The 57,671-nt window shown below is 32.3% G+C and carries 48 protein-coding genes and 1 pseudogene (2 of these 49 cut by a window edge); 19 read left to right on the forward strand and 30 right to left on the reverse strand.

Annotated elements, in window-relative coordinates:
* A protein-coding gene (locus IM744_RS01560) for a tetratricopeptide repeat-containing sensor histidine kinase (RefSeq protein WP_194506321.1) crosses the window boundary here: on the reverse strand, positions 1-5 show its 5' end (the start). Its footprint begins 1,993 nt before the window's first position; the window shows 5 of its 1,998 coding nt (coding positions 1-5); the start codon lies at positions 3-5; its stop codon lies beyond the left edge, outside the window.
* 187 nt (positions 6-192) lie between these two features.
* Here IM744_RS01560 and IM744_RS01565 point away from each other — a divergent pair, with 187 nt between their 5' ends.
* The 4 genes and pseudogenes from IM744_RS01565 to IM744_RS01580 all read left to right on the forward strand — a co-directional run.
* Positions 193-777: a hypothetical protein gene (locus IM744_RS01565; RefSeq protein ID WP_194506322.1), complete on the forward strand. Its 585-nt coding sequence runs from the start codon at positions 193-195 to the stop codon at positions 775-777.
* Between the two features lie 4 nt (positions 778-781).
* A complete protein-coding gene (locus IM744_RS01570) occupies positions 782-3,766 on the forward strand; it encodes a type IV secretory system conjugative DNA transfer family protein (RefSeq protein ID WP_194506323.1) in 2,985 nt (994 codons plus the stop codon).
* Between the two features lie 63 nt (positions 3,767-3,829).
* Positions 3,830-5,314 (forward strand): recombinase family protein, encoded by a 1,485-nt coding sequence (locus tag IM744_RS01575; RefSeq protein WP_194506324.1) that lies wholly within the window; start codon positions 3,830-3,832, stop codon positions 5,312-5,314.
* Positions 5,293-5,475: pseudogene (locus IM744_RS01580) on the forward strand (single-stranded DNA-binding protein); the annotation flags it as partial. The gene IM744_RS01575 and the pseudogene IM744_RS01580, both read left to right, overlap by 22 nt.
* 72 nt (positions 5,476-5,547) lie before the next feature.
* Here IM744_RS01580 and IM744_RS01585 read toward each other — a convergent pair.
* The 6 genes from IM744_RS01585 to IM744_RS01610 form a co-directional block, all read right to left on the reverse strand.
* On the reverse strand, positions 5,548-5,934 hold the full coding sequence (locus IM744_RS01585; RefSeq protein ID WP_194506325.1) for a cupredoxin domain-containing protein: 387 nt from the start codon (positions 5,932-5,934) through the stop codon (positions 5,548-5,550).
* 41 nt (positions 5,935-5,975) lie between these two features.
* Positions 5,976-6,524: a carboxymuconolactone decarboxylase family protein gene (locus IM744_RS01590; RefSeq protein ID WP_194506326.1), complete on the reverse strand. Its 549-nt coding sequence runs from the start codon at positions 6,522-6,524 to the stop codon at positions 5,976-5,978.
* Between the two features lie 467 nt (positions 6,525-6,991).
* Positions 6,992-7,831: a helix-turn-helix domain-containing protein gene (locus tag IM744_RS01595; RefSeq protein ID WP_194506327.1), complete on the reverse strand. Its 840-nt coding sequence runs from the start codon at positions 7,829-7,831 to the stop codon at positions 6,992-6,994.
* Positions 7,832-7,873: 42 nt separating this feature from the next.
* Positions 7,874-10,264 carry a hypothetical protein gene (locus tag IM744_RS01600; RefSeq protein WP_194506328.1) on the reverse strand — a complete coding sequence of 797 codons (2,391 nt, stop codon included), beginning with the start codon at positions 10,262-10,264 and terminating at the stop codon, positions 7,874-7,876.
* Between the two features lie 18 nt (positions 10,265-10,282).
* Positions 10,283-12,721: a hypothetical protein gene (locus IM744_RS01605; RefSeq protein WP_194506329.1), complete on the reverse strand. Its 2,439-nt coding sequence runs from the start codon at positions 12,719-12,721 to the stop codon at positions 10,283-10,285.
* 91 nt (positions 12,722-12,812) lie between these two features.
* Complete coding sequence (locus IM744_RS01610; protein ID WP_194506330.1) at positions 12,813-13,715, reverse strand: histone deacetylase family protein; 903 nt, start codon at positions 13,713-13,715, stop codon at positions 12,813-12,815.
* A 76-nt stretch (positions 13,716-13,791) separates the two neighbouring features.
* Between IM744_RS01610 and IM744_RS01615 the strand changes: the two genes are divergently transcribed.
* Positions 13,792-13,938 carry a hypothetical protein gene (locus IM744_RS01615; RefSeq protein WP_194506331.1) on the forward strand — a complete coding sequence of 49 codons (147 nt, stop codon included), beginning with the start codon at positions 13,792-13,794 and terminating at the stop codon, positions 13,936-13,938.
* On the forward strand, positions 13,922-16,450 hold the full coding sequence (locus IM744_RS01620; protein ID WP_194506332.1) for an alkaline phosphatase family protein: 2,529 nt from the start codon (positions 13,922-13,924) through the stop codon (positions 16,448-16,450). The genes IM744_RS01615 and IM744_RS01620 overlap by 17 nt, the downstream gene beginning before the upstream one ends.
* A gap of 59 nt (positions 16,451-16,509) precedes the next feature.
* Here IM744_RS01620 and IM744_RS01625 read toward each other — a convergent pair whose 3' ends face one another.
* The 6 genes from IM744_RS01625 to metG form a co-directional block, all read right to left on the reverse strand.
* Entirely contained in the window at positions 16,510-17,319 is an 810-nt protein-coding gene (locus tag IM744_RS01625; protein WP_194506333.1) for a T9SS type A sorting domain-containing protein, read from the reverse strand.
* 331 nt (positions 17,320-17,650) lie between these two features.
* On the reverse strand, positions 17,651-19,771 hold the full coding sequence (locus IM744_RS01630; protein ID WP_194506334.1) for a Tex family protein: 2,121 nt from the start codon (positions 19,769-19,771) through the stop codon (positions 17,651-17,653).
* An 83-nt stretch (positions 19,772-19,854) separates the two neighbouring features.
* Positions 19,855-20,562, reverse strand: coding sequence for an OmpA family protein (locus tag IM744_RS01635; RefSeq protein ID WP_194506335.1), 708 nt, complete (start codon positions 20,560-20,562; stop codon positions 19,855-19,857).
* Between the two features lie 2 nt (positions 20,563-20,564).
* On the reverse strand, positions 20,565-21,038 hold the full coding sequence (locus IM744_RS01640; RefSeq protein ID WP_194506336.1) for a lipocalin family protein: 474 nt from the start codon (positions 21,036-21,038) through the stop codon (positions 20,565-20,567).
* Between the two features lie 167 nt (positions 21,039-21,205).
* Positions 21,206-21,664: an META domain-containing protein gene (locus tag IM744_RS01645; protein ID WP_194506337.1), complete on the reverse strand. Its 459-nt coding sequence runs from the start codon at positions 21,662-21,664 to the stop codon at positions 21,206-21,208.
* Between the two features lie 51 nt (positions 21,665-21,715).
* Positions 21,716-23,782 (reverse strand): methionine--tRNA ligase, encoded by a 2,067-nt coding sequence (gene metG, locus IM744_RS01650; RefSeq protein WP_194506338.1) that lies wholly within the window; start codon positions 23,780-23,782, stop codon positions 21,716-21,718.
* A 111-nt stretch (positions 23,783-23,893) separates the two neighbouring features.
* Here metG and IM744_RS01655 point away from each other — a divergent pair, with 111 nt between their 5' ends.
* On the forward strand, positions 23,894-24,526 hold the full coding sequence (locus tag IM744_RS01655; RefSeq protein ID WP_194506339.1) for a hypothetical protein: 633 nt from the start codon (positions 23,894-23,896) through the stop codon (positions 24,524-24,526).
* Positions 24,527-24,569: 43 nt separating this feature from the next.
* Positions 24,570-25,580, forward strand: a complete 1,011-nt coding sequence (locus IM744_RS01660) for a S66 peptidase family protein (protein ID WP_194506340.1) — start codon at positions 24,570-24,572, stop codon at positions 25,578-25,580.
* A gap of 35 nt (positions 25,581-25,615) precedes the next feature.
* On the opposite strand, the gene IM744_RS01665 is transcribed toward IM744_RS01660, so the two are convergent.
* A complete protein-coding gene (locus IM744_RS01665) occupies positions 25,616-26,068 on the reverse strand; it encodes a DUF1569 domain-containing protein (protein WP_194506341.1) in 453 nt (150 codons plus the stop codon).
* A gap of 45 nt (positions 26,069-26,113) precedes the next feature.
* On the opposite strand from IM744_RS01665, the gene IM744_RS01670 reads away from it, so the two are divergent.
* The 3 genes from IM744_RS01670 (at position 26,114) to IM744_RS01680 (ending at position 27,890) form a co-directional block, all read left to right on the forward strand.
* Positions 26,114-26,302 carry a hypothetical protein gene (locus tag IM744_RS01670; protein WP_194506342.1) on the forward strand — a complete coding sequence of 63 codons (189 nt, stop codon included), beginning with the start codon at positions 26,114-26,116 and terminating at the stop codon, positions 26,300-26,302.
* 324 nt (positions 26,303-26,626) lie between these two features.
* Positions 26,627-27,178: a hypothetical protein gene (locus tag IM744_RS01675; protein WP_194506343.1), complete on the forward strand. Its 552-nt coding sequence runs from the start codon at positions 26,627-26,629 to the stop codon at positions 27,176-27,178.
* A gap of 352 nt (positions 27,179-27,530) precedes the next feature.
* A complete protein-coding gene (locus tag IM744_RS01680) occupies positions 27,531-27,890 on the forward strand; it encodes a YraN family protein (protein ID WP_194506344.1) in 360 nt (119 codons plus the stop codon).
* Between the two features lie 460 nt (positions 27,891-28,350).
* Here the strand turns inward: IM744_RS01680 and nadD are convergent, their stop codons facing one another.
* From nadD to IM744_RS01695, 3 genes are read right to left on the reverse strand one after another with little or no spacing between them, the layout of a single operon-like run.
* Positions 28,351-28,929 (reverse strand): nicotinate (nicotinamide) nucleotide adenylyltransferase, encoded by a 579-nt coding sequence (gene nadD / locus IM744_RS01685; protein WP_194506345.1) that lies wholly within the window; start codon positions 28,927-28,929, stop codon positions 28,351-28,353.
* Positions 28,930-28,932: 3 nt separating this feature from the next.
* A complete protein-coding gene (gmk, locus tag IM744_RS01690; protein ID WP_194506346.1) occupies positions 28,933-29,523 on the reverse strand; it encodes a guanylate kinase in 591 nt (196 codons plus the stop codon).
* 26 nt (positions 29,524-29,549) lie between these two features.
* Positions 29,550-30,407, reverse strand: coding sequence for a YicC/YloC family endoribonuclease (locus IM744_RS01695; RefSeq protein WP_194506347.1), 858 nt, complete (start codon positions 30,405-30,407; stop codon positions 29,550-29,552).
* 106 nt (positions 30,408-30,513) lie between these two features.
* On the opposite strand from IM744_RS01695, the gene IM744_RS01700 reads away from it, so the two are divergent.
* A complete protein-coding gene (locus IM744_RS01700; protein WP_194506348.1) occupies positions 30,514-30,990 on the forward strand; it encodes an acyl-CoA thioesterase in 477 nt (158 codons plus the stop codon).
* Here IM744_RS01700 and IM744_RS01705 read toward each other — a convergent pair.
* Both IM744_RS01705 and IM744_RS01710 read right to left on the reverse strand, forming a co-directional pair.
* Positions 30,987-31,880 carry a DMT family transporter gene (locus IM744_RS01705; protein ID WP_194506349.1) on the reverse strand — a complete coding sequence of 298 codons (894 nt, stop codon included), beginning with the start codon at positions 31,878-31,880 and terminating at the stop codon, positions 30,987-30,989. The genes IM744_RS01700 and IM744_RS01705 overlap by 4 nt on opposite strands.
* The gene (locus IM744_RS01710) at positions 31,873-32,232 is read right to left on the reverse strand and encodes an arsenate reductase family protein (protein WP_194506350.1); all 360 of its coding nucleotides are present in this window, start codon (positions 32,230-32,232) and stop codon (positions 31,873-31,875) included. The genes IM744_RS01705 and IM744_RS01710 overlap by 8 nt, the downstream gene beginning before the upstream one ends.
* Positions 32,233-32,334: 102 nt before the next feature.
* Between IM744_RS01710 and IM744_RS01715 the strand changes: the two genes are divergently transcribed.
* The gene (locus IM744_RS01715; RefSeq protein ID WP_194506351.1) at positions 32,335-33,582 is read left to right on the forward strand and encodes a cation:proton antiporter; all 1,248 of its coding nucleotides are present in this window, start codon (positions 32,335-32,337) and stop codon (positions 33,580-33,582) included.
* On the opposite strand, the gene IM744_RS01720 is transcribed toward IM744_RS01715, so the two are convergent.
* Positions 33,579-34,301: a DUF3298 and DUF4163 domain-containing protein gene (locus IM744_RS01720; protein ID WP_194506352.1), complete on the reverse strand. Its 723-nt coding sequence runs from the start codon at positions 34,299-34,301 to the stop codon at positions 33,579-33,581. The genes IM744_RS01715 and IM744_RS01720 overlap by 4 nt on opposite strands.
* 152 nt (positions 34,302-34,453) lie before the next feature.
* Here IM744_RS01720 and IM744_RS01725 point away from each other — a divergent pair, with 152 nt between their 5' ends.
* Positions 34,454-35,593: a cystathionine gamma-synthase gene (locus IM744_RS01725; protein ID WP_194506353.1), complete on the forward strand. Its 1,140-nt coding sequence runs from the start codon at positions 34,454-34,456 to the stop codon at positions 35,591-35,593.
* A 66-nt stretch (positions 35,594-35,659) separates the two neighbouring features.
* Here IM744_RS01725 and IM744_RS01730 read toward each other — a convergent pair whose 3' ends face one another.
* Positions 35,660-36,478, reverse strand: a complete 819-nt coding sequence (locus IM744_RS01730; protein ID WP_194506354.1) for a THC0290_0291 family protein — start codon at positions 36,476-36,478, stop codon at positions 35,660-35,662.
* 223 nt (positions 36,479-36,701) lie between these two features.
* Between IM744_RS01730 and gdhA the strand changes: the two genes are divergently transcribed.
* From gdhA to IM744_RS01750, 4 genes are all read left to right on the forward strand, one after another.
* Positions 36,702-38,045 carry an NADP-specific glutamate dehydrogenase gene (gene gdhA, locus IM744_RS01735; protein ID WP_194506355.1) on the forward strand — a complete coding sequence of 448 codons (1,344 nt, stop codon included), beginning with the start codon at positions 36,702-36,704 and terminating at the stop codon, positions 38,043-38,045.
* Positions 38,046-38,170: 125 nt separating this feature from the next.
* Positions 38,171-40,543 carry a type IX secretion system anionic LPS delivery protein PorZ gene (gene porZ / locus IM744_RS01740; RefSeq protein WP_194506356.1) on the forward strand — a complete coding sequence of 791 codons (2,373 nt, stop codon included), beginning with the start codon at positions 38,171-38,173 and terminating at the stop codon, positions 40,541-40,543.
* 12 nt (positions 40,544-40,555) lie between these two features.
* The gene (gene recO, locus IM744_RS01745) at positions 40,556-41,275 is read left to right on the forward strand and encodes a DNA repair protein RecO (protein WP_194506357.1); all 720 of its coding nucleotides are present in this window, start codon (positions 40,556-40,558) and stop codon (positions 41,273-41,275) included.
* A gap of 4 nt (positions 41,276-41,279) precedes the next feature.
* Positions 41,280-43,688: a TonB-dependent receptor gene (locus tag IM744_RS01750; RefSeq protein WP_194506358.1), complete on the forward strand. Its 2,409-nt coding sequence runs from the start codon at positions 41,280-41,282 to the stop codon at positions 43,686-43,688.
* A gap of 57 nt (positions 43,689-43,745) precedes the next feature.
* Here IM744_RS01750 and IM744_RS01755 read toward each other — a convergent pair whose 3' ends face one another.
* Positions 43,746-49,472 carry a GEVED domain-containing protein gene (locus tag IM744_RS01755; protein WP_194506359.1) on the reverse strand — a complete coding sequence of 1,909 codons (5,727 nt, stop codon included), beginning with the start codon at positions 49,470-49,472 and terminating at the stop codon, positions 43,746-43,748.
* 126 nt (positions 49,473-49,598) lie between these two features.
* Here IM744_RS01755 and IM744_RS01760 point away from each other — a divergent pair, with 126 nt between their 5' ends.
* Entirely contained in the window at positions 49,599-50,072 is a 474-nt protein-coding gene (locus IM744_RS01760; RefSeq protein WP_194506360.1) for a regulatory protein RecX, read from the forward strand.
* A 52-nt stretch (positions 50,073-50,124) separates the two neighbouring features.
* On the opposite strand, the gene IM744_RS01765 is transcribed toward IM744_RS01760, so the two are convergent.
* The 8 genes from IM744_RS01765 to IM744_RS01800 form a co-directional block, all read right to left on the reverse strand.
* Complete coding sequence (locus tag IM744_RS01765) at positions 50,125-50,616, reverse strand: DUF6646 family protein (RefSeq protein ID WP_194506361.1); 492 nt, start codon at positions 50,614-50,616, stop codon at positions 50,125-50,127.
* Between the two features lie 138 nt (positions 50,617-50,754).
* On the reverse strand, positions 50,755-51,615 hold the full coding sequence (locus tag IM744_RS01770) for a cupin-like domain-containing protein (RefSeq protein ID WP_194506362.1): 861 nt from the start codon (positions 51,613-51,615) through the stop codon (positions 50,755-50,757).
* 134 nt (positions 51,616-51,749) lie between these two features.
* A complete protein-coding gene (locus tag IM744_RS01775) occupies positions 51,750-52,064 on the reverse strand; it encodes a DUF3784 domain-containing protein (protein WP_194506363.1) in 315 nt (104 codons plus the stop codon).
* A complete protein-coding gene (gene bioB, locus IM744_RS01780) occupies positions 52,065-53,159 on the reverse strand; it encodes a biotin synthase BioB (protein WP_194506364.1) in 1,095 nt (364 codons plus the stop codon).
* 34 nt (positions 53,160-53,193) lie between these two features.
* The gene (locus IM744_RS01785) at positions 53,194-54,162 is read right to left on the reverse strand and encodes an alpha/beta fold hydrolase (protein ID WP_194506365.1); all 969 of its coding nucleotides are present in this window, start codon (positions 54,160-54,162) and stop codon (positions 53,194-53,196) included.
* A gap of 309 nt (positions 54,163-54,471) precedes the next feature.
* On the reverse strand, positions 54,472-55,899 hold the full coding sequence (locus IM744_RS01790) for a flotillin family protein (RefSeq protein WP_194506366.1): 1,428 nt from the start codon (positions 55,897-55,899) through the stop codon (positions 54,472-54,474).
* Positions 55,871-56,500 (reverse strand): hypothetical protein, encoded by a 630-nt coding sequence (locus tag IM744_RS01795; RefSeq protein WP_194506367.1) that lies wholly within the window; start codon positions 56,498-56,500, stop codon positions 55,871-55,873. The genes IM744_RS01790 and IM744_RS01795 overlap by 29 nt, the downstream gene beginning before the upstream one ends.
* Positions 56,501-56,571: 71 nt before the next feature.
* Positions 56,572-57,671: the 3' portion of a beta-ketoacyl synthase N-terminal-like domain-containing protein gene (locus IM744_RS01800; RefSeq protein ID WP_194506368.1), read on the reverse strand. It continues 64 nt past the right edge of the window; only the last 1,100 of its 1,164 coding nucleotides appear in the window; the start codon falls outside the window, past its right edge — the gene reads right to left on this strand; it ends in the stop codon at positions 56,572-56,574.

Genomic DNA, 57,671 nt, shown 5'->3' on the forward strand with positions numbered 1-57,671 from the left:
TTCATTTGTTGGCTATTTAAACTTAAATATAAGCCTTAAAGCCCTGTTAGCCAAGTCCTTTTGTTTTAATTGTATTTTCATTTTTTAGAGGTAGAATTTCATTAATAAATATTAGGTTTTCATTTAAAATATTATTTACTGAAAGTAAACTATAACTTTATTACATAATCATTAATTCAACCCCCTTCAGTTATGAATGAGTTTTTTTATTATTTATATCAATATCTGTTTTATATTGTTAATGGATTATTACTTTTTCTTATTCTTAGATTCATTTTCGCAAGAATACTAAAGACCTATCATTCTAATTGGAACACCTTAATTGATGATTTCAATTTTTCTACTGAAGAGTTTTATCAACTATTTAAAAAAGAACTACTCAGTCAAGGAGTAAGTGGGATTAATACAAATGATGTTTCGCTTCATGAAGGAAGTATATTTTCTCAAAAAAGAAGATATGTACGTGTGAAATGGAAAGAGTATCAATATGATATTTGTGCAGCACCTTTTGGTAAAGGTTTTTTTATTTCATGGTGGCTACTCTATAAAAGTTCTATTTTTCAAATCCTAATTTCAAAAATCCCATTTGTTGGTGAGTGGCTAGCTAGAAAACTGTTTCCAATAACTTACTATAAGATTGATACTGCTAGTATGTTTATGACCTATGCGCAATCTTCCGTTCTAAAAGTAATTGATGAAATTACTGAAGGGAAGGGTACACGCGCGATACCTGAGACTGAACGTAAACCAATTTTGAAAGATATTTTTAAACGTTAAGAGTATGTATTCTCCAAGCGAATTAGCAACGATTCAGTTTTACCAATGGGAATATCTCAATCGAGGATACTATCTTTTTGAAGAACCTGTAGATATAGAACCACCTTATGCATCACTTAGTTCTTTTTACTCGGCAGAAGAAGAGGTCATAGATGATGGGAGAGTGCCATCTTTCTTATCACAAGCATTAAATATTTTAAATAAGCCAAAGCCTTCAAAAGAAGAAGATGTTTCGTTTAGAGATGTGATACCGAATTACATTTCAGAATTACCTGAACTTGTTGGTTTTAGACTTTCGTTTTCAAACGATCAGGATATAACACAACTTAGAAGCACTGAATTTTTAAATATGTTGTCTTTGAGTTATCAGCCTATTTCATTTGAAATAGTTGGCACTGAAGATTCAATTAAAATTCAGCTTGTATGTGATTATGAAGATTCCGAAAGAATTCAATCTCAATTAAGAGCATATTTTCCAAACATCACACTTCAAGAATTTAATCCAAAATATTTTGGTTTTAATCAAGATAAAGAAATTGCAATTGCTGATTTTGGTTTGAATGAAGAATTTGTAAGACCCATAAATATTGCTCGCTCGTATGATATTGATTCGCTAACTTCAATAATAGCTGTTTTTGACATACTTAAAGAAGATGAAATTGCAGTATTTCAAATTTTATTCAAAGGAGTAAATTCTCCCTTAGCAAAAGATATCCCATACGCAGTAAGTGATGGAAGAGGAGGCTCTTTTTTTACTGATGCACCAGAGATGGTAGTCTGTGCAAAAGAAAAAGTTTCTGCACCACTGTTTAGTGTTGTTATGCGGATTGCAGTTCAAGGAAAATATAATGATAGAAGTTCAGCTCTAGCAAGAGAGTTCACAAAAAGTATTACAAGAGCTTCATCTTCTGATTTTAATAAATTGGTTCCATTATCTAACGAAGGATATAATTATGATTTTCATTCTTACAATCTTCATAATAGACTAAGCAATCGTCTTGGATGTATTCTCAATAGTAATGAATTATCCACGTTTGTTCACTATCCAAATAAAACGGTAGTATCTAGCAAATTAAGAAAGAGAGGAGAGAAGTCTAAATTATTAGCTTCTGAGGCAATCAATCAAAAGTATTCTATTGGATTAAATGTTCATGAAGGAAATGAGTATCAAGTTAGCCTCAGCGACACATCTCGATTAAGTCATACACATATTATAGGCTCAACAGGAGTAGGGAAGTCGACGCTAATGGTAAATATGATATTACAGGATATACAAAAAGGAAATGGATGTGCTGTGTTTGATCCTCACGGTGATGTTGTTGAGGATATTCTTCTACGAATTCCTGATAAAAGAAAAGATGATGTGATAATAATTGATCCATCAGATATTAATTATCCAATCGGATTTAATATTCTTAGTGCGTCAAGTGAAATTGAGAAGATTGTTCTAAGTTCAGATTTAGTATCCTCTTTTAAAAGATATTCTACTGCTTGGGGAGATAATATTAATGCTGTTTTTAGTCAGGCGATAGCAGTATTTCTTGAGCACGATAATGGCGATACACTATTAGATTTGAAACGTTTTTTAATAGAAGATACCTTTCGAAATAAAGTTCTTGAGGACATAAGAGAGCCCTCAATACTATATTATTGGGAAAATGAATATCCAATGGTAAAAAAAGGTATTGCTCCTCTTCTCACAAGAATTGATACTTTTTTGAGGCCGAAAATTATACGCAACATGTTATGTCAGAATGAAGGAGTTGATTTCAATGACTGTATTAATTCAAAGAAGATAGTCCTCATCAAATTATCTCAAGGATTTATCGGTGAGCAGAATTGTTTCTTATTAGGATCAATTTTCCTAGCAAAATTCAATCAAGTAATTCAAGGCAGACAAGCTCTAAATAAATCAAATCGACATCCTTTCTATATCTACTTAGACGAATTTCAGAATATGATTACGCCTAGTATTTTATCAATCTTAAGTGGTGCTAGAAAATATGGTCTTGGATTAATTTTAGTACATCAAGAATTGAGTCAAATCTCTGATGTTAAAATCTTGAATTCAGTAATGGCAAATCCATATATAAGAGTATGTTTTCGCCTAGGAGATAATGATGCAAAGAAATTGGAATCTGGATTTTCATATTTTGATGCATTGGATTTAACCAAATTAAGTAGAGGTGAGGCAATCATGAAATTAGGAAGTAGTAGTAATGATTTCAATCTACAAACATCATTACTTGCAGAATATGATGAGGTAAAAGGGAACTCAATTAGAAAACAAATGATAGAGAATTCTAGAAATCAATTTGCCAAAACTAAAGATGAAGTAGAGAGTATTGTTAGAAAGAGTTTTACTTCATTTCAGAGAACTAAGAAAGTAATTAAGAAGAAAGAAATTCTAAAACCTCAAGTAGAGAACAGAGAGGATAATAATTCAAAAGACATAGCTCAAGACATAAAGGAAAGTGTTAAGAAAAAGGAACAGGAATCACATGAAATAAGAACTCATCGATATCTTCAAAACCTTATTATGAAAATGGGGCAAGACAGAAATTTTATAGGAACTATCGAAAGCCCTACTGCAGATGGAGGAAGAATTGATGTTGTTTTGCATAATGACGATATGAGAATTGCTTTTGAAATTTCAGAAACTAATACATCTGCTTATGAAGTTCAAAATATTAAGAAATGTATCAATGATAAATGTAATTCTGTGGTGGTAATTTCTAAGAATAAAAAACATTTAAATGATATTCAGAAATTAGCCCATGAAGAACTGACTAATAATCAGATTTCTTTAGTTCAATTCATTCAACCTGCTCAGATTGCTGAGGTTTTAGATAGTCAAATGATTCTCCATAAACCAAAGGAAGAAATGGTTAAAGGTTTTAGGGTGATCACCGAGTATAATGCAGATGAAGTCGTTAGTCCTAACTCAATTAAATCACATATTTCAAAGCTTTTTAGAAAGCGAAAATAATTATATAAGTATGCTTTGAATTGACTAAAACATGTCTTATTTTAGAGTTAAAACACTGACAATATGAATGTTGGAATATTTGTTCGCGTAAGCGTTATTGATAAGAAAAATAAGGAGAGTCCTGAAATACATGAAGAGCGTGCAAGGCAATTTGCTTTCTCTAAAGGGTGGAATGTGGTGCGTGTTTATGTGCTTCCTGGAATATCTGGAAAGACGACTCTAAATCAGGTAGAAACTCAAAAAATGCTCAATGATATTAAGATGGGTGTTATTGAAGGGATTATTTTCAGCAAACTTGCTCGATTAGCCCGTAATACTGAAGAACTATTATTCTATTCAAAATATTTTCAAGAGCATAATGCAAGTTTAATCTCTCTAAGCGAGTCAATAGATACATCTACTTCAAGTGGACGTCTTTTTTATACGATGATATCAGCAATGGGACAATGGGAACGAGAGAACAATTTAGAACGGATGCTCGCTTCTATTGAAACTCGCAGAAGCATGGGGAAATTTACTGGTGGAACGGTTAGTCATGGTTTTACCATTGTAGATGCTAAAGTTGTTATCAATAAAGAAGAAGCTCCTGTTAGAAGACTCATGTTTGATTTATTTTTAGAACATCAAAGAATGTCTACGGTGGCTCGAAAACTTAATGATAAAGGATATAGAACAAGAAAAGATAAAGCATGGTCTGATACAACCATACGACGTCTTCTTAAAAATACAGATGCAAAAGGAATGCGTAAGTTTAATTATAAAACTCCAGTGACTAAGGATAATCCTACAGGACTAAAACCTCAATCTGAATGGGAATATCTGAAATGTCCTCAATTAGTGTCGGAAGAAAAATGGGAGTCAGTAAATGCTATTATAAGAGAACAAGAGAAGGGAAGTATATTCAAGCAACCTCTCAACAAGAGAATTCATTTATTCACAAACATTATTAAATGTGAACATGGACATAAGATGTCTATAAAATCTAGAAGTAATAGATACACGTGCAAAGAATGTAAATATGGAATAGGAAAAGAAGATCTTGAGGATATCTTCTTAACTCGATTAAAACAATTTCTAAAATCTAATGATGAATTAAGTGAATATAATAAATCAAATGCTATTGAAATAAAACTGAAAGAGGATGAGATAGAATTTGCTGAAAATAAGTTTAAGAAAGTTAAAAAGAGACTTGATAAACTAGTTGAACTTAATCTATCAGGTGAAATTCCTACAGTTGGATTTAAGAAACATTATGAACCTGTTTTTCTGAAGACAGAACAATTAAGACAGAACATAAAAGACTTACAATTAGAACTAGAAGCTTTACAAAACGCAAAGAGTTCTTTTAATGAAATAGCATCAAAATCATTAGAATTTTATAATAATTGGGGAAATCTAGATAGGGCAGAGAAGCGTTCTATTATTGAATCTACAACCACAGAAATACTATTTAATAACAAAACAATCAATTTCAAGATGAAGAAGGTAGCTCCGCTGTCTTCTTTAGAATTAAACAACAATGGTCAACACTGTGGCATAATATCGTAGTGCGTGGCGGACTCGTAAAAGTCGTAGAAGAATACATCACCAAAGGAAAAGAAATTGCCATAGAAGGAAAATTGACAAACCGATCTTGGGATGATAAAGATGGCGTAAAACGTTACACAACAGAAATCATTTGTAACGAATTATTGATGTTGGGTAAATAGAGTATTTAGATATTTAGAATAAAAAAGGGCTTCCACTACGGAAGCCTTTTTTGTTATTTATAATTTGGGGAATTATTCTACCGTCAATGTATATTGTGGTGTTGGATTCATTGGGCAAAAATATACATACTCACCTTTCTCTAAAACCGTAACATTAGATTTTTGGGTTTTGTTATTACTTACAACCTCTGTAACGTAAGCTGTTTTAATATGATTCTCAGGTTTAGAAGCATCTGTTCCTTTTTTAATTAAAACAAACCCTACATCATGACCAACATTGTTATTTGCAATCTCAAAAATGTACGAGCCTTCTTTTAAAGTCACTTCTTGTTGAGTAAAAACACCTTTAGTTTGTTCTAACGATATTGTTTTTACAGCTGTTTTAGCCATTTTGTCTTGAGCATTTGTAGTTAATGTAAATGCGATAACCATTACGAATATTGAAATTACTTTTTTCATCTTGTATTTATTTTATGTATTATTAATTGTTTTTATTTATGTTATGCAAATGTTTCTTCTAATGAAGGTGCCAATGGGAAATCTACAGGTACTTTAGTTGTACTGTGTACATAGTTTGAAATCGTTTTATCACCAACTAATGATATCGTGTCAATTAAATTTCCTTTTGTATATCCAGCTTCAAAATAGTTGTCAAGAACATCTTGATCTGTATTTCCTCTGTTCTCAGTAATGTTTTTTGCTAGTTTAGCTAAAGCATCTAATTTATTATCAAATGATGCTCTACCAGCTCTTAATTCTAAAATTTGAGCATCATTAAAACCATTCATTTTGCCAATTGCTGTATGTGCAGATAAACAGTAGATACAGTTATTGACTTGACTTACCGCTAAGTTTACAACTTCTTTTTCTTTAGCAGATAATGATGTTTTTGCGTTTGCAAAATTTAAATAGTTTTCTAATGCAGTATCGCTATTAGCATAAGTTGCATATAAATTTGGGACAAACCCTAAAGCTTTATTTAGGTTGTCAAAAATTGCTTGATTGTTTTCACTTACGTTTTCTCTTGTTGGTATATTAAATGTTTTCATGTGTTTGTTTTTAATTGTTTTTTGATGGTCACATGCTGTTCGCTAATAAAAATTCTTAAGAATAATAAAACTTACAGTATGCTCGATTCATGTGTATATTTTTTAAAATTGTTTAGTAATTATTTACACTGCAAAGATGCGATGTGTATTAGTGTGTTAAAATGGTTGTTTTTCCTTTTGAGTTGTCAATTTTTCCCTTTATGGTTTTTTTCTTCGGAAATGTTAACTCACATGAGGTTTCTCTGCATCACAATAGAAATCGTGAATATGCTTTTGCTCGCAGTGTGTTTTAGGAGTTATCGTGTTGACGATTTTTTTTTGGCTAGTTCTGAATATTTCAATTAGATTGAAAATAGATATGTGTTTTAATTTCATCTTTATAAGTGTTTTTGTTTAACACTGCAAAGATGCAATAGCAGGCAAGTTGAAAAAATGGAGGTTATTCCCTGTGAAATGTCAATTTTTCCCTAATTGAGTATTTTACTTATATTTTTAAACTCCGATGGCGTTACAGAGGTCTGTCTTTTAAAGAGTCTGCTTAAATGCGACGCATCATCAAAACCAATATCGTAGGCAATTTCTTTTGAAGATTTATCTGTATATAATAATTGACGTTTCGTTTCGAGTACAATACGATCGTGTATAATTTGTAACGGACTCTTACTATACTTAGCAAAACTATTAGATAGCGTTTTTGGAGATTTATTAAGTTTATCTGCATAAAACGATACACTGTGTTCTTCTTTATAATGGCTTTCAACAAGCAAATTAAAATGTCTTAATGTGTCGTTAGTTCCCTTTAAGGTTGGTTTGTTTCCAGTTTCGGTTTTAAGTAACCTTGTTGTTTTAATAATAAACCTAGCCATGAGCATTCTTAACATTTCTGCCTGGATCGTATCTGTAGTTTCTAGCTCTTCTAAAAACACACTATGGAGAATACTAAATCTGCGTTGCTCATCTTCAATTAAAGTAATAACTGGGATATGCTCATTTCCGAAGAACAACAAACCAACACAGCCAACTTCTTTGTCATGATCTTTAATACAGTAAAATTCGCGATTAAATTGATACACAATAGCATCACTACCTTCTATAAATTGAAAGTACTGAATCGCAGTTAATGACAAAATTTGATGTGCATTGATAGTCAACGGTACACCATCTACCAAAACTTTTATAGGTGATTTTGTAGCCCAAATAAAAGTGTATAAACCAATGGCTTTAGAGTCACTAAAAGGTGTTAGTAAATATTCATTACCAACGTTTAGGGTCGCATTTGTAGAAAACTCTGTAAATGTTTTTGTCATAAGGTCTTTGTCCTAATAGAATCAAAAACATTACAGATGCTTTTAATTGAGCGTAATTATTTTTTCTTCGGAAATGAAACTTCCATTATTAGCTGTCCCTTCTATAAACAACTTAATCTGCTCAATACCTTTGTCTACAATTTTGAAAGTGAAATTACCATTACTATCAATCTTTCCATTTGGAATCCAGTCAATAACACCATATTGATTAAAGAAATCACTACGATAACTAGAGTATAATGGTGCATAAAACTTTTTTGGAGTAGTAAAAGTTAAAGGAATTTTAGATTCTTGAGAAATATCTTTAGATGCTGTATTTCTAAATCCTATGTTAGAATCTGTGAATATTTTAATAACACCTGCAGCACCTCTCATACCTTCTCCTGCACCAGTTTTGTCTACAACAACATAATCAACGTCTCTCATATTTAGATTGAGTAAAACGCTAAAATCTGATAGTTGCATCTTGTTTAGATAAATAAGTGGAGTACTAGAGCTGTTAATGGTGATTCTTCGTTGGGTAGTAATACCTATAGAGACAGCGCTTTGTGTTACATTAAATCCTTTATTACTGATGTAAGATGCAAAATCAAGGTATCTATTGCGATCGTCTTCATCAAAAATATCTATTTGTCCGTTTGGCTGGCCACGTTGAATTTTATCAACTCTTACTTTTTCTTTTTGAGCATTAATAACTACAAGGTCTAATTCTTGAGCATCAAAAGTAGAGTTATTATAAATAGGTTCTGCTATTTTAGAATCGTAAATAGATTTTACTTTAAGTGGTAGTGTTTTTATAAAATTATCTATTGTAGGGATTGATGATGGTGTAAACTGCAAATAGAGATTTGGTTTCTCAACGTCTTGTTTTTTGCTAATAGATCCTAAAATAATTTTTTCTTCATCTACAGGAAGTAAACCTACAATAGAAAATGTTTTTTCATTCTCAGGTACTACAATAGTTTGGGTAGAGCTATTAATCATGGGATATATGATAAATGTATTGCTCTTAGATTTATTGACATTAGCGTTAACCGAAATACCTTTTTCAAAATTGAATTTTATTTCAGGTTCATAGTTAAAAATAGAGTTCCATTCATAACTACTCCAGCCTTGTGTTAGTAATAGGTTATCAAGCTCAAATTTTTTCTTTCTGTCAACAGCTGTGAAATAATAACGTGCTTTCTCTATATAGCCTTTTACATAAGGTTGTAAATAAGTATATGATAAAATATTGTGATTAGTTTCATATGATGTCGTTCCATAAGGAAGAACAGAAATACTTAAATTATGAAAATCTGATGTTTTAATACTTTTAAATGGCACAGAAACTGTTATAGAATCTATAGATTTAGTGATACTTTCATTTTCAGAATTTAAAATTGAAATCCCATCATAATTAAAAAATAAACGTTCTAAAATGGGATTATCATTCTCATCAAAAAGGGTAAAAATATTTATACCAGAGTATAAATCACTATGATTTATCAATTTTGTGATATTTTGATTGTCTGTGAAGCTTAGGTCTAATGACTTAATTATGTTTCCATTATGAATTACAATTTTAAAGTTTTTTCCTTTAATATTTTCCAAGGTTATAGCATTTGATCTAACCGTTAAAGCAATTTTAGAGCCTAAATCATTAAGACTTAAGTTCAAGCCTGTTCGTTCTGCGGGTTTGATATTTACCTTAGAAGTAAGATCATCATATGTTATTTCTGCAGTGTAATCTTTTCCTTCTTCTGGTATGAATATAAATTTTCCAATACCAAATTGATTAGTTTTAAAATTGGTGATAAGTAATCCGTTTGCGTCTTTAATGACACCTTCAGCTTCTTTGAGTCCGTAGCCAGAATCATCTTTTATAACAACACCAACAACATTTTTAATATTTGATATTAAGTGACCACCTTCAGGCAAGAATTGTGTATCTATAGCAGGTGCTTCTGTGCGCGTTGAAAGGTCATTTTCTTGATCTGTATTTATAATTTTGATTTCTTGTAGGTAAAAGTTTTGTTCATCAAAATTTTTCATCCAATTGGTATAGGCTTTAAAAGTATAGTTGCCAGATGTATATGTGCTATCCACAATAAAACTTCCATTAGCGACACCTTTTTCAGCAAGAATAAGCGTTTTATTTAAAGTTTTCCCATTACTGTCCTCAATTGAGCAATATACGTTTGTTGTTACATTAGAAAGTGTTTTACTGTTTTTGTCAAAAACATAAACATTAAAACCAATGATTTCATTTTTTAAGTAAAGCGATTTGTTAAGATGTGCGTAAGCAACTTCTCTTGGTGATTTTACATATTCATTATAATTTGTAGATATTTTATCTTCATTTTGACTTTCAGTAGTAAGACTTGAAAACATACATACAATAAGAATCACATATGTAAACTGTGTTAATTTGAGGTAATGATTTTTAATCATAATATTTGTATTATTATTCTAGTTGATTGTTATAATTTTTTCTTCAGAGATAAACTCTCCATCATTAGCAATGCCTTCAATGAAAAGTTTTATTTCTTTATTCTTGGTATTTAAGACTTTTACTTGAGTGGTGCCAATATTATTAGTTTTACAATTTGGAAACCAGTCTATAACACCATAGTTTTGATAAAATTCATTTAAATATGTAGAGTAGGTTGGTGTGTAAAATTTCTTTGATATAGTAAATGATTGTGGGAATTTTATGTTTTGATAGGCTTCAACACTATAGTTAGACCCTTCCGTTCTTAATAAAGGATTTGTAAAAATTTTAATTACACCATTACTACCTCTCATACCTTCTCCAATACCTTGTTTGTCAATAATTATGTAGTCTACACTTGACATATCAAGATACATTAATTGATTGAAATCGGCTATAAGCATTTTATCAAGGTAAATTAAGGGAGCAACGTTACTGTATATTTCAATACCTTCACTAGTTTCAGTTACAGTACCATATGTTTTCCTGATGTTACTTTCAATTTTTAATTCATTTGGCTTATCTGGATGAATGAGGACCACCGCAGTATAGCCTTTGCTACTTATATAGGATGCAAAGTCTGGTATATTATTTCTCTTATTTTCATCAAAAACATAAACTCTACCACGATTTAAGCGTTTAATTTTCTCAATACGCTCTTCTTCTTTTTTTACAGTTAAAAGTACAGTATCTAATGTCTCAATTTTATTCCATGATTCATCTAGTATAGGAAGTGATGCATCATACCTAAATGCATTATTATTTTTATAATTTAATGACGAGAATTTGTGACCTAAACCTGGAATTTCAATTGGAGAAAATTGAACATAAAGATTAGGTTTATTTACTCTATTTTGTTTGTCAATCATTCCGATTCTCAAAGGTTCATTTTTTAATGGCAAAAACCCTCTAGCAGAAAAGCTGCTTTCACCTTCTTTAATTCCCACAGTAACACTAGGAGAATTTTGTAAAGGGTAAATTAAAAATGTATCACCTTTTGTGTTGTTTAAATTTGCATTAATAGAAATGCCATCTTCAAATTCATATTGATTAGAAGGAGGGTTATTAAAAATTGTAGTCCAGTCATAACTACTCCAGCCTTGAGTTATTAGTAAGTTATCTAATTCAGCTCTCTTTTTTTTATCTGGATTAGTGAAATAATATCTAGCGTTTTCAATACGACCTTTTATGTAAGGTTGTAAAAACGTGTAAGAAAAAATATTGTGATGATGATTGTATGATTTTGTGTTGGAAGGTAAAACCGAAATACTTAAATTATTAAATAGCTTCGAATTAATTGTAGAGGAAGGGATTGAAATAATCAAAGAATCATTTATTTTCTCAACACTTGGTACACCAGTTACAATAGATTTGATACCGTCATAATTAAAATATAAACGTTCCAATAATGGTTTATTATTTTCATCAAATAGTGTAATGATATTCATACCAGGAGTGAGGTCTTTGTGACTAATAAAGGCTTTAATTTCAGAGTTGTCATTAAAAATGATGTCAGATACATTTAATAAGCTTCCATTGCCAATAGTAAGTTTGAACGATTTGTTCGCTATATCTTGCAAAGTCATTTCATTAGTTCTAAAAACTAAAGCAATTTTATCATTAGTATCAATAAGACTCATGTTGATACCTTTAGATTCACCAATATCTAGTGTTATCTCTGTTTGTTCTTCGTCACTAAATGAAACTGTGTAAACTGTTCTCGCTAGAGGAGTAAATTCAAATTTTGAAATTCCATGTATGTTAGTTTCAAAGTTAGTTACCTCTTCACCATTACTATCTAAAACCTTGCCTTTTAAATTAGGGACACCAAACCCGTAATCATCTTTTATGACCACTCCAACTGTGTTTTTAGTATTGAGTAATAAATGACCACCTTCTGGTAGAAATTGTGCATCTAGATCAAATAGCTCGTCATCATCAGCTTCAATAAAAGCGTCATCATCTGGATTTATCACTTTAATGTGCTGTACATAAAAATTTTGCTCTTCAAAATTTCGCATCCAATTGGTATAGGCTTTAAAAACGTAATTACCAGATTTAAATAAGCTATCAATTTCAATTATCCCAGAAGCCACACCATTTTCTGCTAAAATCATTTGTTTTTTTAAGACTTTACCAGATCTATTTTGAATCGTGATATAGACATTTTTAGTTTGTGTAGATGATTTTTTGGTGTATTTATCAAAAAGATAAATAGAAAATCCTAAACTCTCACCTTTGATTAAAGTGGATTTGTTTAGGTGACCATATGTAGTTTCTCGTGGAAGTTTTGAGTAGTTTTTATAGGCTTCAAAAAGAAGAGTATCATTTGAATTTTGAGAATTTCCGAAGAAAAAAATAAAACTAAAAAGCGAAAATATTAAATAGTTACAATTGTTAAGTAATGATTTTTTCATTATATGTGGTTGATAGTGAGTATAAATTTACTTTAAAATGCTTTATTTTCTTACAAATGAATAAATAAAATTTAGTTAAAAATTCATGTCCTTAATAATATAAGTCTTGAGCCAATCTAAATGTGTTAGCATGTGCATTAACAATAGTTTTAATATCTGGAGAATAACCTCCACCCATACTGCACATCACAGAAATTTTATTGGTTTTACAAGTCTCTAATACAAATTGATCTCGTTGTTTACAACCATCAATAGTCATGCCTAATTTTCCTAATTTATCTGTTGCAATAACATCAACACCACATTGATAGTAAATGAAGTCAGGCTGTTCTTGTTTTATTAATTTGGGAAGTATTTTACAAAGTAAATTTAAATAGGTTACATCATTAGCATCATTTTCTAGAGCGATATCTAAATCACTAATTTCCTTTTTAAAAGGATAATTATTCTTTCCATGCATAGAAAACGTAAATACTGAGTTATCGTTTTTAAAAATCTCAGCAGTTCCGTTACCTTGATGTACATCTAAATCAACGATTAAGATTTTATCTGCTAATTTTTTCTGCTGAAGATATCTAGCTCCAATAGCTTGATCGTTTAATAAACAAAAAGCTTCACCTCTATTAGTGTAGGCATGATGTGTACCTCCTGCTATATTCATTGCTATGCCATGTTGTAAAGCAAATTCGCTAGCTTTTATAGTTCCATCAGCAATAATGACTTCACGTTCAACGAGAATATTGCTTAACGGAAAGCCTATTTTTCGAGCAGCACGTTTATCTAAAGTTAACTGTTTTAAGTCTTGAAAATAATCTTGTGTATGAACTCTCAAAATATGTTTATCACTTGGGATTTCTGGTTCAAAGAAATTATTTTTTGAGCAAGAACCTTCATATAGAAGTTGCTGAGGTAGCAATTCATATTTGAGCATTGGAAAACGATGACCTTCTGGTAATGGGTGTTTGTAAATAGGATGAAGGGCTATTTTGAGCATTTTATATTTAAAAACTTCAAAGTGTAAATATACGTCTTAGAATTATACTATTTTTAGGCTTACCAACATTAAAAATATGAGTGAAGAATTAGAAAATAAATCTATTGAGATAACCGAAAAAGGATCTCTTGGGCTTTTGGCTTTAGGAGATATTGGTTTGAGAGCATGGCGTGAAGTGAAAAAGGAAGCACAACAAAAAAGAAAAGATGAAGAAAAAGAATAAAGTACTTTTAATAGGTTGGGATGCTGCAGACTGGAAAATTATTGGCCCTTTGTTAGCTAAAGGTCAAATGCCAGCTTTAAAAAAACTTATAAATAAAGGGGTTTATGGCAACATGAGTACCATGAATCCACCTTATTCTCCAATGTTGTGGTCAACGGTTGCAACTGGAAAAACACCAGATAAACATGGTGTTTTAGGGTTTTTAGAGTTGATGCCAGATATGAAAGGTATAAGACCAGTAACGGTTTCATCTAGAAAATCTAGAGCGCTCTGGAATATTTTTCATAATCAAGGTCTAAAAAGTAATTTAGTGGGTTGGTGGCCTAGTTTTCCTGCTGAGCCAATAAATGGTGTTGTCGTTACAGATAAATTTCAAAAAGTTAACATTAATCCAAATATTAAAAGCCCAATTGTTGATGGAGCAATTCATCCAAATGAGTTAGTTAAAGATTTACATGATTTACGCTTACACCCTTCTGAAATAACAGAAGCCCATATTTTACCTTTCATACCAAAGGCAGGAAAAATTAATCAAGAAAAAGATCAAAGTTTACAAACGTTTTCTAAAGTTATGGCCGAAAACGTTTCTCTGCATGCTGCTGCTACCAATTTGATGCGCACTACTGAATGGGATTTTATGGGTGTGTATTTTGATTTTATAGACCATTTTTGCCATGCGTTTATGAAATTTCATCCACCTAAATTAGGTCCAATTCCTCAAGAATTATTTGAAATATATAACGAATGTATTTTTAGTGCGTATCGTTTTCAAGACATGATGTTGGGAAGAATGTTAGATTTAGTAGATGATGAGACAACTGTTATTGTGATGTCTGATCATGGTTATGAGTCTGGAAATAAACGTATTTTAAAAATGCCAAAATATCAAGCAGCTCCTGCTTTAGAACATAGACAATTTGGAATATTTGTTGCTGCTGGACCCAATATCAAAAAGAATGAAAAGATTTTTGGATTAGGCTTAGTCGATGTTGCTCCAACCATTTTACATATGTTTGATTTGCCTATTGGTAAAGATATGGATGGTAAAATTGCTTTAGATATTTTTGAAGAGGTAAAACCGCCACGATTTATAGAGAGTTGGGAAAATGTTGAAGGTGATTTTGGAGAGCATAAAAAAGAGAACAATCATGATCAATTAAATGATCAAGAAACCATGCAACAATTAATTGATTTGGGTTATATTGAGCGTCCAGATGAAAAAATAGAAGTATCTATTTTAAAAACTAAATGCGATTTAAAACATAACTTGGCTCGGGTTTATCTTGGTAAAAAGGATTATAGAAATGCAAAAGAGATACTATTAGAACTCATTCAAGAAAAAGAGCCTGTAGATGTCATTCCTTATTATATGGATTTATTGACTATTTGCTTAGATGAACAAGATTTTGATAAAGCCGAAGCATATCTTAATGAGCTAAGAACACGCGACAAAAAGTTTGAGATTAATATGTATTTTTCTGAAGCTAAAATTTTGCTAGGTAAAAATAAAACACAGCAAGCTTTAAATCTTTTAGTTAAGGCGAAAAACAACAAGCCTAACGGACAAGTTTGGTTTCAAATAGGGAAAATTTATACTCGTTTAAATCGTTTTGAAGATGCCAAAGAAGCGTTTGAAAGTGCTTTGAAATTTGAAATTGATAATGCAAGTTATCATCAAGCGTTAGCAGTTGTTTTAATTCGAATTAAGGACTATGAAAAAGCTGCAGATCATGCATTTACAGCTATTGAATTAATAAAATATTTCCCAGAAGCACATTATACGTTAGGAGAAGCGCTTGAAAAATTAGGAGACATAGAAAATGCACAAAAAGCCTATGAAACAGCAGCTAAATTAAAACCAAAAACGCATCATCGTGCAGAAAAAGCGATAGAAAACATTCAAGAGAAAATAAATACACCTATTGAGTTTAGAGATAAAAGTGAATTTAAATACAGAAAAGATCAAATTGTGATCGTTTCTGGATTACCAAGATCAGGTACCTCTTTAATGATGCAAATGCTAGATAAAGGAGGGCTTAAAGCTTTGTCAGATTCTAACAGACAAGCTGATGAGTCAAATCCCAAAGGCTATTTTGAATATGATCCTGTTATGGCTTTGCATAATGATAATAGTTGGTTAAATAAAGCGCAAAATAAATCCCTTAAAGTTGTAGCTCCTTTACTCAAATTTCTAGATCCTAAATATCGTTATAAAGTTATTTTCATGAATCGAGATTTAAATGAAGTGGTAAAATCGCAACAAAAAATGATAGGTAGAGATGCAGAAACATTTCCTATAAAATTATTTAATACTTATCAAAGACATTTAAGTCAAGTTGAAACATGGAAAGACAAGGAGCCAAGCGTAGAATTAATTTATGTAAATTATAAAGACGCGTTAAACGATACAAACACTACCATTGAAAAAGTAGTATCATTCATTGGTAAAGAAATGAATCAAGATCTCATGAAATCTTGTGTTGACAAAACATTGTATCGAAACAAGATTTAAAACAAAAAGCGTTTACACTGTGTAAACGCTTTTTAAATTATTTTAAACTGTATCAATAATTATAATACAAGTTTCTTTCTAATTACTGCTTTAGAATTTGGATCAGTTAATTCTAGAATATAAATACCGTTTGCTATAGCGTTTGCTTCAATAACAAAACTAGAACCTGTAGTTTCACCATCTAAAATTTGTTTTCCTGCCATATTTACTAATCGATAATTAGTAGCATCTGATAAATTGTACAATCCTATACTTTTGTTTAAAGCTACGATTTTAATGTCCTCTATTACACTTGTGCCAACAGATAAAGTTTCTTGTCCTGCATTAAGTGCTGTATCAGCAGTATCATGATAAGCAAAATCTTTAATAGTCCATACATCACCAGAAGCATCAATATCAAGACGAGCCCAACCATAATGTATGCTACCTGAAATGTTAAACCTAAGTCCTAAAAACCCGTCTGTTATGCTACACCAGTTACCATAGCTACAAGATCCATAATTTAAGGATTGAAAACCGCCTGAAAATCCATTATTATACCAAGATGCAGCACCACTAGATATGGTCGCTCCATTACTAAGCGCAAATGGATAGGCAAAAGTAGCTCCACCAGAACCCAAAACATCATTACTTGCAGTTAATGGATCAATGTATAAATTTGAACTTCCATTATGTCTTATTTGAAAGTCATCAGTCCCATCATTGTTTAGATCAATTTGAAATGTGTCTCCAATACCACCTGTAAAATCTGCAATATCGTCATAGATTATAGATTGTCCACTAGCGTCATTAACACCTACAATGGCTGCTGTTAAGGCTCCGTATTTTGCAAGTTGTTTAGATAATTTTAAAGAAGTAGTTTTTTTCATATTTAAATTAAGTATTGGTTAGTGGAATAATGTACAATTTTCCCACAATAAATTCAATATTGTTTATGAATAGTATTTTATTTTTATGAATTATCTAAAATTCAATCATTAAAATCGCTAAATGTTTAATAAAACTTATTTTAAATTGTAATTTATTATTCTATTTTTTTTTTCAAACAACTAATTAGGGTACAGTTGAATATCAAAACATCTTCATATTTATAATTGCTAATTTAAAATGAAGGAAGCTTTTATATTATGATATAAGGTTATTTCGAGCACAATTTTGTTATTCCTTTCAAAATAGGAAGCTATTCTTATTCTAATAAGGTTATTTGTTGTGTAATTTTAACTGAATTCGTTTTCTCGCAACATCAACATCTAAAACTTTTACAACAATTTGCTGATGCAAATGCACATGTTCATTAACATCTTTCACAAAACTGTCTGATAAATTAGACACATGAATCAAACCACTTTCTTTAATTCCAACGTCTACAAAACACCCAAAAGCTGTAATATTATTGACAATACCAGGTAATAATTGACCTTCACTTAAGTCATTAATGGTTTTGATATTTTGATTAAACGTAAATACTTTTGCTTGTTCTCTAATATCTAAACCTGGTTTTTCTAGTTCTTTTACAATGTCTTCTAGGGTGAGTAATCCAACTGTATTTGTAACGTAGTTTTTTAAATTCACCTTTTGAAGGAGTGTTTTATTTCCTATTAATTCGGAAATTGAAACACTAGCATCTTTTGCCATTTGTTGAATGATTGGATAGCTTTCTGGATGAACTGCCGAATCGTCTAACGGATTTTCCCCATCCTTAATTCTTAAAAATCCTGCACCTTGCTCAAAAGCTTTGTCACCTAATCTTGGCACTTTTTTGATGTCTTTTCTTGATGAGAATGCACCTTTTTCACTTCTGTAATTCACAATGTTTTCAGCGAGTTTTGGCCCAATTCCAGAGACGTAACTCAATAAACTATGACTCGCAGTATTGATATTAACACCAACTGAGTTTACACAGTTTTCGACAACCACATCCAATTCTTTCTTGAGTTTACTTTGGTCTACATCATGTTGATATTGACCAACACCAATAGATTTTGCATCAATTTTTACTAGTTCAGCCAAAGGGTCTTGTAAACGCCTCCCAATTGAAACCGATCCACGAACCGTCACATCATAATTAGGGAATTCGTCTCGAGCAATTTTTGATGCTGAATAAATACTAGCTCCAGCTTCACTCACCACAAAAACTTGAACATCTGTATTAAAATGTATTTTTCTTACCAAAGCTTCGGTTTCTCTTGATGCAGTTCCGTTTCCAATAGCGATGGCTTCTATTTTATGAGCTTCGGTTAAAAAACTAATTTTTTTCATGGCTCCAATCTGATCGTTTTTTGGAGCATGCGGATAAATATTCTCGTTATGTTTTAAATCGCCTTTTTCATCTAAACAAACTAGTTTACATCCAGATCTAAATCCAGGATCTATCGCTAAAACGCGTTTTTCTCCAAGTGGAGAACCCAACAATAACTGCTTTAAATTTTTGGCGAATATTGAAATTGCAGCTTCATCTGCTTTGTCTTTTGCTTTTTGAAGCGCTTCGTTACTTAGCGATGGGAATAGTAAACGCTTATAAGCATCTGAAATGGCCAATTCAATTTGATCTGCACATGCGTTTTGACTTTTAATGATTTTACGATCTATGTAATCTAAAGCACGTTCATTATCGATTTCAATTTTTACACGAATAAAACCTTCGTTTTCAGCTCTTAAAATAGCTAGTAATCTGTGAGAAGGAATTCTACTTAAGGCTTCTTCCCATTCAAAATAATCTCTAAATTTTTGTGCGCTTTCGTCTTCCTTTTTAGACTTCACAACCTTTGTTGAAATCATGGCATGACGTTCTAATTGATTTCTTAGGTTTGATCTAATATCTGATCTTTCATTTATCCACTCTGCAATGATATGTCTTGCGCCTTCCAGAGCATTTTCCGAAGAAGAAATAGTACCTTTTACATAGCGCTGCGCAGTAGATTCTAAATCACCATTGTTTTGTGACATGATGATTTTTGCAAGCGGTTCTAATCCGTTTTGGCGAGCGGTTTCTGCTTTTGTTTTTCTGCTTTTTTTATAAGGTAGATATAAGTCTTCTAGAGTTGTACTGTCTTGACAAGCGTTTACTTTTGTTTTTAATTCTGAAGTTAAAACGCCTTGCTCCTCTAAAGCTTTTAAAATGGTAGCTTTTCGTTTTTCTAAGGTTTCAAATTGCTCCTTATATTTTACAATATCTCCAATTTGAACTTCGTCTAAATTTCCGGTAGCTTCTTTTCTATATCTTGAAATGAAAGGAATCGTACAGTCTTGGTTTAATAAATTGACAGTGTTGATGATACTGTCTTTTGGAAGCTTAGTGTTTTGTTGTATATATGTTATCATAAAAAAGACCTTATACGTGTTTTGTATAAGGTCGGTAATATATTTAACTCAGCGTTAATTGCCGAATGATTTTAAAAGAATTTTTAATTTTGATTTGCTTGTTGCTGTGCGTCGTCTATCATAGTTTGATTTGGAACGATGGCAACATTTACACGTCTGTTTTTTGCTCTACCATCTGCAGTATTATTATCATATTTTGGTTGCGACTCTCCAAACCAATTCGTGTTAAATCTTCCGTTTGATAAACCTTTATTTATTAAGTAGTTTGTTACAGAATACGCTCTATTTTTAGATAAAGTCATATTGTAATCTTCTGTTCCAACACTATCTGTATGACCTACAACCAAAATATTAGTGTTTGGATATTCTGCAAATATATTAGCTAATTTATTTAGTGTCGCTTGTGATGCAGAATTTATATTTGATTTGTCTGTAGCAAAATAAACACCACTATTTTCATCAAAAGTAACGACGATACCATCATCAACGCGTTCTACTACAGCTCCAGGGATTTCTTCTTCGATTTTTTGTGCTTGCTTATCCATTTTGTTACCAATGAGTATGCCAGCTCCTCCTCCAACAACTCCACCTAGAACAGCACCTAATTCTCCATTACCACCTTTGCCTACATTATTGCCAATTATGGCACCTAATATTGCTCCACCTGTGGTTCCAATTACAGCTCCTTTTTGTTTATTATTACTGTTTTTTACAGCCTTACAACTAATCATACTCATTGTTAAAACAATGGTAAAACCAATTATTGCTATTTTATTTATATACGTTTTCATAATTATAGGGTTTTTGTAAAGTTTATATTAATGATAAATGGGACACCATCAATATTGACGGTTTGTTGCCATTGCATTTGAGAATCTGTTAATGAGGTTAAATTGAGACGAAAACCAGCATTGGTTTCAGATTTTCCTTTTTCATTTGTAGGTTTTAAAAGAAAATCATAATATCCTGTAGCTTCGTCAACTTCCTGAATAGTGAAATTGAAGTAACGTCCTCCTGTGGTGCAATCACTTTTAGTAATTGTATAGATACCAGTATTATTATTAGGGATGAATTGCCAATTACTGCCTTCAAAGCAATCTTTACTTGCATCGTTAAATAATGTTACATTATACGTTCCTGTTTTACTGTAGGTAATGTTGCTTAGAGTCCAATTCCCTTTTATGACTTTTTTTGAAGTTTTAACTGTTTTTGATACTCCACAGGATAATAAACACACTGCGAAACAGATTGCTATTAATTGTTTCATGATTATTTTTTTAGTTTAAGCTAAAGTAATCATGGTACAATGTCTTGAATGATGCAAACCATTTAATTGTTACTTCATTTGAAATAGTAAGTAACCTTAGGAAAGAATTTGAAATAAAAAAACCTCCCAGTATTAAGTTGAGAGGTTTTTAAATATGTAATATGTTTTTATTTATCAGCTTCAAAAACAGCATAAGGAGCCATTCTAGCTTTATTAAGTGTCATTGTGGTTCCGTTTAGTGAGTAATTATCTACTTTTTCAAGAATTCCTAGAAAAGCAGTTTCAATAGACATATCTGGACAAGCCATTAAAGTCGCTGCTATTGTTGATAGCGAAACTCTAAAACCTTCTTTTAATTGGTATGAGCCATTAAAAGTATTACAACTTGCATTACCATAAACTTTATTGTCATTTGAAGAGAACGTAATAAATGCGTTTTTATCACTCACATCTTTACCCATTAACGTTACTAATTTCCATTTTGTATCTTCAAAAGACGTTTCGTTGTTTGTGAGTTCTATTTCTATATTAGTGTCTTCTGAGTTTGTAATACTTTCTTTTTTTGTTGAATTACAACTTGTAGCCAATACAAGTATTACAAACATATTTAATGTAAATAATTTCATGTTGTTTTAGTTTCTAATAATTTATTCAAAAATCTGGCCAAATATTATTAATTAACTAATCTGCAAACCACTTTTAACAGCAGTATCAGGATTTACAAAAACCAATTTACCTTCAGGAGTTTCGATCATTAAGATCATCCCTTCACTTTCAACACCTCGCAATGCTCTTGGAGCTAAGTTGACTAAAACGGTTACTTGTTTACCAACCACTTCTTCTGGAGTAAAACTTTCTGCAATACCAGAAACTATGGTTCTTGTATCAATTCCTGTATCTACCTTTAAAATTAAAAGTTTTTTCGTTTTTGGCATTTTTTCGGCTTCAAGAATAGTTCCAACTCGTAGATCAAGTTTCGTAAAATCTTCAAACGTTATGATGTCTTTTTGTGGCTCGATTACTTTATTAGCTGCTTCGTTTGCTCTTTTACTAGCTGCTAATTTTTCTAATTGCTCATCCATAGCTTTATCTTCAATTTTTGAGAATAATAATTCACCTTTTCCTATTTGGTGTCCTGACGGAAGTAGAATGTCTTTAGTTGAAATGTCACTCCAAGTAGATTCCGCATCAAGTGCGGAATGACAAAGTATCCCTTTTAGTTTTTCCGAAGTAAATGGTAAAAACGGTTCACTCAATGTTGCTAAAGCACTAGCAATTTGAAGTGCGACGAACATGATCGTTTTTGTACGAACTTCATCTGTTTTGATGAGTTTCCAAGGTTCTTCATCTGCTAAGTACTTATTACCTAAACGTGCTAAGTTCATCAACTCTTGACTTGCTTCTCTAAAACGGTAACGTTCAATAGAACTTTCAATAACTGATGGATATGCTTTAATTGCAGCCAATGTTTCGTTATCAATTTCAGAAAATTCTGAAGCTTCAGGTACAACACCTTCGTAATATTTATTGGTAAGGACGACAACTCGATTTATAAAATTTCCGAAGATAGCCACCAATTCATTATTATTTCTTGCTTGAAAATCTTTCCAAGTGAAATCGTTATCCTTAGATTCTGGAGCATTTGCAGTCAACGCATAACGCAACACATCTTGCTGGTTTGGGAAATCTTCTAAATAATCTGGCAACCAAACAGCCCAGTTTTTAGACGTTGATAATTTGTTACCTTCTAAGTTTAAAAACTCATTTGCTGGCACGTTATCTGGTAAAATATAAGAACCTTCTGCTTTTAACATTGAAGGGAAAATAATACAGTGAAAAACGATATTATCTTTACCAATAAAATGAACCAATTTGGTGTCTTCATCTTTCCAATATGGTTCCCAATCTTTACCTTCTCGTGCAGCCCATTCTTTAGTTGCAGAGATGTAACCAATTGGTGCGTCAAACCAAACGTAAAGCACTTTGCCCTCGCCTCCTGGAGCAGGAACAGGAATTCCCCAATCAAGATCGCGAGTTACAGCTCTTGGACGCAAACCGTCGTCAAGCCATGATTTTACTTGTCCGTAGACATTAGGTTTCCAGTCTTTTTTATGCCCTTTTAAAATCCATTCTCTTAAAAAAACTTCGTGTTTATCTAGTGGTAAAAACCAGTGTTTCGTTTCTTTTAACGTTGGAACATTACCAGTAATTGCAGATTTCGGATTGATTAGATCTGTTGCGTTTAAACTAGAACCGCAATTTTCACATTGATCGCCATAAGCTTCTTCGTTTCCACATTTTGGACAGGTTCCTGTTACGAAACGATCTGCTAAAAACTGGTTAGCCTCTTCATCATATAATTGCTCTGTAACTTCTTCTATAAATTCACCTTTATCATTAAGTGTCTTAAAGAATTCTTGAGCAGTATCATGATGAATTTTTGCAGAGGTACGTGAGTAGTTGTCAAAGGTAATTCCGAAGTCAATAAACGATTTTTTGATAATCGCATGGTATTTATCAACGATATCTTGAGGTGTCACACCTTCCTTTTTCGCTTTAATAGTAATTGGCACTCCATGTTCATCGCTTCCGCAAATGAATGCCACGTCATTACCAGTTAATCTTTTATAGCGTGCATAAATATCTGCAGGTACATACACACCAGCTAAGTGACCAATATGAATTGGACCGTTGGTGTATGGTAAAGCTGCAGTAATTGTATATCGTTTTGGATGTGTTGACATAAGTGTTTATAATTTGAGTGTAAAAATAATCATTAAGTTTTTTATTCTTTAACTCTTAACTGTCCAAATGAAATTTGGTTATGTTTTTTTGTTAGATTTGATGAAAAAGCAATGAAAAAGTACTATAATTTTATTTTAGTATTCTTTTTTATGAGTTTATGTTTAGCTCAAAATGTAGAAGAATCAACGCGATCAGAATCAAATCCAATAATTTATGGGAATTTCATGATTGGTGGTGCCAATAGTGGTAATGAAGTAAAAGGTTTGACTCTAGGTTTTGATGTAAATTATCAAGTAAATAAAGATTTATTTACTTTTAGAACCACTTATATTGCTGAAGAAAATCCTGATCCTGGATTAGCTGCTCTTTTTATTTTCCCAAGATACACAGGAGGAGATTCTATGAATGAGTTTGCATTACTCTATGGAAAACGGTTTGTTTTTAATGGGTCTGCTTTGAGTTTATCGGCAGGTTTATCTACCAATTTAGTGAAATATTCACATTATATTGATGGAGATAAAATTAAATTCAGAAAGTCATATATGGCTATTCCTTTTGAATTAAATTTCAATATTTTTAAAGCTAGAAAAAAAAGAATTCGAGTCTTTTATGGAATTATTCCTGTAGGACAACCAACGTCTTTTGGACGAAGTTTTGGAGTTAAATTATTTGGAAGCTTGGGAGAGGTTAATTATTTTGGATTAGGCTTAAACTTTGGTTTTGGTTGGCATAAAAAGTATTGAAAATCTCTTTTCAAATGTGTCAAATATCATTTACATTTACAATATGTCTAAAACCCATTCTTTTTTAATCTTGATATGCGTTTCTTTTTTCTTCGGAAATGTAACCGCTCAAGATAAATCTGTCCAAAAAAAACAAACTGTTTTGATACAACCACAATTTTTAAAAGCAGGCGACACTGTTGCTATCGTAGCACCTTCAGGAATATTAAAAAACAGAAATGATGAAGTTGCTCAGGCTTTAGAACTTTTAGAAAGTTGGGGTTTACACGCTGTAGTTGGTAAACATGTATTTAGTAAGGGTGATCATTTTGCTGGAACAGATGCAGAACGTTGTGAGGACTTTCAAAAAGCATTAGATGACCCAACAATAAGTGCGATTTGGTGTGCAAGAGGAGGATATGGAACCGTTAGAATTTTAGATAAATTAGATTATACTGCATTTAAGAAACATCCAAAATGGCTCATTGGCTATAGTGACATTACAGCGTTACACAATCAGTTTCATAATGAAGGGTTTCAAAGTATTCATGCCATGATGTGTGTGAGCTTGACAAAAGATATTTCAGAAATAAAAGAAACTGTAGAGACTTTTAAATCTACAATCTTTGGAAATCAGGTTGATTATATCCTAAAAGGCTCAACATATAATAGAGTAGGTGAGGCAAGCGGACCATTAGTTGGTGGAAACCTTACAATTCTTCACACCATGTTAGGCTCTAAAGAAAGTATTGATACCACCGGAAAAATCTTATTTATTGAAGAAATAGGAGAATATAAATATCATATAGATCGCATGTTACAAAGTATGAAACGTGCAGGTTATTTTGATAATTGTGTAGGTCTTTTAGTTGGAGATATGAGTAGAATGCGAAAAAATACGACGCCTTGGGGAACATCTGTAGAGCAATTGATTTTAGATGCTTTAGTAGATTATGATTTTCCTATTGCATTTGGTATGCCTGCTGGACATGAGAAGGATAATCGTGCGATGGTTTTAGGACAGATTGTTGAGTTGACGGTTGGGAAAGAGAAGTCTACGGTTGTTTTTGAATAGTAATAGTTCAAAATTTTATAAAATAAAACTATCATTTAAACTCCAAACTGGTTTAAATGATGGTTTATATGCTTGTAGAATAGGTTATTCCATTCGTTTGTAGTGAGTTTTCCAAATGAATGTGATTCTTTATTGTCAAAATGACTTTCTCCTAAGCTTTGTGTCTTTTCAAGGTAGTTTATAAGTCGTTCTTTTTCTAATTCAAAGTTTTTAGAATCTTTCACTAGAAACTGTGGAGCAGTTTGGCCATTTTTTTTATAAGGTTTTTCATTTGTAACAAAGGGTTTTATTAATAATTTTACAAGCATCTTTTTTAACCCTTTTGGTTTTGGGTGTATATCCTCGTAAACCATTTCATAAGCTACGTTGCAATGTGCTAACATCTGATCAATACTCATCTTTCCCCATTTTGGTTTGGTTTCAACTCTTAAATTGTTGATTCTATTTATAACAGTTTCTGTTTCCTTTTGGTCAAATATATTAGTCATGGTTTTGTCCTATTTTTACATAGCAATTTAACTAAATTAAACTGAATGGCTTCCTACAATCTTTCAAAACCAAAACGTGATCAACTTGTTGGGCAAATCAATCTAGAGATTGCTAATGATTTATCTCTTGGGAAAACTGAAAACATTATAACTTATTTTTCAAATGAAGATACTTACATTAGAAAAATAGGATATCTAACAATTGGCAAATTGCTTATAAAAAAGGATGTTTAAAAACAGTCGTGGCGCATTTAAATACATGGGAGAATAAAGTTCTAGTAGAAAAAGCACTTGATAAAATAGTAGATGTTCATAATCGGTATAAAAAGCTTGCGATTTTAAGTCAAGACCAGGCCATTGCCTACATTGATAAAAATTACAGAACACAATAGTTTATCTTTTACAAAAATTCTTTTATAGTTTCTAACTATGAAAAACAAATTAAAGTAAGAAAATTCTTTAATTTGTTAATTAAAAACGCTATTTGTCTAAAAATTATGCATTTCGTTTTTTATCATTTTATATTAGATTTTTATTAACCCCAAATCTCTATATATTATGAAAAAAAACTATCTCTTATATTTTCTATTCACAGTATTACTCTTCTCTTCATGTACAGAGAATGAAAGTATTGAAGAACAAATAGATATTGAAGAAGTGGCCTCTGATGAACCATGCTTTACGACCGCACTTATTGCTGGACAAAATTATGATGCAGGAATTGTGACTGCAGATATTGATGGCGACAACTTAATTATTACCTTTTCTAGCAATGGTGACTGGATAATAGGGACCACACATTTAAGTGTTGGAAATTGTGATGAGGACTGGGTTCCACTTACAGGTTCAGGGAATCCACAAATTGGACAGTTTGAATATACAGAACCTTTTTCTATAACACCTTATGAAGTAGTTTACATAATTTCATTAGAAGGTTTGGATGATAATTATTGCTTTGCAGCGCATGCTGAAGTAGAAGGTCCAGACGGTAATGGTGAAACAGCATGGGCAGAAGGTCCTGAGTTTGACGGAAGAAGTTGGGCTATGTTTGTGGAAGCTACATTGTCTGAATGTGAAGATGGCGATGATGGTGGTAACAATGCATTTTAATTAATAGGATAAATAATTTCTTATAAAAGAATTGTTAGGAGTCCATAAAAGTATAATGCTATAATCTATCAAGGAGTATAACATTCTACTTTTATGGACTCTTTTTTTTTATGAATAAGAAATTCCTTAAACCGTCTTTATTGTTTACCAGTTTTTAGCATTATAAAAACATCTCTACCTAATGTTTCTTGTGGTTTTAAAAGATATGATTTTTTAAAAAGTTAGCTACTTTAACGAAAGAGCAGTCAATTGCTTATATTGATAACAATTATATTTCATAATAATTTGTCTTTTATAAAGGTTCGTAATCGTTACGACTAACAACTGAGGACTAAAAACTGAAAACTTAATTTTGGCAAACCACAATGAACTAGGAAAAAAAGGAGAAGAATTAGCTACAGACTTCTTGCTTAAAAATGGATATGAGATTATAGTAAGAAACTACACTTATCAAAAAGCAGAAGTTGATATTATTGCTAAGAAAGAAAATGTCTTAGCAATCGTTGAAGTGAAAACTAGAACTAGTGCAGATTTTGGTGATCCTCAACAATTCTTGAAACCTAAACAAATGCAACGTATTATCAAAGCAGTAGATTACTTTGTAAACGACAATGAAATGGATGTTGAAGTGCGTTTTGATATTATCGCAATTGTTTTAAATAAAAAGGGAATGAATTTAGAGCATTTAGAAGATGCCTTTTATCATTTTTAAAAAATGATTGAGATACTAATTAATATAAGAGAGTAGTATAATATATTAATACATTTTTCCTTATTGTTTAATGCTAAATAGCGTTTAAATTCTTCTCTAACAAGTTTTGATGATAAACTAAATGATAGAATAATCACAGCTAAAAATATAAACCAATATAGAGAATCAGGATAATTTAAAAAATAACCAGTCGCTATATAAGATGTGATTAATAAAGAAGAAATAGCAAACTTAATTTTATCTAATTTATTGAGTTTATTGCGCTTAACGCATTCAAACACCTTATATAATAAGAGGGAAATTAGGGTAATTCCTATGATAAGTGTTGTACTCATTTATGATTAAAAAATTAGATAATAAAAGTAAAGGTTTTTTTTAATGAATGAAACAATTTTAACGAATAGTTTACAGTTTTATTCACTTAGCATTGCTAACGTTTAAAAACGAAAATTATTGTACACTATCTATAAAAATTCATTTCATCTAAATATTCCCAAACATGTTCTGGTAACATTGGTCTCACATTCTTACCATCTTTAATTGATTTACGAATAAATGTTGATGATAATTCCATAATAGGAGCATTCACTTTATGAATCTTATGATGGTTGTCAAATTGTGTTTCTGCTTTTCCTTCGGAAATTCTAGGATAGACATAAATATCATGATTTTCTAAAATGAGTTCATAATTTTTCCACTTGTGAAAGCTTTTTAAATTATCCTCTCCCATAATTAATGAGAATTCATGTTGAAGATATTTTTCTTGAAGATAAGTTAACGTATTTATAGTGTAATTTGGTTGAGGTAAATCAAACTCAATATCGCTAGGTTCTAGTTTTTCATAGTCTTCGGTTGCGCGATAGACCATTTCAAAACGCTGACGATTATCCAATAATGAACTTTTCTTTTTAAACGGACTGTGAGGTGTGACAACAAACCAAATTTTATCCAAATCACTATATTCTGCAAGATGATTTGCAATCGTTAAATGTCCAACATGAATTGGGTTAAAAGTTCCAAAATACAAGCCAATCTTCATAATTTATTCTTCAATAAAATTAGAAACTAAGTTGTAAGCATCTTCTAGAGCTGTGTCTAAATCTTTGTTTAATACAATTTTATCAAATAGAGGAGCTGTTGCTAGCTCAGCAGGTGCTTTTGCAACACGCATATTAATTTTATCTACACTTTCTTCACCACGTTCTTTGAGTCTTATAACAAGTTCGTTGAGATCTGGTGGTTTGACAAAAATAGCTATTGTTTCTTCTGGGAATTTCTTTTTTATACGCAAGCCTCCAGAAACATCAATATCAAAAATCACATTTTTTCCTTTTCCCCAAATGCGTTCAATTTCTGTTTTTAAAGTTCCGTAGAAATTATCACGATATACTTCTTCCCATTCTAAAAACTCATCGTTTTTAATTCGGTTTTTAAAATCTTTAGGATCTAGAAAGTAATAATCTTTTCCGTGGATTTCATTTCCCCGTTTTTCTCTCGATGTTGCTGAAATTGAAAACTCTAAATTAAGTTCCTTTTGTTTTAGTAAATGTCTTACGATGGTTGTCTTTCCAGATCCTGAAGGTGCTGAAAACACAATTAATTTACCTCTGTTTTTATTTTTTATTTCTGACACTTAATTTGCTTTAATAGATTTTAAAATTACAGTACGTTCAATAACTGTTCCTTAATTTTCTCTAATTCATCTTTCATTTGTACAACTAACTTTTGCATTGGTGCGTGATTTGATTTTGAACCAATTGTATTGATTTCTCGTCCCATTTCTTGAGAGATAAAACCTAGTTTTTTACCATTAGAATCCTCAGATTTTAAAGCTTTCTGAAAATATTCTAAATGATTTTTTAATCGCACTTTTTCTTCAGTGATATCAAATTTTTCTATGTAGTAAACGAGTTCCTGTTCAAAACGGTTCTCATCAACTTTTTCTTTTATGTCAGCAATACCTTTAGTTAATCGTTCACGTACACCTTCTATACGATCTGGATCCATAGCAATAACGTCATCCAAAAGATTAGAAATACTTTGCACACGACCAATAAAGTCGGCCTCTAGCATTTCGCCTTCGTCTAATCTATATTGTTGGATTTTTTCTAGACTACTATCAATCACAGTTGCGATTTCGCTCCATTCATTTTCGTCAATTTCATCACGCTCTGTAGTTAATGCGTCTGGCATGCGAATTGCCATTTTGAGCATTTCGGTATCGTTACCATCAACTACTTCTTTTAATTGTTTGATGTATTGTTTAACAACAGTTTTATTGATTTGTGTTGAGGTTTCTTCTCCAGTAATCTCCATATAAAGCGAGAAATCGACTTTACCTCTTACCAATTTAGAAGCGATTAGCTTTCTAATTCCTAATTCTTTTTCACGATACATTGAAGGCATTCGTGTATTGAGGTCTAAATTTTTACTATTTAGAGATTTAATTTCTATAGAGATTTTTTTAGTAGGAAGCTGTATTACAGACTTTCCATATCCTGTCATTGATTGTATCATGAACGCATTTTAAAAGTTGAGCAAAGGTAAGGAAAATCATAAAGTTATAAAGCGGTTCGTTATGGTTTATAAAAAACGATAACTTTGCACTCTTAAATATTAAAATATGTACAAAAAAGATTTTGAAATTAGATGGAGTGATATTGATGCAAATAGCCATTTGGCTAATTCTGCTTATATAAATTTTATGAGCCATACGCGAGTAGGGTTTTTGAATGAGCATGGGTTTTCTATGAAAAAACTTATAGAATATGGGATTGGTCCTGTAGTGTTTTCTGAGCATATTCATTATTTCAAAGAATCTTTTTTAGGTCAAACCTTAACAGTTACACTTACAGTTTCAGGATTAAGTGATGACGGAATGTTCTTCAAATTTGAACACAATTTTTACAATGAAAAAGGAAAGCATGTCGCGACTTGCGATATTCTTGGTGCTTGGATCAATCTAAAAACGCGAAGTTTGACAGTTCTTCCTGGGAATCTAAAAGATCTAGTGGAGAAATTTCCGAAGTCATCAAATTTTAAAACATTAACAAAGGAAGACACACGTCAATCTGGTAAAAAACCTCAGGATTTAGCCTAAGTTGAAGCTTTAGGCTTTTTGGTCACCAAATACACACCAGAAAAAATCAAACACATTGCCATGATTTTTATGGAATCTATATGGTCTACTCCCATGATAATTGCAAAAAGTCCAGCAATAACAGGCTGTAGGTAAATAAACACACCTACTGTGGACGCTTTAAGGGATTTTAAGGCTAGAGGATTTAAAAAATAAGTACCAAACGTAGCTCCAATAACTACAAACAATACCGAAAACCAAATGTATGGTGAAAAGCTACTCCATTCAATTTCTGTAGTCTCGGTATATCCAAAAGGTAGTAATAAAATTAACCCGAATAAAAAGAGCCATTTAATAAATGTAAATGGATGATATTTAGCGGTTAACCTTTTAATTATTATCACATAGATACTGTAAGATATCGCATTGATAAATATAAATAGATTACCAAGTGCTACATTGTCTCCTACGCGATCAGACTTGCCTAAAGCAGTTAATAAAAGACCTCCACAAAATGCTAAAAGAATACCTCCTATTTTTAGTTTAGTAAGTTTTTCGTTTAAAAAGAAAATAGACAATACCATGATAATTATTGGAGTAATCGTCATAATTACAGATGCATGAATAGGAGATGTATATTCTAAGCCTTTTAAAAAAAAGAGCATATTAATTCCAACACCAAAAACAGCAGCAAAAAAGATAGTAATGTAGTCTTTTCGGTCTATTTTTTCACTTTTAAAGAAAAATCCCATTAACCAAAATAAAATAGTTGCTCCAATAACTCTAAGAAGCACAAAGCCAAAGGGTTTTATGAAATTTTCATTCATAACATTTTTGGCAAATGTATAATTTAGACCATATAATAATTGCACAATAATTAATGCAATTAATGCAAACAGGCGACTATTCATTTTTATGGATAAAAGCTTTAGCTGCTTCTACTGTTTTTGCACTATTTCCAACGAATATTTTATCATTATAAATAATAACAGGTCGACTTAAAAAGGTGTAATGCTCTAATATGTAGTTTTTAAAATCATCTTCAGTGAGGTTTTGGTCTTTGAGACCCATCTCTTTGTAAAGTTTTGCTCTTTTACTAAATAATGCTTCGTAACTGCCTGCCATTTCAGCGAGTTCTTCTAGTTGCTTAACCGTTATTTCTTCAGTTTTTATATCTTGAAATATGACATCATTTGGCAAATCCAATGATTTTATAATTCTTATACAAGTACTACATGTTTTTAAAAAGTATATTTTTTTCATTGCCTATTTTACAATTTATAAGATAATATCTTGGTTTGCTTAATGCAAAGTAAACGGATTTCAGAAGAAAAATAGTTACTTTTATCCAAAATTTGAACTCCTATGGATTATTATGCTATTGCATCAGTTTTAATTGTACTGTCTGCACTTTTTGGTTATATCAATGTGAGGTTTTTAAAACTGCCAATTACCATAGGTTTAATGCTTATTACTATAGTGTTTACTATCATAATAGTCGCTATTGGTCAATTTGATGACACGTTGTTGTTGAGAGAAAAAGCACTTATTTCTCAAATTGATTTTAAAACGGTATTACTAGATATCATGTTAAGTTTTCTGCTTTTTGCAGGTGCGTTACATACCAATTTTAATCAGCTTAAAATTCAACGATGGCCTGTATTGGTTTTTGCGACTTTAGGTGTATTAGTCTCCACTTTTTTAGTGGGAATTTTAACCTTCTATCTATTGCAAATACTAGGTTTAGATGTTGCTTTTATATATTGTTTATTATTTGGAGCCTTAATTTCTCCAACAGATCCCATAGCAGTTTTGGGAATTTTGAAAAAAGCCGGAGCTCCTAAAAAACTAGAAACCAAAATTGTTGGAGAATCATTATTTAATGATGGTGTTGGTGTTGTTGTGTTCTTGACCATATTTGCAATCGCAGCGAAACCTGATGCAGCAATTGATATTAATGAAATAGGAAAATTGTTTGGTCAAGAAGTATTGGGAGGTATTGCACTTGGTCTCGTTTTAGGTTATATCACCTATAAATTATTAAAATCAATTGATGATTATGAGGTTGAGGTTATCATCACAATTGCTACAGTAATGGGCGGAAGTTTATTGGCACATCAATGGCATTTATCTGCACCATTAGCAATGGTGACTGCAGGATTAATTGTTGGAAATGATACCGTTAGAAAAAATTCCATGTCAGATCTTACTGAGGTGTATGTAGATAAATTTTGGGAACTTATTGATGTTTTACTAAACACAGTTCTTTTTGTAATGATAGGTATGGAAATGCTTGTATTGAGTTTTCAGACGACTTATATTATAGCAGGTGTTATTTCAATTCCGTTGGTATTGTTAAGTAGATATCTTTCATTATGGTTGCCTATAAAATTCTTTGATAAAAAGTTACAGTTTGTTAAAAACACCAATTTAATTATGACTTGGGGAGGGTTAAGAGGTGGTATTTCTATTGCATTGGCGCTGAGTTTAACACAAGATATGCACAGAGAATTATTTTTAGTGATTACCTATATCATCGTCGTATTTTCAATAATTGGTCAAGGTTTAACTGTAGAGCCAGTTATTAAAAGATTGACAAAAGAAGCAGACTAATTCATAATTAAAAATTCGCTAACATCTCCAAAAGGAATAGTAAACTCTACAATGCCTTGAGAATATGATGCAACTTCATAAGGATTGTATAAAACGATAAGACCTTCATCGCTATAGCCTAAGGTTTCTGGAAGTTGGAACTCTTTTCCGAAGAACACATCCTCCATAATAATCTCACTTGTTTCCTCTTTAATTTCGGTTGCAAGTTTCTCTTTGATGACTTCGGAAAGTCCTTGCGCATTGCTAATAAGCTCTTTTTTATTATACTGTTTACCAGTTTGTGGATTAAAATTGAAAAACCTAACATTGGTATTTCCATGAGCTCCACCAGTATCCAAATATGTTGTTATGGCAATGCTGATAATTTCTGGAGAACGATAGGTGACTTCTCCATCAATTAGAACTTCCCATTGCTGTGCAGAATCTGGAAAATCATTTTTAAAGCTGATGTATTCATTATTAAATTTTGCAATCGCATCATGTATATTTCCATCTGTATCATCATTCTCAGACACGTTGATTTGTTTGATAATATAGTTCTCAAGAGTTTGATTGATACGATTCGTGACTTCCTTTGTGCCTTCAGCTTTAGGGAAGTTTAGAGCTATTTCTGCACCTTCAGAAGTTTCAATTATTTCTTCGGAAAAATCAACTTTAACTTCTTTATCGCAAGAAATTGAAAGTATGAAAACAAGTATTATGAGGCTGGTTTTTTTCAAAATTTAAAAGATTTTGTTAAACATTAGATAAAGGTATTGTATAGATTTGAATACAACGAATTAAAACTTTAATTTGTTGTTTACTTCAATATTTTGAAATGATTAAATTTGGTTTATCACAAGTTCGTTTCAGATAAAAACAGAAATGGTATATGAAATTTAACACAAAGACAATACATGGTGGTCAACAACCTGATCCTGCTTATGGCAGTGTAATGCCTCCAATTTATCAAACATCAACCTATGCACAAACAACACCAGGAGGTCACAAAGGTTATGAATATTCTAGAAGTGCAAATCCAACGAGAACCGCTTTAGAAAATTCATTTGCAAGTATAGAGAATGGTGAATTCGGATTAGCTTTTGGTTCTGGGTTAGCTGCTATTGATGCAGTTATAAAATTGCTTGAACCAGGTGATGAGGTGATTTCAACAAATGATTTATATGGAGGGACGTATCGTTTGTTTACCAGTATTTTTAAAAAATTTGGTATCAAGTTTAATTTCATTGGCATGGGAAATGCTTCTAATATTGAAAACTATATAACAGACAATACAAAGTTGATTTGGGTAGAAACACCAACGAACCCAATGATGAATATTATTGATATTAAAACCACAGCAACAATAGCAAAAAGACATAATGTTTTGCTAGCTGTAGATAATACTTTTGCAACTCCATATCTTCAACGACCATTAGAGTTGGGTGCAGATATCGTAATGCACTCTGCAACAAAATATTTAGGTGGTCATAGTGATTTGGTTATGGGAGCTTTGATTGTTAAGGATAAAGATTTGGCAGATCGTTTGTATTTTATCCAAAACGCAAGTGGAGCAGTTTGTGGTCCTCAGGATAGTTTTTTAGCATTAAGAGGTATTAAAACTTTACATGTTAGAATGCAACGTCATTGTGAAAATGGAAGAGCAGTTGCAGAGTATTTAGCAAGTCATCCAAAAATTGAAAATGTGTATTGGCCAGGATTTGAAAGCCATCCTAATCATGACATTGCTAAAGAGCAAATGAGTGATTTTGGAGGTATGGTATCATTTACTACTAAAGGAAATAATTACCAACAATCTATTAAAATAGTTGAAAATCTTAAGGTTTTTACGCTTGCAGAATCTTTAGGAGGTGTTGAGTCTTTAGCTGGTCATCCAGCGAGTATGACACATGCAAGTATTCCTAAAGAAGAAAGAGAGAAAACGGGTGTTGTAGATTCTTTAATTAGATTAAGTGTTGGTATTGAAGATGGAGTAGATTTAATTGCTGATTTGAAACAAGCAATTGGATAATTAGTTAGAATTTCAAATAAAAAAAGACCAAACGTGAGTTTGGTCTTTTTTTATTTGAAGTTATTATTAATCTAAGTAATAGATGTATCCAAAGTTTAACCAAACTAGCCAGTCATTAGCTTTATTAGATGATAAGTTGTGATCTAAACCATCAATTTTATCGTTGAAAAAATACTGCCATCTCAAATCTATCATTAAATCTGAAAGTACAGTTAATTTGTATCGTGTACCAACACTTCCAACTACAGAAAAAGATGTTTGATTTCCATTAAATAAAAAAGGATCGTCATTTACATTAGGGTTTGCAGCATTAACCCATGGTTGAAAAAAATTATTAGAATCATTGATATTGGTTGATCCATTATAATTTGTTTCTACTTTTGGATTAGAAGAAGTAAAGTGAACACCAAGACTAACAAAAGGTGCAAAGGAATAACCAAAAGCTTGAAATTCTCGAATACTTTTAGGGAAAAACTCTAGTTGAGTACCTATATCTAAGTTTTGTGCTACACCAGAATGACTTCTTAAACGTTCCGCATTGTCACTTGTTCTAGATGCATCTACCCATTCACCAAAGTGGTTGAGTTTAGTTTTATTCCAAGAAATTTCATTTCGTATTTTAAAGTGATCATTAAAATAGGTGTCTGTAGAATAACAGTTACAATCTGCTCTATACGCAAAGTTGATATAATGAACTATTCCTATTCCAATCCCAGTATTTCCTGAGTTGGTTTCAAAATTTTTACGCTCTCCAAAATCTGATTGAAAAGCAACTGGACCAGTAATAATACCAATTTCATGAGAAAAGCCAAGTTGAGAATAACACTCGTTTATACCTAGTATAAAAACGAATATAAATGTTAATTGTTTAAAATTAAGCGTCATAGGTATTATATTACTAAGGGACTTATACATTAACAAATATATAAAAAGTAGATTAACTACCAAATAATTAGATGAAATGTAAATTTATCCGAACAAAGGTAGTTTGTTAAATTAACATTCTATTAACTTTTTACTGAGAATATAAAAAAATATGTATGAACATTTTAAAGATAATGTATCTTTGTGCAACAAAAATCAACATTGATTATTAATACTTTAATAGATGAAAGATAAAATTGAAGCTTTTTTAAAACTTGTAAAGGATAAAAACAGTCATGAAACTGAATTTTTACAAGCTGTACACGAAGTTGCTGAAACAGTTATTCCTTTTATTGAGGACAATCCTAAATATCAAGGAAAGATGCTCTTAGAAAGAATGGTTGAACCAGAACGTACAATAATATTTAGAGTACCTTGGATTGACGATCAAGGTAATACCCAAGTCAATAGAGGATTTAGAGTTGAATTCAACTCAGCAATTGGGCCTTATAAAGGAGGATTGCGTTTTCATCCATCTGTAAATTTAAGTATTCTTAAATTTTTAGGGTTTGAACAAGTGTTCAAAAATTCATTAACAACTTTACCAATGGGTGGAGGAAAAGGAGGGTCTGATTTTAATCCAAAAGGGAAAAGTGATAATGAAGTAATGCATTTTTGTCAGTCATTTATGTCAGAATTATACAGACATATTGGTGCTAATACAGATGTTCCAGCTGGAGATATTGGAGTAGGTGGTCGTGAGATTGGATATTTATTTGGTCAATATAAAAGGTTGCAAAATGAATTTACGGGTATTTTAACTGGTAAAGGCATCTCTTATGGAGGTTCATTAATTAGACCAGAAGCTACTGGATATGGTTGTGTCTATTTTGCTAAAAATATGTTAGCTATTAAAGGAGATTCATTTAAAGGAAAAACAGTTGTAATATCTGGGTCAGGAAACGTTGCACAATATGCTTGTGAAAAAGTAATTCACTTAGGAGGAAAAGTAGTTACAATGTCTGATTCTGGTGGATATATTTATGTTCCAGGAGGAATTCATTCTGAAAAATTAGACTTTATAATGAATCTTAAGAATGTAAAAAGAGGAAGGATTAAAGAAGTTGCAGAAAAATTTGAAGATGTAGAATATTTTGAAGGTGAAAGACCTTGGTCTGTCAATTGTGATATTGCATTACCATGTGCAACTCAAAATGAATTGAATGGTGATGAAGCAAAGCTATTAATCAATAACAATGTAATTGCTGTTGCAGAAGGAGCTAATATGCCAACTACACCAGAAGCTATAGAGGCTTTCCAAAGTGCTAAAGTGTTGTTTTCACCAGGAAAAGCGTCTAACGCAGGAGGTGTTGCAACGTCTGGATTAGAAATGAGTCAAAACTCATTAAGATTAAGTTGGACAAGAGAAGAAGTTGATGAAAAACTCAAAAGAATAATGGATGATATTCATGCATCTTGTGTTGAATATGGTACGAGATCAGATGGATATGTAGATTATGTAAAAGGAGCTAATGTTGCTGGTTTTGTTAAAATAGCAGATGCAATGCTCGCTCAAGGTGTAGTCTAAAAATTTTTAACGGTTATATAAAAAAGCTTTCAATTCAATTTGAAAGCTTTTTTTATTTGCTAGGACTATATGATAATAGTTAAAAAGTCGTTAGATATAAATATATTTGACAAAAATCCATTCACATGTTTAAAAGAATAGTATTTATCCTTTTAGCTTTAATATCCTTTAAAGGGGTTTCACAAGAATTTTCTACACTTTGGGAAGGCTATTTCTCATATTTTGAAATTAAAGATGTCACTAAAGGAAATGATAAAATTTTTGCAGCTTCAGAAAATGCTATTTTTAGTTATGACGTTTCAACAAACGAAATAAATAAGATTACCACTGTAGAAGGACTTTCCGGAGAAACGATAACTACCATTTTATATAGTGAAGACTATGATTTATTAGTAGTAGGGTATGAAACAGGGTTAATGGAAATAGTTTTTGATAATGATACTGAAATTTTATCTGTCGTAGATATCCTTGAAAAGGAAAGTATTTCTCCAGTATTGAAAAAAATAAATCACTTTAATGAAAGTGATGGTCTATTATATATTTCTACAGATTATGGTATTTCAGTTTATGATTTAAACCAATTGCAATTTGGAGACACTTATTTTATAGGAGATGGTGGTAGTCAAATAGCAATTAATCAAACAACAATTTTTAATGGTTTTATATATGCAGCTTGTGGGTCAAATAGTGGTTTAAGAAAAGCAAACTTAGATAATGATAACCTGATTGATTTTCAGCAATGGACTACAATTAGTATAGGTAACTATGTTTCAATACAAGCTGTTGGTGACAATCTTTATACAATTCAACTTAATAAAGTTTTACATCAAATTGAAAATGATAATTTGACACCATTGTTGACTTATCCAACATTACCTAAAGATGTCAAATCAGTAAATTCTAATTTAATAGTTACTCTTAAGGAAGATGTATTTGTTTATGATGAAGGTTTTAATTTAATTCAAACCGCTTCTACAAATGAAGAATTTGATACAGATTTCTCATCTGCTACAATAGCCAACAATGCTATTTATATAGGAACTAGTTCTACAGGTGTTTTAAAAACTTTACCAGATACTCCTAATATTTACGAAATAATACTACCAGAAGGACCATCTAGTAATAAAGCTTATAAAATTGAAGCTGGAGATGGAGAGTTGTGGGTTACTTATGGCGATTATACAGTGTCGTTTAATCCAGCACCTATTAGGTTTAGAGGAATAAGTATTTTAAGAGATGAAGAATGGAATAATATACCATATGATAGTTTATTGAACGCAAGTAATTTGGTCGATATAGCAATCAATCCATTTAATCCTGATCAAGTCTTTATAAGTTCTTTTCATCGCGGGATTTTAGAAATGAACAATGATGAAGCCATAGTACTTTATAATCAAGAAAATAGTGGTTTAGAGTCTTTAATTGTCCCAGGAGCACCCAATGTTATTAGTATTCGTCAGTCTGCTTCTAAATTTGATAGAAATGGATTAATGTGGACACTATCTTCTAAAGTTGATCGTGCTTTAAAATCTTATGATCCATCTACTAATCAGTGGGAAGGCTATAGTTTTTCAGAATTAATACCAGACGCGTTAGATGATGAAGAAGGTTTTGTTGATATAGAAATTGGTAATGGTGGAGTAAAATGGATTTCTTCATACAATCATGGCGTAATAGGATATAACACTGAAACACAACAAATAGCTAATGTAGCTTCCGAAGAAGGAAATATGCCATCTACTCAAACAAGAGCAATAGCATTAGATAGTGGAAACCAACTATGGATTGGCACTATTAAAGGTTTAAGAGTATTATATAACACTTCTAATTTTATTGATGATCCAAGCCCAAGTGTTAGTACAGTAGTAATTTTAGAAGACGGTATACCTACAGAGTTACTTGCAAATCAATTTATAACAGATATTAAAGTTGATGGATCAGATAACAAATGGGTAGGAACGTTAGATTCAGGAATATTTTATTTCTCACCAGATGGTCAAGAAACCATTTATCAATTTACTACAGATAATTCGCCATTACCATCTAACACCATCTCAGATATTTCTATTGATCCTCAGTCAGGTAAAGTTTTTATCGCTACAGATCGCGGTTTGGTGTCTTTTTCTTCTGGCGGAACTAAGCCTAAAGAAACATTAGAAGAAGCGTACATTTATCCAAATCCAGTAAGACCAGAATATGATATTTTAGGTTTTGATGATTTAAACAATATTAATAATGGCGTAAAAGTATCTGGTCTTACCGAAAATGTGAATGTTAAAATCACAGACATTAGTGGTAATCTCGTTGCCGAAGCTCAATCTGGAGTTAATAAAAGATCTTCTAGTTCAAATTATAACTTTGCTATTGATGGTGGTACAGGAATTTGGAATGGTAAAAATTTAAGAGGTAATGTTGTTGCTTCTGGTGTATATTTGTTTCTCATCTCAGATTTAGATTCGTTTGAAACGAAAGTTCTAAAATTATTGATTGTCAGGTAATCAATTTCTAATATGCTCAACAAATCCAAAGTTATTGTGCTCTCTAAACTTAAATACAGAGACAATGATCTTATCGTAAAATGTTTTACGCTGCATCGTGGTGCGGTTAGTTATTTACTTAGAGGTGTTTTGAGTAGTAAAAAAGGAAGTTCTAAAGCAGCTTATTATCAGTTATTATCTCAACTTCAAATAGAGGAAAATTATAGACAAAATCAATCTTTACAATCTATTAAAGATGTACGCTTAGATTATAATTTTACTTCACTACATACGAATCTATTTAAAGGTTCAATAGTCATGTTTCTTTCAGAAGTTTTAGCTTCAGTATTAAGAGAGGAGGAAGAAAATCAACAATTATATCATTATTTAGAAACAACATTTAGGTGGTTAGATACTAAAGATGAATTCTCAAACTTTCATTTATTATTTCTTCTAAATCTAACAAAGCATCTGGGGTTTTATCCAGATGTCACAGATACAAACCAAATGTATTTTAATTTAAATAACGGACTTTTTGAATCTAAGAAGAAAGATGTTTATAGTATTTCAGGCGAAAATTTAACAGTCCTAAAACAGCTATTAGGCACAAATTTTGATGCCTTAGATTCAATTAAGCTGAATTCAAAACAAAGACAGTCATTTCTAACAATGCTATTGTTGTATTTTGAATTACATTTGGGCAGTTTTAGAAAACCAAAATCGTTAAAAATTTTTAATCAAGTATTTAATTAAATTTATGAAGTTAAGACTTTCAGTTTTACTTATTTTTTCATTCTTAATAAGCAATTCTCAAACGGTAACAGTTCTTGAAGAGGGGTCAAACGAGCCTGTTTCTGGTGTAGCTATTTTCAATATAAAAAAAGACAAATCAGCAATTACAGATTTAGATGGTAAGGCATCATTAGAGCTTTTTGATACTAATGAGACTATCTTTTTTCAAAGTTTATTATATAAAAAAAGAGCCTTAAAAATCACAAAATCGGGTGTTGATTTTACAGTTTATCTTGTGTCTAAAATTGAAGATTTAAATCAAATTGTGATTTCTGCATCCAAATTTGAACAAAGTAAAAGAGATATTCCTCAAACTATAGTTAATATCAATGCGAAAGATATTGAGTTTGAAAATCCTCAAACTAGTGCAGATCTTCTAGAAAGTACTGGTAATGTGTATATTCAAAAAAGTCAATTAGGAGGTGGAAGCCCTATGATTAGAGGCTTTTCTACAAATAGATTATTAATTACAGTTGATGGTGTTAGAATGAATAACGCCACATTTAGAGGCGGAAACCTGCAAAACGTGATCTCCATTGATCCATTTACAATTCAAAATACAGAAATAACTTTAGGAGCAGGATCTGTAGTCTATGGTAGTGATGCCATTGGTGGTGTGATGAGTTTTTACACCAAAAAACCACAACTATCATATAAGGATTCATTGTTTTTTAGTGCTAATGCAGCAGTTAGATACGCTTCGGCTAATAAAGAAAAAACAGGACATTTAGATTTAAACTTCGGTTTAAAAAAATGGGCGTTTTTAACTAGTGTTAGTTATACAGATTTTGATGATCTTAGAATGGGAATGCATGGACCTGATGATTATCTTAGACCAGAATATGTCGAAACCATAAATGGAGAAGATATTGTTGTTCAAAACGAAAACCCTCGCATACAAACGCCAACTGGTTACGACCAAATCAATGTACTACAAAAAGTAAGGTATGAGCCAAAAGAAGATTTAAGCTTTGATTTAGGACTTTATTATACTACAACATCAAGTTATGCAAGATATGATAGGCTCATAAGATATCGTGGTGATAATTTGCGATCTGCAGAGTGGGATTATGGACCACAACGTTGGTTTATGGGTAATTTTCAAATGACGAAACTAAGTAGTAAATCTAACTTATATGATAAATTACAAACCACAGTAGCATATCAAAACTTCCAAGAAGGTAGATTTGATAGAGATTTTCAATCTAATGATAGAAGCATTAGAGAAGAAGCAGTAGATGCATATTCTTTCAATGTTGATTTAGAAAAAGATTTGAGTGATAAGAGTACTTTATTTTACGGAATAGAGTATGTGTACAACAAGATTAAATCTACAGGCGAACAATTTAATACAGATACAAATACGAGTACTCCAACAGTTTCAAGATATCCAAACGGTTCTAATTGGCAATCTATGGCAGCTTATGCCAGCTTTAAATACAAGCCAAATGCTAAGTTTGTTTTCCAATCAGGATTGAGATACAATCACATCATTGCAAATGCAGATTTTACTGAGAACAATGAATTTCTAAACCTACCTTATGATTCTACCCACTTAGATGCTGGAGCATTGACTGGTACTGCAGGAATTAGCTGGATGCCTAGTGACATGATACAATGGAAATTAAACGCATCAACAGCTTTTAGAGCTCCAAATATAGATGATATAGGTAAAGTTTTTGATTCTGAACCTGGCTCTGTAGTTGTGCCAAATCCAGATTTAAAACCCGAATATGCTTATGGTGGAGAGCTAGGTCTCAAACTGAATTTTGATAACGTCTTTGTTATAGATTTAGCAACCTATTACACGTTTTTAGATAATGCATTGGTGAGACAAGACTTTACTTTAAACGGAGAATCTCAAATAGAGTACGATGGTGAGTTGAGTAATATACAAGCCATTCAAAATGCATCAAAAGCTTGGATCTATGGTTTTGAAGCAGGTATTCAATTGAACTTTACAGATAACTTAAAATTGACATCACAATATAATATTATTGGAGGAACAGAAGAAGACAATGGCATCGAAGTGCCAGTGCGACATATCGCTCCAAATTTTGGAAATACACATTTTACTTGGAAAAAAGGTAAATATCAAATAGATGCTTTTGCTGAGTATAATAACGAATTATCATTTAATAAATTAGCACCTTCGGAGCAAGTTAAAGATTATATATATGCATTAGATGCAGATGGAAATCCTTACTCACCATCTTGGTACACTTTAAATTTAAGAACGAGATATCAATATTCTAAAGCGTTAACAATAACAGCTTCATTAGAGAATATTACAGATCAACGCTATCAAACCTATTCATCTGGTATTGCAGCACCAGGACGTAACTTAATATTATCTCTTAAGTATAGTATATAAAAAAAGAGATTTTGGTTCTATCCAAAATCTCTTTTTTAATTATAGGTTTAAACTATATTAATTCATTTTTACCGCCTTCTTAGTAATGGTTTGTCCATTAGAAAGTTTTACTCTGGCAATGTAAGTCGCTTGGCTCAAATTAGATAAATTATAAGTCTCTGTACTGTTTTGACCTCTCAGTTTGTAAATCGTTCTACCCAATACATCCAAGATTTCAACAGCTTCAATCGTCATATTTTTTCCTACGGAAAATTCCACATCTCCACTACCTAGTTCAATTATAGTTAAATCGTTAGGAGATAACTCATTCTCATTGACTGAAAGCGCTTCTGGTTTGAAAACAATTTCAAAACGGTCGTTAAATTCTCCAGTTTCCGAAGTAAACGTATAATCATTAGTACTTAAGTCATGTATGATATTCATAAAGTTATCCTTAAGATACACGGTATTGTTATTCATGAATTCACCTTCTAAATCTACAATTGAGAATTCGTAAAGTGTAGCAGTCTCAATTGATGTGTAAAATCCTAAAGGAATGATTTCTTCAGCTGAAAGGTCACTAGGAGACTTCCCTTGAATAGCAAATTTAGTACTGCTATCATTATCTAAAAGTGAATAAATAATTGATTGTGCGTTAGCTGAAAGATTTTTTTGAGCATCATAATAAGTCCCATCATCATCGTTGGTTGCTCCATCAACATATCCAACAAGAATTTGGTTAAAGATTCCATTATCTGAAGTTAAATTCAAACGGATCTTATCAAATTGAGGAAAGTTAGACGTTCTAAAGAACTGATTGTTATTTCCTGTAACTCTCATACTATTATTAAACACTACATCTGTTGTTCTTATTGAACCACTAACAACTGTAGCACTAGACGCGTTATCCATAGAGACAAAGAATCCTTGTCCAGAAGGAATGTGTCTCGTTGGGATTACACCATCACCACCAGCAACTGCTCCAGAGCCATTGATAATCGCATAATCACTTTGCGTATAATTCAAGTTTTCATTACCATTAGTATTACCATTGGCTGCAGTGTTGTGAGACCAAAAGTAGATGGCACCATTTGTAGCATTAACATTTTGATCAATACTAGCATTGGCAGTTAAAAACAAATCTGCATCAATTGCAGATGGGTAAGGGTTCCCAATAAAGTTCCAGTTGTTATCATTCGTTTCAGAATCATTTCTATAAATAGGTGCATTAACAACGCCATTATTAAAAGGACCTTCAAAAATATATAAATACTGTGCAGGTATAAAACCAGTGCTATTATGAGTAGATGCATAACCAACTCCAGGAATCATTACATCTGTTCCAGCTGCATACTGCCAATCATTAGCATCATCATCAATATCATCTTGACCAGTATTGGTAGCATCATCGTTCATGTTTTCCTGGGTTGCATCCAAATAATTTTGACCATTATACCAAAAACGTCTGTTAGTAGAAGCTTCTGCAAGACCATCGTTTATAAGTTCACCTACTACTGGAGAACTCCAATAGGTGTATTCTTGATAGGTGGCCATAAATGCAGTTTCTTTTTCTACCGAAATTTTATTTCTAGTAGTTAATACATCTCCATCAACAGTTGCTAAATCGTCAACCTGTACAAATGAACCATCTGTTCTAACAATGATATCTCCATTAACCGAAAGATTGTTTTGTACAACAACAAAAGTATTATTAGCAATAGTTAATTCGCTTCCTGTATTTACGATTAATTGACAGGCTTCAAAACTCGTTTCTCCATTTGTAGTAACACTTGTATCATAATCACCATCTATAATAGCAATTTTATCAATAGTAGGAGGTGTAGACCATGACACTCCATCCCAAAGAGCACCTTCTGCAAAAAGTTTAACAGCATTACTTGCTGTATAACACGTTGCGGTATTCTCTCTTACTTGACAGTAAAATTGATATTCATTATATGGTAAGTTATTTACAATCTCCAATGTTGCTGTAGTTTCACCATTAAAATCAGCATTGTTAGGTACGACAACAAAAGTTGTTGCATTTGGAGCTAAATAATACCATTGGTAAACCAAGCCAAATCCAGAAGGAACACCTTCTGTACCTGTAACAGACAACAATGTTGAAGATGCACAACTAAAATTAGGAGCACTTAAAATAGATACACTAGGAGGTATACCAAGTGAGAAATCATAAAGACCAAAATCACTGTAATCTGAATCACCACAAGTAGTCCAATCAAATTCATCCCATTCTGTGATATCAAAAGTTGTGGTAGGCAACGTTGCAGCAGTATTTTGTCTTCTATAATTTACACCATCTCCATTAATACCTAATCCATTTGCCCAAGTTGAACTTCCAATGACTCCAAATGAATCAATAGGAGTTCCTCCATTAAATAATTGTATCGCATCAGAGCTATTATTATCAAAATTAATACCTCCAGCACTATTAAATGATTGGTCTGGTAAAGCTCCATTTAATCCATTTCCGTATAAATCACAAGATGTAGTCCCAATACTTATAACATGAAGTTCGCCAGGAGCTAAACTACCGGTAAGATTTGATGTTGTTGATGGCGCTGCGTTACCGTTATTAAAAATTCTAATGCTGTAATTAGATAAGTTGATTGTACTTGCAGTACCATTAAATATTTCTATTAGTGAAGAGCTTCCACTAGAAGCATCAGATATTTCACTAATAAATAAATCTGTAGGTACAGTAGAAGCAGCAGCAGTTTCACAACCTCCAATGACATTGTCAATAACAGTAAATGCGTTTGAAGAAGAACATCCCGTTGAGAACAATACTTCTAAATTACCGCTAATAGCACCAGCAGGAACTAAAACCACCAATTCTGTTGCGCTAGAAGAAACAATTGTCATAGCATCTCCATTAATTGTTGCAGTAGCACCAGTTAAATTATTTGCAGATGTAATAGTCACTTCTGTGTTTTCTGGACCTTCTGTTGGCCACATAGAACTCGTTAAAATAGTTGAGCAAACAGCATTTCCTTGAATGTCAAATTCGTATGGATTCTCGTCACTATCTGAATTTAAAATTCTCACTGTAGCAGTTCTTGTACCATCTGCTGTTGGTGAAAACACAATTCTAAATTCTGAGTTAGATAAAGAACCAACTGTTGCTGCAGGTTGAAGTGTTACAGTGAAATCTCCAGGATTTGTACCAATAATTTCTACTCTAGGAGCTCCTGTTAAATTTAGTGTTGTTGCACCAATATTTTCTACAAAATAACTTTTGTAAGCACTGGTTGTTGAAACATCTTGAGCTCCAAATAACGTATTGTTTAAACCATAAGGTGCATTAAATCCATTTGCAATAGAAATGTTATTTCCTTTAATATTCATTTCAGCATTTACTGGTTGTATGATATTTATGGTGTAATCTTCTACTTCTCCATCAAAACCAGTTTGACAAGCTGTTGAAGCTGCTGTATCATATCGATTTGAAATACGCATTCTTGTAGCTGCTATAGCTGCATTGGTTGGTACTTCTATAGCTAAAGGACTACCATCTGTTGACCCATCAATTGCATTATATGCATTTCCTAATTCATATTGTTCACTAGCTTCAAAAGTTCCGTTGTTATTCCAATCTATCCAAGCTCTAGCAGTCGTTGTAAAAGCACCATCTGTTTCTACACGAACATCAAGATTATAAGTTTCTCCAAGAACAACATCTGTTGAAATTGATGTGTAATCTGAATAAGCATTATCTGTAGTTACTGGAGAAGGATTATTAATAGTATTAAACTCTACATTATTTATTAAAGTAAAATAGCCATCTCCTCCATTTCCATTAGAAGTACAATAAGTCAAAGATGGTACAGCACAAACTTCAACACCTTCAGACCAATTTGCACCTCTTCGTATAAATACTTTAAAGCAATAATTAGTACCATTAGTAAAACCGTTTAAGGCTTTAGAACTAATAGTTGAAGTGGTTGAGTACATTATTGAGTTTGGTGTAGAATAATTTACATCTGTATTTGGATATGTTCCAGTAGGTGTAAAAACTACAGCACCTTCATTTGCTACAATGATTAATTGATCAAAACAAGAGGTTGGTAATGGGTTATTCCAAGATAAATTCACTTGGTTTGTTAAAGGTGTAGCAACTAAATTACTTACGTCACCTTGTGCAGTTCCATTAGTTACTGTGCTTCCTGCGGTTCCTCCATTTGACCATCCTGTCAATGTTTCTCCTACGTAAGAGTACACGGTAAAAGAATAGTTGTTATCTTCTACTATACCGGTTACTGTTGCAGTAGTTGCAGTTCCTTTATAAACAACGCGACCTAAACTCGCAGGAGTTACAGTAGTTGCTGCAGAAAAATCTGAATTAGCTGTATACGTATTAGCATCTGTTTTTGTCCCTGTAGGATCTGTTCCTCCATCTAAAGCAAAAATCATATAGCCAGTTGGTGTACCAGTTCCTGGAGCAGTCCAATTTAATGTAATACTATCATCATCAAAACATCCTTCAATACCTGTAACATTACTAGTTGCAGTATTGGTAAGCGTCAATATAGCAGCATTAGAATTTACAAAACCACAAGTATTGGTAACTACACAACGGTATTGATTATTATGCATTGCAGCAGTTGTTGCTCCTGTTGTATATGAGTTTGTTGTTGCTCCTGTACCACCTGAAACATTTGCCCATGCACCACCTCCATTTGTAGAAACTTGCCATTGGTATGTTGGTGTTGGAGAACCAGTAGCTGTAACTGTAAATGTAGCAGTGTTTGGAATCACCTGTGCTGCATTTGCAGGTTGTCCAGAAATTATTGGTGCTGTATTAATAACAACAGCATAACTTTCTGCTCCTGTAGACCAACATGATGTTGCTGTTAAAAATGTTCTCACATAATATGTTCCTGTTGCAGTCGCATTGAATGTTCCTGTTGCATTGTTTGCAGTTGAGGTTCCTGATGCAGTTGTTTGCCAATAGTATTCAGCACCACTAATTGGTTCTGTCGCATCAAAAACATAAGATAAGGTGGTGTTAGTACACGAAGGTGTTACACCAGATATAGTTCCAATAGGATCAGTTGGTGGTGTGCATGATGGAATTACACCTAAAACAATATTGTCCATATATAACCTTCTTGAGCTGCTTGGGTTCGCGAATTTTGTATATATTCCAAAAAAACTTGAAGTCGTTATGTCATTATTTGTTAAAGTACCTGCTGATACAGTTGGAGTTAAAGCATACGTAAAACCTGTAGAATAAAACAATTCAAATTCACCCAAAGCACTTCGAGTAATACGAATATTTAGGCCATTTGGTATTGCTGATGATACTGATGGACTACTAGGGAAATCACCTACTTTGAGGCCAAAACTATTACCGTTCTTTCTCCAAAGTTCAATTCGATCACCAGATCCATTGGTGCCAATTCTTAAGTAGTAGCCATTCCATGAACTTCCGGTTATATTACCAGTCACAGCTATATTAGACATTAATACCACTCCAAAAGCATTACCAGATGAAGGGCTAAAGCTACCTGAACCTAAAGAAAATTGCCATTCTGAGACTTCTGTTGATGGTGTTGTTAAAGCAACACTTCCAGAAGACGCGTCAGATCCTAAAAAATTTCCATCTGTTGCTGCAGATCCACTAGGAATAGTTGCGTTAGTTAAAGCAGAGAAATCAGAAGTATCGCCTGACCAAACAGGATTTGCGGAAAAGTTACCATCATTAAAATCATCAATTTGCCCATAACTAGACAAAACAAAGCATAGAAATGCCATTAAGATTAGGGAGTAATTTTTTTTCATAGGGAGTAATTAAAAAATTAATTTGCATTAATCAAGAAACACAAACGTGCTAATTTAAGCAAAATTACTTATAAATGAGCGCTTTGAGGCTGAGCATTTATTAACAAATTGTTATATTTTTACACGATGAATCCACAAAAAACATATACCGTAGACGAAGCGAGAAAACGTTTAGAAAGCTATTGTGCCTATCAAGAGCGTTGTCATAAAGAGGTGTCTCAAAAATTATATGATATGAGAATGATTCCTGAAGCTAGAGATCAAATTATAGTGCATTTATTGCAGCATAATTTTTTAAATGAAGAGCGTTTTGCTCAAGCTTTTGTGAGAGGTAAATTCAGAATAAAAAAATGGGGAAGGCAACGTATTACATTAGAATTAAAGCGAAAGGATATTAGTAAAACAATCATTACTATTGCTTTAAGGGAGATATCTGATGATGATTACATAGAAACATTTAATGCGCTAGCCGAAAAAAAGGTAGAAACGATTAGGGAGTCCAACCATCAAAAGAAAAGAAAAAAATTAGCAGACTACTTGTTTTACAGAGGCTGGGAAAGTCACTTGGTTTATGATAAAATTCGAGAGTTGATTCCATAAAAAAAGCATCTTAAATTTAAGATGCTTTTTTTATTATTTTGTGTATTGTAGCTTACAAATTGAAGACAGCTCCAATATTTAAAGCAAATTGGTTATGAATGTAATATCCAATATCTAATTTATCATTGCTGTATTTTGCTAATGGGAAAGTTGCTTCAGTATATACTCCAAAACCTTCTGTAAAGAAATAACGTGCTCCTACATGACCACCAAAGTTCTTTAAACTTAAGCTTAATCCAGGATAGAAATCAAAATTCTCGTCAATGTTTATAACGTTACCTAAATTAGCATTGAAACGTGCTTTTAAATCAAAACGATCTCCAAAATCTGCATCTAATCTGTCATCTATACCTAATGCGTAAGATGAAGAAATTCCTATCGAAATATTTTCTCCTAAACCATAGTCAAAACTCACGTTAATTCCTGTTGCTTCATCTTGAATATTAGCTCCAACCTGAAACTTTTGATCTCCTTTTCCTTCAAATGCTTGTGCATTAACTAATGAAACAGAAACTAGAGCGATAATAAAAAGTATTTTTTTCATCTATATTAATTTTTACAAATTATTGTTTTATTAAATTCTCATTATGGGAATCTAAAATTTGAGAGTGCAAATATATTATAAGTTTTTTATACATAGGTATTTTTGCTAAAAACTCTTATACTTAACTAATTGTGTGCTTTATTTATTATGATGTGTTTGTAGTATGGCTTGCTCGTTTTTCCAATCAATCCACTTTTGACCTTTTAAACGTCTCATGAGATTATCGTAATTGCGCATGATTAATAAATTATAGACTGCTTTACTAAAATTCTTGGGATGTCTGGCAATAGCTCGTAAACTCATAGAAAATCCAGGAGTAATGTATTTCATGTAATGCCAATAACCTTCTGGCATGTACAAAACTTCACCATGTTGTAACTCACATTCCCAGCCTTCTGCATTTTTGAGTGCTGGCCATTTTTCAAAATCTGGATTAGAAAAATCAATATCTTCTCGTGTAATTAAAGAGTGTGGGATTTTGTATAAATGATCATTTTGCTTTTGGTCAAATAAGATGCATTGTTTTTTACCTTCAAAGTGAAAATGGAAAATATTGGCTAAGTCAATATCATAGTGCATGAATGTATGAGAATCTCTTCCTCCAAAAAATAGCATTGGGAGACTCTTCATTAATTTTAAACCAAAATCGGGAAAAGTGTAATCTTTTTGTAACTGCGGAATTTCTTTCAACACATTCCATAAAAAAATACGATATTTTGTAGGTTCTTTTTTGAGTAAATCGACATATTCACTCATTTTCATTGTGGTATGAGGCTCATTAAAACCATCTTTGTAATCTACAGGACGATCATCATATAAAGGAACGGTTTTATCTCCAGCAATGGCTTTTATGTAATCGAGATTCCATTTTGTATACGCAGGCCAATCTTTAATGTATTGCTCAATCACCACAGGTTTCTGTGGTTTAAAATAGTGCTTTATAAAGTCCTCTTTGCTAATATTTTTAACACGAGGAATATCTTGAAGGTTGAGTTTCAAAAGCGAGAAAAATTTAGGGTTCAAAGTTAAGAAAACGTTATGAAACCGATTTAATTGTTTGTTAAAGTTTATACGTTTAAAATACGATAACGGTTTTAGAGTTAGCACATTTCCGAAGAAAAAACGACTATTTTTTAGTGCTTATCAATTTTATATTTACTAGAATTTGAAACAATTAAAAGATAAGGCAAGCCAATACAGATGGCTCCAAAAAACAAATAGGTTTCAATTTCGGGTTGATCTAGCCAATGTGATAAGGCAACACCAAAAATCATGATGGCAGCCATACCAAACATCGCATTTCTAAATACGGTTGCAATACCTTTAATGTCATATTTTTCTTGTGCTTCTTTTGGCATCGTGTTGTAGCCAGCAATCAAAAAATAAAGTTTAAAGTTCTTGATAAGAACTCCAATAACAATAAAAATTACAGCAACAGTTAAGTTCATTTATCTAAGCACTTTGGCTTTTTGTTTTGCATCTTCGTTACGCTCAATCTTGTGCTCTGGACGCGTCCATTTTGGTTTTTCTCCTAAAGCTTCATATTGAGAATCATTAGCTTCTACCGTTTCTGGTTGCGACTTTTTAACGAATGGTTTTTGTGGATTTAAACCTAAGAGTTTAAACATTTCCATATCCTCACCAACATCTGGATTAGGCGTTGTGAGTAGTTTGTCACCAGCAAAAATAGAATTTGCACCTGCAAAGAAACACATGGCTTGACCTTCGCGAGACATTTCGGTACGTCCTGCACTAAGTCTTACTTGCGTTTCTGGCATCACAATTCTAGTTGTAGCCACCATGCGTACCATATCCCAAATAGAAACTGGTGTTTGATCTTCTAGAGGTGTGCCTTCTACTGCAACTAGTGCGTTTATTGGAACCGATTCTGGTTGCGGGTTCAAAGTCGCTAAAGCCACTAACATGCCTGCTCTATCTTCGGGTTTTTCTCCCATACCAATAATTCCGCCAGAGCAAACCGTTACATTGGTTTTTCTAACATTATCAATGGTTTCTAAACGGTCTTCATAACCACGAGTAGAGATGACTTCTTTATAATATTCTTCACTAGAGTCTAAGTTGTGATTGTAAGCGTATAAACCAGCTTCTGCCAAACGTTGTGCTTGGTTTTCTGTAATCATACCTAACGTACAACACACTTCCATATCGAGTTTATTAATGGTTCTCACCATTTCTAAAACTTGATCAAACTCTTCACCATCTTTTACATTTCTCCAAGCTGCTCCCATACAAACGCGCGAACTTCCCGATGATTTTGCACGCAATGCCTGAGCTTTTACATGTTGAACAGACATGAGGTCGTTTCCTTCAATATCGGTATGATATCTTGCTGCTTGTGGGCAATAGCCACAATCTTCTGGACATCCACCTGTTTTTATAGATAACAATGTAGATACTTGAACCGTATTTGGATCATGATGCTCACGATGTATTGTTGCAGCATCAAAAAGCAAATCCATTAAAGGCCTATTATAAATTGCTAATACGTCTTCTTTGGTCCAATTATGTTTCATCTCACTCATAGTAAAAAGTTAGTCTTATTAAGGTCAAAAATACTTATTTTACATCCATAAATTCATCAAAAAGAGCATAAAATTTTTCAGGTTCTTCAAGGTATGGGTTATGTCCGCTCTGTTCAAACATTTCAAACTGAGCCTCAGGCATAAAGGTTTTATATTGTACTGCAAACTCTGGAGTAGATACACCATCATAACGACCAGCAACAACTAAAGTTTTTGCTTTTACGTCTTTTAATTGTTGTCTGTAGTCTTGATTTATCATACTACCTGAAACATCAAAATCACCATCTCGTCCAATAATTGTAGTGTAGACATCTCCAGCCCAACCTCTGTACTTTTTCTTCGGAACTTTTGATCTCAGCGTCGTATTATGATAGTAAATATATTTTGTTGGGAAATCTCCATAAACCGTTTTTAATGGTTCTTGACTGGACACGTATCCTAATTTCCGAAGCGAATCTACAGCAACCCATTTCTCAGGAAAATGCGTTTTTGCATAATGGTTATAGCTATCACAGTTGGCTTGCCACATAGCTCCAGAATGGAAACCGTTAATTAAAACCATCTTATCAACATTGTCTTTATATTTTATCGCGTAGGCTTGTGCAGGAACAGTCCCATAAGAGTGACCAACAAGTGAGATCTTGTCAAATTTGAGAAGTTTGCGAAGTTTTTCAATCAGCTCTACATCTGCTTCAACACTATATTCATTAACATCTTTTGCATCATCACTCATGCCACGACCCAACCAATCGAAAAACACAACCGTATTGGTTTTATAATACTGACCAAATGCACCTTGCATATAATCATGTGAATTTCCTGGACCTCCTGGTAAAAAGAAAATTGGATCACCTTCTCCTAAAACTTCAACATTGATTTTGTAACCATTAATCTCATAGAATTTAGATTCGAATTTATCGAAGATGTTGGGATCTGTTTGGGAATATATCGTTGAACATGTGAAACATGCAAAAACAAGTAAAGCTTTTAATGTAGAGGTCATAAGGATGAATTTATTGTAAATATAAAAGAAAAATGTCTGTCTCTAAATTTGCTAAACTCTATTTGTATTACATAACGCAGTGAAGAATCTTAATTATATAAGGTGCTGGTATGTATTATAAAAAAGATTCTTCACTGCGTTATGAATGACATTTAGATTTTTTTTTAAAACTAGTCTTTAATTAATAGCCTACTGTCATTCAGAAGGAAGTATGACTGAAGAATCTCTTCAATGTAGATAATAGATACATAAAAATAAAGAGTAATAAAAAATCCGCCAATTGGCGGATTTTTTATAATCTAAACTAGATTAGCTCTTATTGTCTTCCTTTTTCTTCGGAAGAACTTTAGCATCTTCTGGTTGTGCTTTGTCTTTGCCTTTTAAATACTCAGGTAAATCCATACCAGCCATATTAAACATTTCTTGAAGTGGTGGAACAGATTTGTACATTCCTGATAAGAAATTAGCTGTAGATGATTTTCCATCTTCGCCTTTACTGCCACTATCCCAAACGGTTACTTTATCAATTTTAATGTTTTTGATAGCTTCAGCCTGAAGTCTCACCAATTCTGGTAATTTATCTGCAATTAATAATAATACAGCATCACGACTTGAGTTTCCAGCAGCTTTAACGATTTGCTCCATACCAGCAGCTTGTTTTGTTAAGACTTCAAACTGACCTTGAGCTTCGGCTTGTGCTTTAAACAGGATTGCATCAGCCTCACCTTTTGCACGTCTTCTAATACGTTCAGCTTCAGCTTCTGCATCGATCTCAACTTTGCGTTTATCTATTTCCGCAGGAATAATAATATCTGCCATTTGAGATGAACGCTCACGTTCTGCTCTCGCTGTTTCTGCTTCTTGCTCTGCAGCATATGATTCTTGCAAAGCTTTTGCACTTTGTACTTTTTCTGAAGCGTTTGCAACACGTTCAGCTTCTGCTTCACGTTGACGACGTAACGAATCTGAATTTGCAACTGCGATTTTTGCGGTATTTTCTCCTTCTACAGCTTTTGCATTGGCAGCAGCTACTTGAGTTCTTTCATCTTGTACAGCATTAGCTTCTCCAATAGAACCATCTCTGGTTTTCTCAGCAACCGATTTACGTGCTGCGTTAATAGCATGCGCAGCAGCTTCTTTACCTAAAGCTTCAATATATCCAGACTCATCAACGATATCTGTAATGTTTACGTTAATTAGTTTAAGACCTACTTTTTTTAGTTCTGTTTCAACACTTTGTGAGATGTTAGTTAAGAATTTATCACGATCATTATTAATTTCTTCAATATCCATTGAAGCAACGACCAAACGTAATTGTCCGAAAATAATTTCTTGCGCTAAATCTTGAATTTCATTTTGGCCTAAACCTAATAAACGTTCAGCAGCATTTTGCATCACACCAGGTTCTGTAGAGACACCAATGGTAAAACGTGATGGTACGTTTACACGAATATTTTGTTTAGACAATGCATTTACTAAGTTAACCTCAATAGAAATAGGAGTTAAATCTAGAAATTCATAATCCTGAAATACAGGAACAATAAAGGCTGCTCCACCATGAATACATTTTGCCGATTGTCCTCCACCTACTTTTCCGTAGACCACTAAAATACGGTCAGATGGACAACGCTTGTAGCGTTTTATAAGGATGATTAAAAAGACAAAGATGAAAAGTATTGCAGCAACTGCTGCAATAGGAAAGCCTAAATCAAAGTTTTGTGTCACTAGGTAGTTCATATGTTTTGGTTTTAATTGGTTCTATTGCTTTTTTTGTTTGTTCTACTATTAAGATGCCATTGCTGGTGACATCAACCACTTTAATTATGGTTCCCGATTTTAATTCTGAAAGCGAATCTGTTAAAGCTTCAAGTTCTCTTAAAGTCCCTTGAACTCTTACGCTTACTTTTCCCATTCTTTCACGATTTGCACCAACAGTGAGGTAAATTTCACCAATAGCACCAATAGCATTTTTATATTGTAATGTTCCGCTATCTGATAGTTTTCGCATGCCATAAAACATAGCTGCCATTATTGCCATCATTAGTAATCCACAAAATAACGATATGACAACTGTTAAAGGTTTTGAAAATCCTGCATTAATACAAGCGATTCCTATCCATCCAAAAATAGTAAAGAAACCAACGAGGTTTTTAAAGGTTATGAATTGAAACCCGATTCCTGCATCAGCATCCATCTCTGAATCTACACCATCAAAGTCGTCTCCACCATCCATTCCAAGAAATGTAGTAATGATTACAAAAACAAAAATGACAGAGCCAATGAATGCAATAACCCAAAAGAATTGTGAGAATCCATCTAAAGCAGAAAACCATTCCATAGTTATGTGAGTATTAAAAATTAATATTGAAATATAAGACCTTTAAAGATGTCTTACACTATTTATAAATGTTATTTTGAAAGTAAAATAGACACTGCATTGCCTCCAAATCCAACAGCATTAACAAGAATATGTTTAATGTGTTTTGGAGCTTCGGTTTTTAAGTAAGGCACCGAAATAAATTTTTGATGCTGTAACATCATAATTGCCATTTCAATACTTAAAAGTCCGGAAGCACCAAGGCTGTGACCTATCTTCCACTTATTAGTAGTCAATGCAGGCGTTTTGTTACAAAAAATTGTTGAAATCGCATTTATTTCTGCTTGATCACCTTTTGTAGTCCCAGGAGTATGTGTGACGATAACATCAATATCTTCAGGTTTTAATTCACCTAAAGCCATTTTCATAGAACGTTGAAAACATGTAGCATTTGTTGATAGTGATGCGTTGTGTTCTAGAATTTCGGTAGCATAACCAATACCAATGATTTTGGCTAAAGCATTTTTTGTTGCTCCAGATTCTAAACAAGCCATTGCAGCACCTTCGCCAAGAATCATTGCGTTTTCGGTTTTGTTAGGATTTAGGGCTTGGTTTGGGTATTGAGATGTTTCACTTTGTTTTGAATGAACATTTGCTCTTGAATATATTTTTAAAGCCTGCATTTGTGCAATCGTAAATGCAGTTAAAGGCGCTTCACTACCACCAACCAAAAACTTATCACACATACCAGAATTAATCCATGCAATACCATTAAGCATCGCATGTAAAGCGGTAGAGCAGGTGATAGAATGTGAGATTTCTGGGCCTTGAGTTTGTAAATCATGAGCAACCCAAGACGAGATATTCCCTAACGTTGTTGTTGGTGAGCTTAATGTTTCTGCTTTATTATTTTTTAGAAATTCTTCGTGATACGTTTCAAAAAGAGCTGTTGCACCTCTTGAGGATCCAATGTTGATTCCGAAGTTATCAGTAGATTTCCAATTTACGTTTTTAATCGCTTGTCTTGAAGCAAAAATGGCATACAAAACAGAATTATCAAGTGATTTATACTTTATGTTAGATTGCCTTAATTGATCTATCTCTGCTTTTAATTTCTTCGGAAATGTTGCCACTAAAGCACCGTCTTTTTCAGTAAAACAATGGGAATCATTTAAGTAGTTGTTCCAAATGT

Source organism: Psychroserpens luteus (assembly GCF_015319355.1).
GTDB lineage: Bacteria > Bacteroidota > Bacteroidia > Flavobacteriales > Flavobacteriaceae > Psychroserpens > Psychroserpens luteus.

Bases quoted from the DNA above. Each gene is read 5' to 3' on its own strand.
- IM744_RS01565 (WP_194506322.1), top strand. From the start codon at position 193: ATGAATGAGTTTTTTTATTATTTATATCAATATCTGTTTTATATTGTT.
- IM744_RS01570 (WP_194506323.1), top strand. From the start codon at position 782: ATGTATTCTCCAAGCGAATTAGCAACGATTCAGTTTTACCAATGGGAA.
- IM744_RS01575 (WP_194506324.1), top strand. From the start codon at position 3,830: ATGAATGTTGGAATATTTGTTCGCGTAAGCGTTATTGATAAGAAAAAT.
- IM744_RS01585 (WP_194506325.1), bottom strand. From the start codon at position 5,934: ATGAAAAAAGTAATTTCAATATTCGTAATGGTTATCGCATTTACATTA.
- IM744_RS01590 (WP_194506326.1), bottom strand. From the start codon at position 6,524: ATGAAAACATTTAATATACCAACAAGAGAAAACGTAAGTGAAAACAAT.
- IM744_RS01595 (WP_194506327.1), bottom strand. From the start codon at position 7,831: ATGACAAAAACATTTACAGAGTTTTCTACAAATGCGACCCTAAACGTT.
- IM744_RS01600 (WP_194506328.1), bottom strand. From the start codon at position 10,264: ATGATTAAAAATCATTACCTCAAATTAACACAGTTTACATATGTGATT.
- IM744_RS01605 (WP_194506329.1), bottom strand. From the start codon at position 12,721: ATGAAAAAATCATTACTTAACAATTGTAACTATTTAATATTTTCGCTT.
- IM744_RS01610 (WP_194506330.1), bottom strand. From the start codon at position 13,715: ATGCTCAAAATAGCCCTTCATCCTATTTACAAACACCCATTACCAGAA.
- IM744_RS01615 (WP_194506331.1), top strand. From the start codon at position 13,792: ATGAGTGAAGAATTAGAAAATAAATCTATTGAGATAACCGAAAAAGGA.
- IM744_RS01620 (WP_194506332.1), top strand. From the start codon at position 13,922: ATGAAGAAAAAGAATAAAGTACTTTTAATAGGTTGGGATGCTGCAGAC.
- IM744_RS01625 (WP_194506333.1), bottom strand. From the start codon at position 17,319: ATGAAAAAAACTACTTCTTTAAAATTATCTAAACAACTTGCAAAATAC.
- IM744_RS01630 (WP_194506334.1), bottom strand. From the start codon at position 19,771: ATGATAACATATATACAACAAAACACTAAGCTTCCAAAAGACAGTATC.
- IM744_RS01635 (WP_194506335.1), bottom strand. From the start codon at position 20,562: ATGAAAACGTATATAAATAAAATAGCAATAATTGGTTTTACCATTGTT.
- IM744_RS01640 (WP_194506336.1), bottom strand. From the start codon at position 21,038: ATGAAACAATTAATAGCAATCTGTTTCGCAGTGTGTTTATTATCCTGT.
- IM744_RS01645 (WP_194506337.1), bottom strand. From the start codon at position 21,664: ATGAAATTATTTACATTAAATATGTTTGTAATACTTGTATTGGCTACA.
- metG (WP_194506338.1), bottom strand. From the start codon at position 23,782: ATGTCAACACATCCAAAACGATATACAATTACTGCAGCTTTACCATAC.
- IM744_RS01655 (WP_194506339.1), top strand. From the start codon at position 23,894: ATGAAAAAGTACTATAATTTTATTTTAGTATTCTTTTTTATGAGTTTA.
- IM744_RS01660 (WP_194506340.1), top strand. From the start codon at position 24,570: ATGTCTAAAACCCATTCTTTTTTAATCTTGATATGCGTTTCTTTTTTC.
- IM744_RS01665 (WP_194506341.1), bottom strand. From the start codon at position 26,068: ATGACTAATATATTTGACCAAAAGGAAACAGAAACTGTTATAAATAGA.
- IM744_RS01670 (WP_194506342.1), top strand. From the start codon at position 26,114: ATGGCTTCCTACAATCTTTCAAAACCAAAACGTGATCAACTTGTTGGG.
- IM744_RS01675 (WP_194506343.1), top strand. From the start codon at position 26,627: ATGAAAAAAAACTATCTCTTATATTTTCTATTCACAGTATTACTCTTC.
- nadD (WP_194506345.1), bottom strand. From the start codon at position 28,929: ATGAAGATTGGCTTGTATTTTGGAACTTTTAACCCAATTCATGTTGGA.
- IM744_RS01695 (WP_194506347.1), bottom strand. From the start codon at position 30,407: ATGATACAATCAATGACAGGATATGGAAAGTCTGTAATACAGCTTCCT.
- IM744_RS01700 (WP_194506348.1), top strand. From the start codon at position 30,514: ATGTACAAAAAAGATTTTGAAATTAGATGGAGTGATATTGATGCAAAT.
- IM744_RS01705 (WP_194506349.1), bottom strand. From the start codon at position 31,880: ATGAATAGTCGCCTGTTTGCATTAATTGCATTAATTATTGTGCAATTA.
- IM744_RS01710 (WP_194506350.1), bottom strand. From the start codon at position 32,232: ATGAAAAAAATATACTTTTTAAAAACATGTAGTACTTGTATAAGAATT.
- IM744_RS01715 (WP_194506351.1), top strand. From the start codon at position 32,335: ATGGATTATTATGCTATTGCATCAGTTTTAATTGTACTGTCTGCACTT.
- IM744_RS01725 (WP_194506353.1), top strand. From the start codon at position 34,454: ATGAAATTTAACACAAAGACAATACATGGTGGTCAACAACCTGATCCT.
- IM744_RS01730 (WP_194506354.1), bottom strand. From the start codon at position 36,478: ATGACGCTTAATTTTAAACAATTAACATTTATATTCGTTTTTATACTA.
- gdhA (WP_194506355.1), top strand. From the start codon at position 36,702: ATGAAAGATAAAATTGAAGCTTTTTTAAAACTTGTAAAGGATAAAAAC.
- porZ (WP_194506356.1), top strand. From the start codon at position 38,171: ATGTTTAAAAGAATAGTATTTATCCTTTTAGCTTTAATATCCTTTAAA.
- recO (WP_194506357.1), top strand. From the start codon at position 40,556: ATGCTCAACAAATCCAAAGTTATTGTGCTCTCTAAACTTAAATACAGA.
- IM744_RS01750 (WP_194506358.1), top strand. From the start codon at position 41,280: ATGAAGTTAAGACTTTCAGTTTTACTTATTTTTTCATTCTTAATAAGC.
- IM744_RS01755 (WP_194506359.1), bottom strand. From the start codon at position 49,472: ATGAAAAAAAATTACTCCCTAATCTTAATGGCATTTCTATGCTTTGTT.
- IM744_RS01760 (WP_194506360.1), top strand. From the start codon at position 49,599: ATGAATCCACAAAAAACATATACCGTAGACGAAGCGAGAAAACGTTTA.
- IM744_RS01765 (WP_194506361.1), bottom strand. From the start codon at position 50,616: ATGAAAAAAATACTTTTTATTATCGCTCTAGTTTCTGTTTCATTAGTT.
- IM744_RS01775 (WP_194506363.1), bottom strand. From the start codon at position 52,064: ATGAACTTAACTGTTGCTGTAATTTTTATTGTTATTGGAGTTCTTATC.
- bioB (WP_194506364.1), bottom strand. From the start codon at position 53,159: ATGAGTGAGATGAAACATAATTGGACCAAAGAAGACGTATTAGCAATT.
- IM744_RS01785 (WP_194506365.1), bottom strand. From the start codon at position 54,162: ATGACCTCTACATTAAAAGCTTTACTTGTTTTTGCATGTTTCACATGT.
- IM744_RS01790 (WP_194506366.1), bottom strand. From the start codon at position 55,899: ATGAACTACCTAGTGACACAAAACTTTGATTTAGGCTTTCCTATTGCA.
- IM744_RS01795 (WP_194506367.1), bottom strand. From the start codon at position 56,500: ATGGAATGGTTTTCTGCTTTAGATGGATTCTCACAATTCTTTTGGGTT.